At 67.8% G+C, this 57274-nt stretch carries 50 protein-coding genes (2 of these 50 only partly in view); 20 read left to right on the plus strand and 30 right to left on the minus strand.

Features of this window, described 5'->3' with window-relative positions:
* A protein-coding gene (locus tag ACFK0J_RS18885; RefSeq protein ID WP_378742083.1) for a FadR/GntR family transcriptional regulator crosses the window boundary here: on the minus strand, positions 1–92 show its beginning. It extends 577 nt beyond the left edge of the window; the window shows 92 of its 669 coding nt (coding positions 1–92); the start codon lies at positions 90–92; the stop codon falls past the left edge of the window.
* Positions 93–130: 38 nt separating this feature from the next.
* Between ACFK0J_RS18885 and ACFK0J_RS18890 the strand changes: the two genes are divergently transcribed.
* Both ACFK0J_RS18890 and ACFK0J_RS18895 read left to right on the plus strand, forming a co-directional pair.
* Positions 131–1012, plus strand: a complete 882-nt coding sequence (locus tag ACFK0J_RS18890; protein ID WP_378742085.1) for an amidohydrolase family protein — start codon at positions 131–133, stop codon at positions 1010–1012.
* Positions 1009–1896, plus strand: a complete 888-nt coding sequence (locus ACFK0J_RS18895) for a fumarylacetoacetate hydrolase family protein (RefSeq protein WP_378742087.1) — start codon at positions 1009–1011, stop codon at positions 1894–1896. The genes ACFK0J_RS18890 and ACFK0J_RS18895 overlap by 4 nt, the downstream gene beginning before the upstream one ends.
* Before the next feature lie 22 nt (positions 1897–1918).
* Here ACFK0J_RS18895 and ACFK0J_RS18900 read toward each other — a convergent pair whose 3' ends face one another.
* The 3 genes from ACFK0J_RS18900 to ACFK0J_RS18910 all read right to left on the minus strand — a co-directional run bounded on the left by ACFK0J_RS18900 (position 1919) and on the right by ACFK0J_RS18910 (position 6928).
* Complete coding sequence (locus tag ACFK0J_RS18900; RefSeq protein ID WP_378742089.1) at positions 1919–2968, minus strand: aminotransferase class V-fold PLP-dependent enzyme; 1050 nt, start codon at positions 2966–2968, stop codon at positions 1919–1921.
* Positions 2969–3093: 125 nt separating this feature from the next.
* On the minus strand, positions 3094–3738 hold the full coding sequence (locus ACFK0J_RS18905; protein ID WP_378742091.1) for an MBL fold metallo-hydrolase: 645 nt from the start codon (positions 3736–3738) through the stop codon (positions 3094–3096).
* Positions 3739–3808: 70 nt separating this feature from the next.
* Complete coding sequence (locus tag ACFK0J_RS18910; RefSeq protein ID WP_378742093.1) at positions 3809–6928, minus strand: ATP-binding protein; 3120 nt, start codon at positions 6926–6928, stop codon at positions 3809–3811.
* Between the two features lie 275 nt (positions 6929–7203).
* Here ACFK0J_RS18910 and ACFK0J_RS18915 point away from each other — a divergent pair, with 275 nt between their 5' ends.
* The 5 genes from ACFK0J_RS18915 (at position 7204) to ACFK0J_RS18935 (ending at position 11645) form a co-directional block, all read left to right on the plus strand.
* Positions 7204–7464: a three-helix bundle dimerization domain-containing protein gene (locus tag ACFK0J_RS18915; protein ID WP_378742095.1), complete on the plus strand. Its 261-nt coding sequence runs from the start codon at positions 7204–7206 to the stop codon at positions 7462–7464.
* Between the two features lie 174 nt (positions 7465–7638).
* Positions 7639–8448 (plus strand): IclR family transcriptional regulator, encoded by an 810-nt coding sequence (locus ACFK0J_RS18920; protein WP_378742098.1) that lies wholly within the window; start codon positions 7639–7641, stop codon positions 8446–8448.
* Positions 8449–8620: 172 nt separating this feature from the next.
* The gene (locus tag ACFK0J_RS18925; RefSeq protein WP_378742101.1) at positions 8621–9763 is read left to right on the plus strand and encodes an acyl-CoA dehydrogenase family protein; all 1143 of its coding nucleotides are present in this window, start codon (positions 8621–8623) and stop codon (positions 9761–9763) included.
* Positions 9764–9798: 35 nt separating this feature from the next.
* Positions 9799–10419: a PadR family transcriptional regulator gene (locus tag ACFK0J_RS18930; RefSeq protein ID WP_378742103.1), complete on the plus strand. Its 621-nt coding sequence runs from the start codon at positions 9799–9801 to the stop codon at positions 10417–10419.
* 299 nt (positions 10420–10718) lie between these two features.
* Positions 10719–11645, plus strand: a complete 927-nt coding sequence (locus tag ACFK0J_RS18935) for an expansin EXLX1 family cellulose-binding protein (protein WP_378742105.1) — start codon at positions 10719–10721, stop codon at positions 11643–11645.
* Here the strand turns inward: ACFK0J_RS18935 and ACFK0J_RS18940 are convergent.
* Together ACFK0J_RS18940 and ACFK0J_RS18945 are read right to left on the minus strand one after the other, a co-directional pair.
* Positions 11636–13333 (minus strand): FAD-binding dehydrogenase, encoded by a 1698-nt coding sequence (locus ACFK0J_RS18940; protein ID WP_378742107.1) that lies wholly within the window; start codon positions 13331–13333, stop codon positions 11636–11638. The genes ACFK0J_RS18935 and ACFK0J_RS18940 overlap by 10 nt on opposite strands.
* Positions 13330–13971, minus strand: a complete 642-nt coding sequence (locus tag ACFK0J_RS18945) for a TetR/AcrR family transcriptional regulator (RefSeq protein WP_378742109.1) — start codon at positions 13969–13971, stop codon at positions 13330–13332. Before ACFK0J_RS18945 ends, ACFK0J_RS18940 begins: the two co-directional genes overlap by 4 nt.
* A 191-nt stretch (positions 13972–14162) precedes the next feature.
* Between ACFK0J_RS18945 and ACFK0J_RS18950 the strand changes: the two genes are divergently transcribed.
* The 3 genes from ACFK0J_RS18950 (at position 14163) to ACFK0J_RS18960 (ending at position 16456) form a co-directional block, all read left to right on the plus strand.
* Positions 14163–15191, plus strand: a complete 1029-nt coding sequence (locus ACFK0J_RS18950; protein WP_378742903.1) for a zinc-binding alcohol dehydrogenase family protein — start codon at positions 14163–14165, stop codon at positions 15189–15191.
* Positions 15192–15354: 163 nt separating this feature from the next.
* Positions 15355–16011: a cutinase family protein gene (locus ACFK0J_RS18955; RefSeq protein ID WP_378742111.1), complete on the plus strand. Its 657-nt coding sequence runs from the start codon at positions 15355–15357 to the stop codon at positions 16009–16011.
* Between the two features lie 226 nt (positions 16012–16237).
* The gene (locus ACFK0J_RS18960; protein WP_378742113.1) at positions 16238–16456 is read left to right on the plus strand and encodes a hypothetical protein; all 219 of its coding nucleotides are present in this window, start codon (positions 16238–16240) and stop codon (positions 16454–16456) included.
* A gap of 75 nt (positions 16457–16531) precedes the next feature.
* Here the strand turns inward: ACFK0J_RS18960 and ACFK0J_RS18965 are convergent, their stop codons facing one another.
* Together ACFK0J_RS18965 and ACFK0J_RS18970 are read right to left on the minus strand one after the other, a co-directional pair.
* Positions 16532–18553, minus strand: coding sequence for an SDR family oxidoreductase (locus ACFK0J_RS18965; RefSeq protein WP_378742115.1), 2022 nt, complete (start codon positions 18551–18553; stop codon positions 16532–16534).
* 316 nt (positions 18554–18869) lie between these two features.
* Positions 18870–20570: a bifunctional metallophosphatase/5'-nucleotidase gene (locus ACFK0J_RS18970; RefSeq protein WP_378742117.1), complete on the minus strand. Its 1701-nt coding sequence runs from the start codon at positions 20568–20570 to the stop codon at positions 18870–18872.
* A gap of 68 nt (positions 20571–20638) precedes the next feature.
* Between ACFK0J_RS18970 and ACFK0J_RS18975 the strand changes: the two genes are divergently transcribed.
* On the plus strand, positions 20639–21652 hold the full coding sequence (locus ACFK0J_RS18975; protein ID WP_378742119.1) for an endonuclease/exonuclease/phosphatase family protein: 1014 nt from the start codon (positions 20639–20641) through the stop codon (positions 21650–21652).
* 68 nt (positions 21653–21720) lie between these two features.
* On the opposite strand, the gene ACFK0J_RS18980 is transcribed toward ACFK0J_RS18975, so the two are convergent.
* From ACFK0J_RS18980 to ACFK0J_RS19035, 12 genes are all read right to left on the minus strand, one after another.
* A complete protein-coding gene (locus ACFK0J_RS18980; RefSeq protein WP_378742121.1) occupies positions 21721–22455 on the minus strand; it encodes an SDR family oxidoreductase in 735 nt (244 codons plus the stop codon).
* Between the two features lie 137 nt (positions 22456–22592).
* On the minus strand, positions 22593–23702 hold the full coding sequence (locus ACFK0J_RS18985) for a glycosyltransferase (protein ID WP_378742123.1): 1110 nt from the start codon (positions 23700–23702) through the stop codon (positions 22593–22595).
* A 151-nt stretch (positions 23703–23853) separates the two neighbouring features.
* Positions 23854–25221: a glutamate-1-semialdehyde 2,1-aminomutase gene (locus ACFK0J_RS18990; protein ID WP_378742125.1), complete on the minus strand. Its 1368-nt coding sequence runs from the start codon at positions 25219–25221 to the stop codon at positions 23854–23856.
* 28 nt (positions 25222–25249) lie between these two features.
* On the minus strand, positions 25250–26635 hold the full coding sequence (locus tag ACFK0J_RS18995) for a GNAT family N-acetyltransferase (protein ID WP_378742127.1): 1386 nt from the start codon (positions 26633–26635) through the stop codon (positions 25250–25252).
* A 5-nt stretch (positions 26636–26640) separates the two neighbouring features.
* Positions 26641–27999, minus strand: a complete 1359-nt coding sequence (locus ACFK0J_RS19000) for a glycosyl hydrolase family 28-related protein (RefSeq protein ID WP_378742130.1) — start codon at positions 27997–27999, stop codon at positions 26641–26643.
* On the minus strand, positions 27996–29279 hold the full coding sequence (locus ACFK0J_RS19005) for a GNVR domain-containing protein (RefSeq protein WP_378742132.1): 1284 nt from the start codon (positions 29277–29279) through the stop codon (positions 27996–27998). Before ACFK0J_RS19005 ends, ACFK0J_RS19000 begins: the two co-directional genes overlap by 4 nt.
* Entirely contained in the window at positions 29270–30652 is a 1383-nt protein-coding gene (locus ACFK0J_RS19010; protein ID WP_378742134.1) for a hypothetical protein, read from the minus strand. Before ACFK0J_RS19010 ends, ACFK0J_RS19005 begins: the two co-directional genes overlap by 10 nt.
* Before the next feature lie 9 nt (positions 30653–30661).
* Positions 30662–31666: a glycosyltransferase gene (locus ACFK0J_RS19015; RefSeq protein ID WP_378742136.1), complete on the minus strand. Its 1005-nt coding sequence runs from the start codon at positions 31664–31666 to the stop codon at positions 30662–30664.
* A complete protein-coding gene (locus ACFK0J_RS19020; protein ID WP_378742139.1) occupies positions 31663–33033 on the minus strand; it encodes a lipopolysaccharide biosynthesis protein in 1371 nt (456 codons plus the stop codon). Before ACFK0J_RS19020 ends, ACFK0J_RS19015 begins: the two co-directional genes overlap by 4 nt.
* Positions 33026–34207 carry a glycosyltransferase family 4 protein gene (locus ACFK0J_RS19025; RefSeq protein WP_378742141.1) on the minus strand — a complete coding sequence of 394 codons (1182 nt, stop codon included), beginning with the start codon at positions 34205–34207 and terminating at the stop codon, positions 33026–33028. Before ACFK0J_RS19025 ends, ACFK0J_RS19020 begins: the two co-directional genes overlap by 8 nt.
* A complete protein-coding gene (locus ACFK0J_RS19030) occupies positions 34204–35274 on the minus strand; it encodes a glycosyltransferase family 4 protein (protein ID WP_378742905.1) in 1071 nt (356 codons plus the stop codon). The genes ACFK0J_RS19025 and ACFK0J_RS19030 overlap by 4 nt, the downstream gene beginning before the upstream one ends.
* 149 nt (positions 35275–35423) lie before the next feature.
* Positions 35424–37229, minus strand: a complete 1806-nt coding sequence (locus ACFK0J_RS19035; RefSeq protein ID WP_378742143.1) for an FAD-dependent oxidoreductase — start codon at positions 37227–37229, stop codon at positions 35424–35426.
* A 101-nt stretch (positions 37230–37330) separates the two neighbouring features.
* On the opposite strand from ACFK0J_RS19035, the gene ACFK0J_RS19040 reads away from it, so the two are divergent.
* The 3 genes from ACFK0J_RS19040 to ACFK0J_RS19050 all read left to right on the plus strand — a co-directional run bounded on the left by ACFK0J_RS19040 (position 37331) and on the right by ACFK0J_RS19050 (position 40371).
* Entirely contained in the window at positions 37331–38026 is a 696-nt protein-coding gene (locus tag ACFK0J_RS19040) for a TetR/AcrR family transcriptional regulator (protein WP_378742145.1), read from the plus strand.
* 125 nt (positions 38027–38151) lie between these two features.
* Positions 38152–39528, plus strand: coding sequence for a polysaccharide pyruvyl transferase family protein (locus tag ACFK0J_RS19045; RefSeq protein ID WP_378742147.1), 1377 nt, complete (start codon positions 38152–38154; stop codon positions 39526–39528).
* Between the two features lie 3 nt (positions 39529–39531).
* Positions 39532–40371 carry a glycosyltransferase family 2 protein gene (locus ACFK0J_RS19050; protein WP_378742149.1) on the plus strand — a complete coding sequence of 280 codons (840 nt, stop codon included), beginning with the start codon at positions 39532–39534 and terminating at the stop codon, positions 40369–40371.
* An 87-nt stretch (positions 40372–40458) separates the two neighbouring features.
* Here ACFK0J_RS19050 and ACFK0J_RS19055 read toward each other — a convergent pair whose 3' ends face one another.
* Both ACFK0J_RS19055 and ACFK0J_RS19060 read right to left on the minus strand, forming a co-directional pair.
* Positions 40459–41097 (minus strand): MspA family porin, encoded by a 639-nt coding sequence (locus ACFK0J_RS19055; protein WP_378742152.1) that lies wholly within the window; start codon positions 41095–41097, stop codon positions 40459–40461.
* A 117-nt stretch (positions 41098–41214) separates the two neighbouring features.
* On the minus strand, positions 41215–42327 hold the full coding sequence (locus tag ACFK0J_RS19060) for a class I SAM-dependent methyltransferase (protein WP_378742154.1): 1113 nt from the start codon (positions 42325–42327) through the stop codon (positions 41215–41217).
* Positions 42328–42382: 55 nt separating this feature from the next.
* Here ACFK0J_RS19060 and rfbC point away from each other — a divergent pair, with 55 nt between their 5' ends.
* Positions 42383–42934: a dTDP-4-dehydrorhamnose 3,5-epimerase gene (gene rfbC, locus ACFK0J_RS19065; protein WP_378742156.1), complete on the plus strand. Its 552-nt coding sequence runs from the start codon at positions 42383–42385 to the stop codon at positions 42932–42934.
* Between the two features lie 13 nt (positions 42935–42947).
* Here rfbC and ACFK0J_RS19070 read toward each other — a convergent pair whose 3' ends face one another.
* From ACFK0J_RS19070 to ACFK0J_RS19085, 4 genes are read right to left on the minus strand one after another with little or no spacing between them, the layout of a single operon-like run.
* Positions 42948–43994 (minus strand): NAD-dependent epimerase/dehydratase family protein, encoded by a 1047-nt coding sequence (locus ACFK0J_RS19070; RefSeq protein ID WP_378742159.1) that lies wholly within the window; start codon positions 43992–43994, stop codon positions 42948–42950.
* A gap of 2 nt (positions 43995–43996) precedes the next feature.
* Positions 43997–44647, minus strand: coding sequence for a PIG-L deacetylase family protein (locus ACFK0J_RS19075; protein WP_378742161.1), 651 nt, complete (start codon positions 44645–44647; stop codon positions 43997–43999).
* Complete coding sequence (locus ACFK0J_RS19080) at positions 44644–45420, minus strand: sugar phosphate nucleotidyltransferase (RefSeq protein WP_378742163.1); 777 nt, start codon at positions 45418–45420, stop codon at positions 44644–44646. Before ACFK0J_RS19080 ends, ACFK0J_RS19075 begins: the two co-directional genes overlap by 4 nt.
* Complete coding sequence (locus ACFK0J_RS19085; RefSeq protein ID WP_378742165.1) at positions 45417–46703, minus strand: class I SAM-dependent methyltransferase; 1287 nt, start codon at positions 46701–46703, stop codon at positions 45417–45419. Before ACFK0J_RS19085 ends, ACFK0J_RS19080 begins: the two co-directional genes overlap by 4 nt.
* Positions 46704–47196: 493 nt before the next feature.
* On the opposite strand from ACFK0J_RS19085, the gene ACFK0J_RS19090 reads away from it, so the two are divergent.
* Positions 47197–48708: a sugar transferase gene (locus ACFK0J_RS19090; protein WP_378742167.1), complete on the plus strand. Its 1512-nt coding sequence runs from the start codon at positions 47197–47199 to the stop codon at positions 48706–48708.
* Here ACFK0J_RS19090 and ACFK0J_RS19095 read toward each other — a convergent pair.
* From ACFK0J_RS19095 to ACFK0J_RS19105, 3 genes are all read right to left on the minus strand, one after another.
* A complete protein-coding gene (locus ACFK0J_RS19095; RefSeq protein WP_378742169.1) occupies positions 48702–49358 on the minus strand; it encodes a heme oxygenase (biliverdin-producing) in 657 nt (218 codons plus the stop codon). The genes ACFK0J_RS19090 and ACFK0J_RS19095 overlap by 7 nt on opposite strands.
* A 105-nt stretch (positions 49359–49463) precedes the next feature.
* Positions 49464–50903, minus strand: a complete 1440-nt coding sequence (locus ACFK0J_RS19100; protein WP_378742907.1) for a threonine/serine exporter ThrE family protein — start codon at positions 50901–50903, stop codon at positions 49464–49466.
* A gap of 347 nt (positions 50904–51250) precedes the next feature.
* Positions 51251–52027, minus strand: coding sequence for a 2-phosphosulfolactate phosphatase (locus ACFK0J_RS19105; RefSeq protein WP_378742171.1), 777 nt, complete (start codon positions 52025–52027; stop codon positions 51251–51253).
* A gap of 120 nt (positions 52028–52147) precedes the next feature.
* Between ACFK0J_RS19105 and ACFK0J_RS19110 the strand changes: the two genes are divergently transcribed.
* Positions 52148–53080 carry an LLM class flavin-dependent oxidoreductase gene (locus ACFK0J_RS19110; protein WP_378742174.1) on the plus strand — a complete coding sequence of 311 codons (933 nt, stop codon included), beginning with the start codon at positions 52148–52150 and terminating at the stop codon, positions 53078–53080.
* A gap of 80 nt (positions 53081–53160) precedes the next feature.
* Here the strand turns inward: ACFK0J_RS19110 and ACFK0J_RS19115 are convergent, their stop codons facing one another.
* Positions 53161–55092 carry an acyl-CoA dehydrogenase gene (locus ACFK0J_RS19115; protein ID WP_378742177.1) on the minus strand — a complete coding sequence of 644 codons (1932 nt, stop codon included), beginning with the start codon at positions 55090–55092 and terminating at the stop codon, positions 53161–53163.
* Between the two features lie 106 nt (positions 55093–55198).
* Here ACFK0J_RS19115 and ACFK0J_RS19120 point away from each other — a divergent pair, with 106 nt between their 5' ends.
* The 3 genes in view from ACFK0J_RS19120 to ACFK0J_RS19130 are tightly spaced (each overlapping or abutting the next) and all read left to right on the plus strand, a layout consistent with a single transcriptional unit that may run on beyond the window.
* Positions 55199–55852, plus strand: coding sequence for a TetR family transcriptional regulator (locus ACFK0J_RS19120; RefSeq protein ID WP_378742179.1), 654 nt, complete (start codon positions 55199–55201; stop codon positions 55850–55852).
* A complete protein-coding gene (locus ACFK0J_RS19125) occupies positions 55852–56796 on the plus strand; it encodes an ATP-binding cassette domain-containing protein (RefSeq protein ID WP_378742181.1) in 945 nt (314 codons plus the stop codon). The genes ACFK0J_RS19120 and ACFK0J_RS19125 overlap by 1 nt, the downstream gene beginning before the upstream one ends.
* On the plus strand, positions 56793–57274 hold the start of the coding sequence (locus tag ACFK0J_RS19130) for an ABC transporter permease (RefSeq protein ID WP_378742183.1). 1153 nt of this gene lie beyond the right edge of the window; 482 of the gene's 1635 nt are visible here — the first part of the coding sequence; its start codon is at positions 56793–56795; its stop codon lies beyond the right edge, outside the window. The genes ACFK0J_RS19125 and ACFK0J_RS19130 overlap by 4 nt, the downstream gene beginning before the upstream one ends.

Genomic DNA, 57274 nt, shown 5'->3' on the forward strand with positions numbered 1-57274 from the left:
TCGGCCTCGCGGGGCAGTCGCGAGCCGGGCTCGAGATCGCCCGAGATGATCATCGCCTTGATCTTCGCTATCGCGTCGTCGGTGACCGACACCTGTTTCCTTCGCTCGAGGATGTGAAGCTATGCCTCCGATGACTGTAGACTCACACGTTCATATCTGGCAGGTAGACGGCGGAAAATTCGACGTCCAGTACGACTGGCTGACAGAAACATCGGATGTTTTATACCGGAATTACACGCTGGCCGATGTGCAGCCCGAACTGGCCGAGCATGGCGTCGGCGCGATCGTGCTGGTGCAAGCCGCCGATTCGCTGGCCGAGAATCGCGCGCTACTCGACGCCGCGGCCGCCTCGCCATACCCGACCGCCGTGGTCGGCTGGCTGCCACTGCACCGGCCCGACCTGGCCGCCGCCGAGCTGCCCGCGCTGCGCGCGCATCCCGAATTCGTCGGCGTCCGGCACATGATCCACCGCGACCCGGACCCGAAATGGTTACTGCGCCGCGAGGTTTCGGAGGGCCTCGGGCTACTCGCCGAGGCCGGGCTGGTTTTCGACGCGGTGGCCGAACGACCGGATCTGCTCGCGCAGGTTCCGCTGATCGCGAACGCGCACCCCGACCTGACGATCGTCCTGGATCACCTGGGCAAGCCACCGATCGCTACCGGCGGCTGGCAGCCATGGGCGGATCTGCTCGCCGAGGCGGCCGCCGCGCCGAACGTGGTGGCCAAGATCTCCGGACTGGCCACGGTGTCCGGGCCGGAGGTCAGCGCCCGACGCTGGCAGCCCTATGTCGACCACGCACTCGAGGCATTCGGACCCGAGCGGCTGATGGTCGGCGGTGACTGGCCTTTCACGCTCACGGCCGCGTCCTATCGGACCGTGTGGCAAACCACGCTGGAAACGCTGAACCAGCTGCCTCCCGCCGCCCGCGTCCAGGTGCTGACCGAAGTGGCCTGGCGCACTTACCAATTGCCTCTCGCACCGACCTGGATGACCCAAGGAGAACCCGAATGAAGTTGCAGCGCATCGGTGACCACGGCGCGGAGCGACCGATCGTCGTCGACGGCGAGCACGCCTACGATCTGCGCCCGCTCACCATCGACATCGATGGCGACTTCCTCGCCGCGGGCGGCATCGAGGCGGTCGGTGCCGCGCTCGCGGCGGGCACGCTGGCCCACATCGATGTCACCGGCCAGCGCATCGGTGCGCCGGTGGCGCGGCCGCAGGCGGTGTGGTGCATCGGCATGAATTACGCCGCGCACGCCGCGGAATCGGGCGCGGCGCCGCCCGAGGCCCCTGTGGTGTTCTTCAAGACCCCCAACACCGTCGTCGGTCCCTACGACGACGTGCTGATCCCACGCGACTCCCGCAAGACCGACTGGGAGGTAGAGCTCGCGGTGGTGATCGGTAGGCGCGCACGCTACCTCGACTCCGCCGCAGCGGCACTGAATCATATTGCGGGCTACACCATATCGAACGACGTCTCGGAACGTGCGTTCCAGCTGGAACAGTCGGGCGGGCAGTGGTCGAAAGGCAAGTGCTGCGAGACCTTCAATCCGCTGGGACCGGCACTTGTGCCGCGCGACCGGCTCGACCCGCGCGATCTGCGATTGCGTTCGTGGGTGAACGGCGAAGCGCGCCAGGACTCCAGCACGGCCGACCTCATCTTCGACGTCGGCTACCTCGTTTGGCACCTGTCCCAGTACGCGGTTCTCGAACCCGGCGACATCATCAATACCGGAACCCCTGCCGGAGTGGCACTTTCCGGTCGTTATCCGTATCTGCGCGACGGCGATGTGATGGAAGTGGAGATCGAGGGGATCGGCCGGGCCAGGCAGCGATGCCGCAACGCGGTATGGACCAGCGAACCATCGCCGCCGACCACGGTGCGGGTGTGAGACCTTCGCCGACGCTCCGCGATCACTCCGCGGCCAGGATCTCCAGCGCCCGGTCGACGTCGTCGACGTCGTTGTAGAGGTGGAAGGCGAACCGCAACCCGCCATTGCGAGCGGAGACAACGACACCGGCCTGCTCGAGGCGCGGCGCCGCATCACCGGCCCCGAGGACCGAGACGATCGCCGAACGACCCGGCACCGACTCGAGGCCGATCTCGGTCAATCCCGCGCGGAAGCGGTCGGCGAGATCGAGGTTGTGCGCGTTGATCTTTTCGACCGTCAGCTCCTCGATCAGCGAGAGTCCCGCCGTCGCGGCGATCACGCCGAGCCAGTCAGGGGTTGCGTCGAAGCGGTGCGTGGTCGAGGCCAGCGCGACCGGCCGGTACAGCTCGGCCCACCGGTCGGCGGCGGCATACCAACTCGGCCCGACCGGACGCACCGTCGCGGCGGCCTCCGGTGCCGCGGCGAAGAAGGAGAGGCTGCGCGCACCGATCAGCCATTTGAATGTCGCGCACACCCAGTAGTCGGCGTCGGCGAAGCTCAACGGCAGCCAACTCGCCGCCTGCGTGGCGTCCACCAGCAACCGGGCGCCATGGGCCTGCGTGGCGGCGCGCAGCACCGGCAAGTCGGTGAGCCGGCCGTCGGCCGACTGCACCACGCTCACCGCGACCAGCGCGGTCTCCGGCCGCACCTCCTCGGCCAAGCGCTCCAGCGGCACGAAACGCACCGCGAGATCACCGCGGTACAGAAACGGCATGGACACCGACGAGAACTCGCCTTCGGCCAACAGCACTTCCGCGCCCGCGGGCAACGCCACGGCGATCGGGGCGATGAGCGGAGCGACGCCGCCGCCGATGGCGACGTCGTCCGGCGTGGCACCGGAAAGCAGCCGCGCGAAGGACGCGCGCACCTCGGGCACCAGCACGTCGTTCGACAGCGGCCCGCCCCGGCCGGCCGCCCACTCGGCACTCGCTTCGCGGACAGCGGCCAGTGCCCGCGCGGACGGCAGCCCGAACGCGGCGGTATTGAGGTAGGTGGTTTCGGGTGCGAACTCGTGCGGCGCAAGGGAAGACATACTGGCAGCTTTCGCCGCCGGGCCGTTCCGGTCCAGCTCCAGCAGGTCGAAACTGGACCGATCTCGCCCTGCCGCAGGTGAGTTCAGGTGGCGGCGCCCGTGGTGGACGCCGCCGCCCGCCCCGGTTAGTTGGCCGCCGTCCCGGCGACGACCCCTCGGCGTGCCTCGGCGACGCACTCGGACCAGGGACGATCACCGAGTTCGATCACGCCCTTCGGACCCATGAACGCGCTCGACACGATGACGTCGGGGTTCAACCCGGCCAGCAGATCCAGGCTGCTGAGCAGTGTGTCGCGGTCACTGTGACCCTCGAGGTAGCCGGCCCACCAGCTGCCGTTCTCGCCGAGGACGAGAGTGTCGCCGGTGAACAGGTAGCGTTTGCCGCCGATTGTCGCGAGGTAGCAGGCGCTGCCCGGGGTGTGGCCCGGTGTCGGGATCACCTCGAGTCCCGCGAAACCGACGTGGCGGCTGTCGAACGCGTCATCGACGGTGGTGCCGGTGACCAGGCCCGCGTCCGCCTGGTGGATGTGCAGTTTCGCGCCGAAACGCTCCCGTACGACCGCCAGCGACGAGGCGATCTCGTCCCGATGGCTGAGGTAATGGTGCGCGACGCCGCCGAGGTCGGCCATCTTGTCGAACTCCTCGGTGACCGTGGTGTTGTAGAACAACACGTTTCCCTCGGGCGTGGTCCACAGGTAAGCGTGGGTGGTCAGGCCGGGGAACGGGCTCAGTGTCTCGGTCTCCCACAGGTCGGGGACGATCTGGTGCATGATGTTTCCTTCCGTGTGATGTCGCTACCCGGAAGGCGCTAGATCCGATCTCGCGGCGCTAGATCGAGCATCAGAGCCGCCAGCGGACCTCGCGATGGGGTTGATACCGGCACACCAGCCCGAGGGAGACACCGGCACGCAGGTGTTCGGCGAGTTCGGGATGCAGCTGATCGAGCCGCCGCAACGTGTCGCGCACCCGCGCGGACACCGTCTTGCGGGCGCGTTCGGCGTCGTCGCCGAGGTGCCGGGTGCGTCCGGCGAGGCCGGCGGTGCGGCGCAGTTCGTCGATCAGCGCGGCGCGTTCCCGGTCGAGTTCGGCGGCTCGATCATCGTGTCCGATCTCGACCGCACGGTCGATCTCGGCGTCGAGGGTCGTCAACCGGCGCTGATAGTCGGCCTTCGCTCGATCGTCGAGCACCGGGTCACTGCCGAAAGATCGCGCCGCGCGCACGGTTCCGGTGCTATCGGGCGCGCCGAACAGCTCCAGCGACGGGATGTCGTGGCCCGGGTGCGCGAGCAGCACGTGCAGATCACGAAGACCCTTGGCATCGGGCAAATGGACGGTGCGATCGGCAAATCGCAAGGTCCACACCGTGCCGTCGAGCCGGAACTCGTTGTCCGGCGGCGGCGGTGACGGCGGCGGAGCCGCCACCTGTTCTCGATGCGAGAGCAGCCGCAGCTGGTGTTGCGCGGCGTCGATCCATGGTTGCGCCCGCATCCATTGCGCCGAATGCATTGCTGCCATGAGGTGTTCGACGGCGACATCGAGTTCGCCGTCCGCCGCCGCGAGACGCCCCAGCCAGTAGGCATATGGGCCGTATACCGCGCCACCGCCCGCGACCACTGCCCACCACTCGGCGAGGGGAACCAGTCTCGCGCGCACCGCTTTCCGGAGATCGGCGTCGTCGAGCGCCAGCGCGGCATGCGCCTGCGCTACCAGGATGGCGGAATGGAAATGGCGGGGGAACAACTTGTCCAGCGCCTGGATATCGTTGACGCGGCGCCTGATTCGCTCGACGTCGCCGCGCCGGGCGGCGGTGATCACATCGACGACCGCGATGTAGTCGCCCGCCATGTCGCGATATCGGTCGACGAAGGCGTCCGCCTCGTCGAGGTCACCCCCGAACAGCGCGAGCGCCCAGCGCTGTTCGAGCCACAGCGGTACCCGATCGACTTCGCCGAGCCGTTCGCCGAGCGAGTACGCGTCGTCGATCATGGTGCGCGCGTCCGCGAACCGCCCACTGAGCGTGGCCAACGCACCGGATCGGGACAATGCGATGAAACGGAAGCGGGGCAGCCGGGCGCGGTCCGCCTGCGCGCAAAAGGTGGCGAGCTCGCTGTGCGCTCGCGGATCGCCCAGTTCGAGCAATGCGGTGAAACGCAGTAGCGAACCCCGCAATTCGAGGTCGTCGCGGTGGCCGCGGCGGCCGAGGTGGACGAGTTCGTCGGCCAGGCCGAGCCGGTCGGCCGCGGTGCCGGGCTGCCAGATCGCGTCGTGCCTGGCCAGCAGACTCGACCCGAGGGTGATGTCGTCCCCGGATTCCCTGGCCAGTCGGACTGTTTCGGCGCTCATCTGGTCGACCGCTTCGCGTCGCGCCGCGTAGCCGGTGTGCACGCGCACGCGGGTCGCGGCGGCAAGCACCTGAACGGCCAGCGGATCGGTGGGCGGGCGTTCGGCCAGCAGCAGGCGATGCGCCTGGTCCATGAGCTCGATCTCGCGTTCGGCTTCCCGTTCCGGTGCGGGCATGCCGAGTTCGTGTAGGCCGAGGGCGGCCCTGGCGAACAGCTCCGCCGCGGCACGGGCCCGTGCGGTCGTCAGCAGGGCCTCGTAGGTGCGTCGCGCGGCGGCGAGCTCGCCGGATCCGCTGTACGCGGCAGCCAAACTCAGGCCGACCACGCCGCGAAGTTCAGTCTGTTCATCCGGGATGCGGGTGAGGGCACGCCGATAGTGCTTCGCGACCTCGCCGGCGGCGAGCCTGCCGCAGGCGTCGCGTGCCGCGTCCAGCAGGTAGCGCAGGGTGCGGTCGTCGTCGATCGCGTTCGCGGCGAAATACGCGTGATGGGCCAGGTCGCTCGGTGTCGCACCGGAGACCTCCCGGGGCAGCCGCTCGAGCGCGGAAAGCACGGCGGCGTGGCGTTTGCGTGCCTCGGTCTCGCCGATCCGGGCGACCAGTGTCTCGCGGATCAGGTCGTGCACGAAGGTGTGGCGGTCGCCATCCAGCGCGATCACCAGGCGAGCACGGACCGCGGCCGCCAGGAGCTCGGTCACCACGGCGGCGTCCCGACCGGTGGCGGCGGCGACCACCTGCGTGGTGAATTCGCGTCCGACGAGCGCGGCCGTCGTCAAGATATCGATCGCGGCGACCGGGAGGGGAGCCAGCCGCGCGTCGAGGGTTTCGCGCACACCCGGCGTGAGTGTGTCGAGCTGACCGCCCGCGTGCCAGAGGCGGGCGGCCTGTTCGATCAGGAAGGGGTTGCCGCCGGAGAGGGTGTGCAGCGTGTGCACGACGTCGTCGGCGGGTCGCTCGCCGGTCAGGGCGGTGACGAGGGATGCGGTGGCTTCGATCGGCAAACCCGTCAGCTCGATGGTCCGCGCGACAGTCACCAACTCGCCGAACACCTTTCGCAACGGATGTGCGGTGGCCTCGATGTCGGTGTCGCGTACGGTGCCGACGATCGCGAGGCGCTCGAACCATGAGTGCCGTGCGACGAACGCCAGCAGCTTGACCGACTCCGGGTCGGCTCGGTGCAGATCATCGATCACCACGAATACCGGCCGCAGCGCGCAGGCGGTGACGAGCGCTTCGGTCACCGCGGCGCCGATCCGGAACGGCGACGCGGCGGCCGCGTCGGGCTGTTCCGCCTCCCCGATGAGGAACGACAGCGCGTTACCGGCCGCGTCGTCGACGGCGGCCCACTGACCGGGTGCGGCGGCGCGGCGCAGCCCACGCAGCACCTGCACCCACGGCCAGAAACCCGGCGTTCCGTCACCACTCCACGCGGTCGCGGTCAGCACCAGCACATCGCTGTCGTCGAACTCGCCGACCACCTCGGTGACCAGCGCGGTCTTGCCGATTCCCGCCTCGCCGGAGACCAGCACCAGCCCGCCGTGGCTGGACACCGTGCGGCGCAATTGCTCCCGCAGCAGTGCCGCCGGATGGTCTCGGCCGATCAGCCGCGTTCGCGCCACAGCACCAGCGTAATGGGCCACAGCACCAGCTTGATCGGCCACAGCACCAGCTTGATCGGCTGCCCAGGAGCCTATTTCGGTGCCGATGTCTCCCACAGATTCGGCAGTGGTTGAAGCGAGATCCGGGGCGCCCGCGTGGCGGCGACCGGGTAGCCCGGATGTGTTCGGCCGTCTCCGATGGGTACTCGATAGATCGAGGCATGCCGAAGCCAGTGCATGCGCTCACCGCACCGACGTCTCATGACGATCAGGAGTCTGCTGTGAACGAGAGCCCTGTGAACGAGAGCCCTGTCACCTCGCCCCGCCCGCACGATCCTTCACTCGACCAAAAGGTCGCCTTGCAAGCCGCCGCCACCCGTCTGGAACGGGAATTCGACGGACTCATCGACGACGACGCCATCGAACAGCTCCTGCACTCCGCCTACGACCACGTGGCCGACCACGCCACCATCGACAACTTCCTGCCGCTACTCGCCGAGCGCTATACCCGAGAGTGGTTGCACGCCTTGGCGGACCAGCAGGGCAGCCGCGTGTAGTCAATCGTCGTTCCCGGCTACCGAGAAGATCCGTAGTGGTCTCCGTAGTTTCCGGGATTCCACTGCGCGCTCGCCGGGGCACTGTGATGGGGTACACAAAGGTGTGTGCCGAAAACGTACATGCCTAATAGAAATACTTCTAAGCTCTAGGCGAGCACACAGTGGAGGTGAGCCATGACGGTCGAGGCGATGACCCCTCCCGAATCCAGTCGGCCGGCCCAACCACCGGTATCGATGATCGAACGAATGACGTTGATACTGGACGCTTTCGACGGCGCGACCCCGACGCTGACCCTGCTGGGTCTGTCCGAACGTACCGGCCTGCCGCGCTCGACTGTGCACCGCATCCTCGACCAGATGATCCGATTACGCTGGCTCGCCCATGCCCCCGGCGGCTATCGACTCGGCATGCGCGCGCTGGAGCTGGGCGGACTTGCCGCCGACCACAACGAGATTCGCGATGTGGTGAGCCCGCTGCTGCACGATCTCTGTCAACGCACCGGCATGGTCGGGCACCTCGGCGTGCTGGACGGCCGCGAGGTGCTCTACCTCGACAAGGCGGGCGGCCGGTTCGCCGCCAATATCCCGACCCGCCTGGGCGGCCGGATGCCCGCGCACAGTACGGCTTTGGGCAAGGCCTTGCTCGCGTCGCTCGAACCGAGCATCGTCGAGTCCTCCTTCCGGGATCAGTTACCGCAGCTGACGGCCCGAACCATCTGCGACAGAGCGGAATTGCATCGCGAGCTGGCCCGGATCCGGCAACGGCAGGGTGTCGCGACGGACAACGAGGAATCGGTGGCGGGCATCGCCTGCGTAGCCGTGCCGATCCGCGGTCGTGGCGCCGCGGTGGCGGCCGTGTCGCTGTCCGGCCAAATCGGCGGTGAACGTGCGACATTGGACACGGCGCGCCTGGCCCGGGTCCTCGTCGAAGTCGCGCACGAGGCCGGTCGTTCGCTCTTCCCGCGCCACGCCCGCTGGCGCTGACCCTGCGCCACGCCCGCTGGCGCTGACCGCGGCGCCTGGCGCGTTCGGCCTCGGCCTGACGGCGGGTGACGAATCAGCAGGTGTGCGGATGTCGGCATGCTGCGAAGAATCGGGGACGTGCGCGTGTGCTGCGGTGACAATGAGGAGGCAAGCCCGGGGTTAGGAGCACCGCGTGATGTACAGCGACGAACATCAGGAATTCCGGGCGATGGTCCGGCGCTACATCGAACAGAAGATCAATCCCCATGTCGACGAGTGGGAGCGGGCCGAAATGATGCCCCTGCACGAGATCTTCGCCGACATGGCAAAGCTCGGCATGCTGGGGCTCGAATACGACCCGGCCTATTCTGGACAGGGCGCCGACCATCTGTTCACGGTGGTGCTGTGCCAAGAGCTGGGTCGCGTCGCGCACGGGTCGTTCCCGATGGCGCTCGGTGTGCAGGTCGCGATGGCCACGCCGTCGCTGCACGCGCACGGCAGCGAGGAACTCAAGCAGGAATACCTGGCACCCGCCATGCGCGGTGAAACAGTCTGCGGCGTAGCGGTTACCGAGCCGGAAGCCGGTTCGGACGTGGCGGCGATCCGGACCAGCGCGCGCCGCGACGGTGACGACTGGGTGATCAACGGGTCGAAGATGTTCATCACCAATGCCGTGCAGGCGGACTGGCTGTGCACCCTGGTGCGGACCTCCGCGGAGGGCGGGTATCGCGGGATCAGTCAGATCATCGTGCCCACCGACGCTCCCGGGTTCCGGGTGCATCGCAAGCTCGACAAGCTGGGCATGCGCGCCTCCGACACCGGGCTGCTGACCTTCGAGGACGTGCGAGTTCCGGTGCGCAACACGATCGGCGAGATCGGCCAGGGCTTTCAGCAGCAGATGTCGCAGTTCGTGATGGAGCGCATGTTCGCCGCCTACAGCGTGCCGATCAGCTGCGCCGGGCAGCTCGAGCTGACCCGCGATTACGCCAAGCAGCGCAAGGTGTTCGGCCAGCCCCTGTCGGCCAACCAGTACCTGCAATACACCTACGCCGAACTCGCCGCCAAGGTGGACATGCTCCGCGTCTACACCGAGACCATCGCCCAGTCCTACCGCGACGGCGGTGACGTCACCCGGATGGCGACGATCGCCAAACTCGAGGCGGGCCGGCTCTCTCGCCAAGTAGCGGACTGGTGTCTGCAGGTGCACGGCGGCATGGGGTACATGACGGAGACCTGGACATCTCGCGCCTATCGGGACAGTCGCCTGCTGAGCATCGGTGGCGGTGCGGACGAGGTCATGTTGCGTGTTCTTTCCCTGATGGACGGTTTTGCATAACCCCCAGAAATATGCCTAAGCGATATAGTCCTATCGTGACCGATGCGCAGCCTGGCCCGGCGGAAGCCGAGGTACCGGATCTCCCGACGACCAGTTGGGCCGTGCTCGGCATGCTCTCGCACGCCGACGAGCTCTCCGGTTACGACCTGAAGAAATGGGCCGACGGAAGTCTGCAGTTCTTCTACTGGAGCCCGTCGTTCAGCCAGATCTACGCCGAACTCAAACGGTTGGAGAAACACGGCTACGCCACCTCCCGCACGGTACTCCAGGACGACGGCGTGCGTGGCAAGCGGATGTACGCCATCACCACGAGTGGCCGTGCGGCAGCGGCGCATTGGGTGAACCACGCACCGGTGGAGGCACCGGTGCTCAAGCACAGCGTCATGCTGCGCGCCTGGCTCGGTCATCTGGCCGAACCGGAGCGGCTGCGCGAAATCCTCACCGAGCACATCGGTTACGCCGATCGGATGCGCGGACAGGCCGAGGCGGACGCCGACCGGGCGGGGGAGCAGCCGCCGCGCCCGTATCCGGCCGCCGTATTGCGCTGGTGCGCGCGCCATTACGAGGCGGAGGCCGAATTCGGCCGAGAACTGCTGGCCGACGTCGACACGATCGCTACCGGGGTGCCGCCGAAAGCCAAAAGTCGCGCATCTTGACTCGTCTTCGCGCCGCATCGGATATCGCCGTGGCCGGATGATTTCCGGTGTGCCGCGGGAGTGTCCAACAAGATGCTGGGCATTTGCCGCACGATTGCTGAAGCGTGACTCTTTCACTGTGAAGAATTTTCGTTCGTTGCATGCACCGGTCGTTCGACTGCTTTCCTAGTGGACGTCAGGATGGATAGTCCGTGAGGGAGCGCAGCGAGCGAACCATGTTGCAGCGCGCCCCTGCGCACGACGGAGCCGAGCGCAAGCGAGGCGTAGTCGTGGGCAGGTGAGCCGTAAGTCGGGGAGCGATGCACCGGATACCGATCAACCAACGACACTTCCGTTCGGGGTGGCTCTGGTCCGCGATCGGCTTGGTGGCCATCGCGGGTGCGGCCGTCTGGCTGACCCGGCCGGAGCCGCTGCGTTGTGTACCGACGGACGCGATGGTTCAGTCCGAGGCATCGCGAACACCGTTGGCCGCCAGCAGTATTGAGCCGACCACGACGCCCGCGCCGCAACCGCAACCCGTCGTCTCGGGCGAGGCGCGCTTCTATTCCTTCAGCGAGGGGGTCGCGTGCTCCTACTCCGAGCTGCCGATGGACGGCTTCTATGTGGGGATGTCGACGCCGGAGTACGGCAGGGCCGAACCGTGCGGGGCGTACCTCGACATCCGAGGGCCGCGCGGGGAGGTGCGTGCGCTCGTCGTCGACCGTTGCCCGGGATGCGCTCCGGGACAACTGGATCTGAGCACCGCCGCCTTCACGCAGATCGCCGATCTGTCCGACGGAGTGGCGAAAATCCACTACAGCGTGGTCCGCAACCCCGAGCCACCGCCGGAACTGTTCTACGAGGTGAAACCGGACTCCACCACCGCCTGGCTCGCGATCCTGTTCAGCGGTGCCGGTAATCCGCTGCGGGAAGTCGCCATCCGCTCGGATGCCGGTGGTCCGTGGCAGTACCTCACCCGCGGCATGGACAATTACTGGTCCATCTCCGGCGCCGGGGAAGGCCCGTTCACCGCGCGGGTCACCGACGTGCACGGCAATGAGGCCGAGATCTTCGGCATCACTCTGGAATCGGGTGAACGGCCGACCGGTGCCCGGCTCTACACCGGGTCGCCACCGATCGCCGCCCCAGCGACCACGCAACCGCCGATAACCTCGCCCACCACCCTCGCGGCCGCACCGCGCTCGCAACCACCGTCGAGCTTGTCCTCGGCAGGCTGTCAGCCCTGACCGAGTTTCGCGGCCAGCGCCCGGCCCGCGGCGCGCCCGGAGAAGATGCATCCGCCCAGGAAGGTGCCCTCCAGCGCGTTGTAACCGTGCACACCGCCGCCACCGAACCCGGCCACCTCGCCCGCGGCGTAGAGGCCGGGGAACTCGGTGCCGTCTTGGCGCATCACCTGTGAGTCGAGGTTGGTTTGCAAGCCGCCCAGCGTCTTTCGGGTGAGGATGTTCAGCCGGACCGCGATCAGCGGACCGGCCGCCGGGTCGAGGATGCGATGCGGCTTGGCCACCCGGCCCAACTTGTCGCCGAGGTAGTGGCGCGCGTTGGTGATCGCCATCAGCTGGCTGTCCTTGAAGTACTTGTTCGTTATTTCCCGGTCCCTGGCCATGATTTGACGTTCCAGCGCGTCGTAGTCCAGCTGCGGACCGCGCGCGATCTTGTTCATTCCGGCGACCAGATCGCGCAGATTGTCCGCGACCACGAAGTCGACGCCGTGCTGTTTGAACGCCTCCACCGGACCCGGTGCGCCCTTGGCGACCCGGCTCTTCATGGTGAGTTTGAGGTCCTTGCCGGTGATGTCGGGGTTCTGCTCCGAACCCGATAGCGCGAACTCCTTCTCGATGATCGACTGGGTGAGGACGAACCAGGAGTAGTCGTAGCCGGTGGCCAGGATCTCCTTCATGGTGGCGTTGGTGTCGAAGCCGGGGAAACACGGTGCGGGCAACCGTTTTCCGTTCGCGTCGAACCACAGCGACGAGGGACCGGGAATGATCCGGATGGCGTGGTCGGGCCAGATCGGATCCCAGTTGTTGATGCCCTCGGTGTAGTGCCACATGCGGTCCCGGTTGACGATGGCGCCGCCGGCGGATTCGGTGATGCCGAGCATCCGCCCGTCCACATGCGCGGGCACGCCGGAAATCATCGTCTCCGGGCACTTGCCGAGCCGTGCGGTCGGCCAGTTGCGGCGGATCATCTCGTGGTTGTGCCCGATGCCGCCGGACGTGACGATCACCGCCTTCGCCCGGAACTCGAACTCGCCCAAAATGTTTCGTGAGGAAGCCTGTCCGCGCGCGAGGTCGCTCTCTTCCAGGACGCTACCGCGCACACCGACGACGGCACCGTCCTCGACGATCAGCTCGTCGACCCGGTGCCGGAAGCTGAAGCCGACCAACCCGCGTCGCTCGCCCGCCAGTACCGGCTCGGCGAACACCCGCACCACCTCGGGCCCGGTGCCCCAGGTGAGATGGAAGCGCGGCACCGAATTCCCGTGCCCGTCGGCGAAACCCCCGCCCCGCTCGGCCCAGCCGACCAGCGGTGTCACCCGCAGTCCGAGCTCGTGCAGATAGTCGCGCTTCTCGGTCGCCGCGAACCGCACGTACGCCCGCGCCCACTGGCGCGCCCACAGATCCTCGTCGTCCCGGTCGAAACCGGCTGAGCCGAGCCAATCCTGCAGCGCGAGTTCGTAGGAGTCCTTGATGCCGAGGCGCCGCTGCTCGGGGGTGTCGACGAGGAACAGCCCGCCGAGCGACCAGAACGCTTGCCCGCCGAGGTTGTTGCGATTCTCCTGGTCCAGCACGTGCACCTGGCGGCCCGCCTTGACCAGTTCGTGGGTCGCGACCAATCCGGCCAGTCCGGCGCCGACGACGATCACGTCTGCCTCTTGCGCGAATTCGGGACTGCTGTTGGACATATTCATCCTTCGGTTTCGGTGCTGTAGGCCAGCACGACGTGGCAGAAGAGTTCGGTGCGCCTGCGGCGCACGATGCGGCTGCGCGGTTCCATCAGCACCTGCACGCTGGTGCCGTCGTGCACCGCGACGAGTGCCTGGCCGAGTGCCTCGGGATCGGGCACGGTGCGGCCGATCCGGGCCAAGCCCGCGACAACGGTCGGCATCAGTGCGGCGACAATCGCCTCTTCACGTGCCGCCATCACCCGTCTCAACTCCGGATTGCGCAGGGCGTGCGTGGTGAATTCCGCGGTGATCCGATACCAGCCCTCGTCGACCGGGACCGCGCGCTCCAGCCGTTCGACGGCGGCGCGCACGTCGTCGGTGCCGCCGACCGGGATCTCGTCGAGGATGCGCTGGACTTCGGCGAGCATGGCAGCCGACCGCTGCTCCCACATCGCCAGGAACAGTTCGTCGAGCGAGCCGAAATTGGAGTAGAAGGCGCCGCGGGTGAAACCGGCCCGCTCGCAGACCCGCTCTACCGTGGCCCGGCCGAACCCTTCCTCGGAGAACGCCTCGTAGGCGGCGGTGAGCAGGCGCTCCCGGGTTTCGGCGCGGCGGCGGGTGACCCGGGTCGCCGAGGTTCCCGCTTCGCTGGACGACGCCATCGGGCACCTCCTCGGACGGGACCGGTAGCCCCGGTCAATGGATACAGAAATGTATTCAATACATAAACGTATCAGATGCGGAGCTGTGACGTGGCGAAACCGGGCAGGTAGGGTCGAACGCAGCTCGAAACGACCGCGCATCCTGACGACAAGGGGAGATCGGTATGAATGAGGTTGCTCGGGCGGCATCGATGACCGGCTGGCGCGTGCGACGCCCGGGCCCGATCGATGCGGCGCCGTTGGATCGAGTGCACGAGCCGGTGCCGGAACCCGCGGCCGACGAATTACTCGTGCGTGTGCTCGCGTGCGGAGTGTGCCGGACCGACCTGCATGTGGCGGAGGGGGACCTGCCGGTGCATCGCGTCGGTGTGGTGCCGGGGCACGAGGTCGTCGGTGAGGTCGTGGCGGTCGGCCCGGGGGTCGGCGCGACAGGGGAGGACTCCCGGATCGTGGAGACCTTCGCGATCGGCGACCGCGTCGGCATCGCCTGGTTGCGGCACACCTGTGGCGCCTGCAAGTTCTGCCTGCGCGGTGCCGAGAACCTCTGTCCCCGTTCGATTTACACCGGTTGGGACGCCGACGGCGGGTACGCCGAATTCGCCACTGTGCCAGCCGCTTACGCGCTTCGGCTGCCGGAAGGCTACGCCGACGACGAAACGGCCCCGCTGCTGTGCGCGGGCATCATCGGCTACCGGGCGTTGCAACGCGCCGACCTACCGCCGGGTGGTCGCCTCGGTATCTACGGCTTCGGCGGCAGTGCGCATATCGCCGCGCAGGTGGCCTTGGCCCGCGGCGCCGAGGTGCACGTGATGACCCGCGACCCGGCGGCGCGAGACCTGGCTCGGGAACTGGGCGCCGCCTCGGCCCAGGGCGCCGCGGATCCGCCTCCGGTGCAACTGGATTCGGCGATCCTGTTCGCGCCGGTCGGTAGTTTGGTGCCGCCTGCCCTCGAGGCGCTCGATCGCGGCGGCGTCCTCGCGATCGCGGGTATCCACCTCAGCGACATACCGGCGCTGAATTATCAGCGGCAGCTGTTCCAGGAGCGGGAAATTCGCTCGGTCACCGCCAACACCCGTGCGGACGCCCGCGAATTTCTCACGCTCGCAGGCGAACATCGCATAGAAGTGACCACCCATGGGTACCCCTTGGGGGCGGCAAATCAGGCCCTCGCCGACCTCGCGCACGGACGTTTCACCGGCGCAGCGGTTCTCGTTCCCTAGAAAAGGGGCGCCAGGACACGATTCGGCGCTGAGTACGCATCGTTCGGGTCCAGTTGCTTGACGGTCGCCTCCGGCGTTCTTACCTTCGCAGATATAGCCGAGTGGCATTTGTCGCTGACAAGTGTCACTCGGCTTCTCACAACGGCGTGAGCGGGTGATCACGATGGCAAACCGGAAGGTAATTCATTTCGAAAAGTGGCGGGTGGTGCAGGCATTCATTGTGCTACTGCTCGTCGCGGGATTCGGAACGACGACAGGATCGAGTGCATGGGCGTCGCCTTGCACGGCGGTCGAGGTGGTGGTCGCACGAGGCACCAATGAACCAGGACATCTGGGTTCGGTGGTCGGCGACCCACTGTATGACACGCTGCGGCAAGTGCTTCCGGTGAGCTCCAGCGCCTATCGCGTCAATTATCCTGCGGATCTGCTCGATCCGACATCGATCAGCCGCGGTACCCAGGACATGACCGCGCACGTGATGTGGCAGGCCTCGATGTGCCCGGACCAGCGATTCATCCTGGTCGGCTACTCGCAGGGTGCGATCGTCACGCACGGTGTGCTCGGCACCGGCATTGTCACGGCGCTCGGCGGCATGCACGTCCTGCCGTTCGAACTCGAATCGAAGGTGGCGGCGGTGCTGCTGTTCGGCGATCCGGTCCGGCTGATCGGCTGGAATGTGCCAGGTCACTACGCGTGGCGCACCGCGAACTACTGCACCGGCGGTGATCCGGTCTGCGGTGCCGGTATCGATTTCGGCCAGCACGGCAACTATGGCTGGGCCATGTGGCCTGCCGCCGAGTTCGCCGCAGCGCGGGTCTGAAGCCCCAACCGGGGAATCCGCGACGGGGGTCGACGCGAAGTCGGCCCCCGCCGTTGCCGGTTCGCCGCCTGCGGTCTGCGCCGCCGGCGGCGAATTGTTCGCTGTGCGCAGCAAATTCTCTGAAACGCCCGTGGTCCTTTTCGATTCGGAAACGCTGCGGCGAAATCCCGTGGAACGCGCGGAGATCGAGCGGGTGCGGCTCGACCGGGCGTGATAGGAACAGCAAATGTCCGATGATCCCGACATCGCACAAGCCAGGGTCTTTCTGGACTTGCTCGCCGCACACGCTCGCACACTCGCGCGCGCCATCAATACCGCCGAAAGGACATTCCAAACGCAGCGGCTGCGCGAACTACACGCCGAGCTGCACACGGTGCGTCACTGCATCGCGCGAATCCACTACCGCTATCCCGATATCGCGCCACCGCGCCGGGCGCGAATCTGAGTGATTCGACGCCCGATCGCTCATAATTTGCGAAATACTGCGGGAAATCGGTGGCGAAGAGTCATACTTTCGTGACTACCACTGCAGACCCGGCACTACCCGGGCCACCCGCGCGGCGGGACCCGGCAGCGCCATGAACGGCATGAGCACGGGTCCGAGCACCGTCAGCGGGCTGCGTCCCGCGTCGCCGCCGGACTCCTTCGACGTCGCGTTCTTCTTCTTGCCCTGTGCCGCAGAGGATTCCCCGAAGAGCCGGAAGCCCTGATGCAGGATCGTCCGCTTCACCGACGGCATGAGCAGATCGACGGCCTGGGCGAAGGTGCCGACCGGGGTGTCGATGCGGTGCGGGCGATCCTCGAGCGCGCGGACCACGATGGCGGCGGCCTGATCCGGGTCGGGCACGGGCAGCGAACGGTAGAGGTCGGTCGGCGCGATCATCGGGGTGCGCACCAGCGGCATCCGTACCGAGGTGAAAGTGATTCCCGCGTCTTGGTTTTCGACGGCGGCGATCTCGCTGAAGTTGTCCAGCGCCGACTTGCTCGCGACATAGGCGGCGAACCGGGGCACCTTGGTCTGCACGGCGATCGAGGAGATATTGACGATGTGGCCGAAGCGCCGGGCCCGCATCGAGGGCAGCAGCGCCAGGATGAGCCGGACCGCGCCGAAGTAGTTGACCGCCATCGTCCGCTCGAAATCGTGCATCCGGTTGGTGGAGTTCACCACCGACCGGCGAATCGACCGGCCCGCGTTGTTCACCAGATAGTCGACGTGGCCGTGCTCGGTGAGGACGGTTTGCACCAGCGTCGCGACCGCGTCCGCGTCGGTGATGTCGCACGGATAGTCGTACGCCACACCGCCTTCCGCACGCACCGAATCCGCCGCGTCAGCCAGGTCGTCCTTGCCGCGGGCCACCATCAGGACGGTGGCGCCGCGCCGGGCGACCGCGTGCGCGGTGGCGAGGCCGATGCCCGACGACGCGCCCGTGATGAGCACGATGCGGCCGTTGAGCGGTTCGCGCGAAATGTCGGGGCGGTCGCGGTGCGGGTCGAGGTTTTCCCGCCAGTACTGCCAGAGCCGTTCGGCGTAGCTGTCGAAGGACGGCACGGACAGTCCGGTGCCGCGCAACTGCGCCCGAGTCGAGTCGGAGATGAACTCCGCCGAGAAGGACGTGTGCGGCGCGACGGCCGGGGGAATGCCCAACTGTTCCAACAGGAAATCGCGCACCGCGGGAACGCCCGGCAGTTGGGACAGCCCGTTCAGCGCGAACGCGCTACCCGGCACGACGCCGACTCCGGTGGGCGCCCCCGCGGCAGCCGCGAGCGCGCCGTACACCTCGCTGAACGGCTGCGGTTCGGGGTTGACCAGGTGGAAGGTGCGTCCGTCCAGGCCCGGACGCCGCACCAGTGCGGCCATGGCCGCGGCGACGTAGTCGACCGGCACGATGTTGGTCGCGCCGAGATCGGGCAGCGGCATCGGCAGTTCCGACGGCAGGGCGGCGAGCTTGGCGATGGCCGGGAAGAAGTAGTAGGGACCGTCGATCTTGTCCATCTCGCCGGTGCGGGAGTCGCCGACGATGATCGCGGGCCGGTACACCCGCCAGCGCACCCCGGTCGATTCGCGGACCAGCTTTTCCGCCGCGAACTTGGTCCGGTGGTACGGCGAGGTCAGCCGCTGTCCGAGGTCGAAGTCCTCCTCGAAGAACTTGCCCTTGTGGTCGCCCGCCACCGCGACCGATGAAACATGGTGCAGCACAGCGCCGAGCGAGCGAGCCAGGGCGAGCACCGACCGGGTGCCCGCGACATTGGCCGCGTGCGCGGTGTCCTCGTCGGCGGTCATGTCGTAGACGGCGCCCAAGTGGATCACGTGGTCGGCCTTCGGCGCCTCGCGGGTGAGGCCGAGTCCGTCCGCGGTGAGATCGCCGACCAGCGAGAACACGCGCTCGCCGCCGTTCCATTTGGTGGCGAGGTCGGCGAACTTCTGCAACGACTCCTCGCGCACCAGCACATGAATGACCGCGTCCGGGTCATTGTCCAGGAGCTCCTGAACGACCCGACGCCCCAAGAACCCGGTACCGCCCGTCACGATGTAGGTAGCCATCGCCCTCTCCTGCTGTTCATTCGAACCGTGTTGTCGCACAAGTCATCCGGCATGCAACGGTGAATGCGGAGATATCGGTTCGGCCGCGACACGCACAACCTGACGCGGTAACAGCGGTCGGGCCGAAAGTAGGAACCCCTTCGTCCTGACTTATAGGAAACAGTAATTGATCCTGATCAACCCCGGCAAGCGTTCCGGACCGGATCGCGATGTGGGACTGATCACGCGTCGGTGCAGGTCAAAGGGTAAGTGTTACAACAATTTCCAGGTATCAGCGTACTGGTCACATGTCCAGTAGGTTGGAGCTATCGAATGGCTATCGCTTCTCGACCGGGGCGGGCGGTACCTGGATGGGTGGCTTGTCGCGGAAGTAGGCTTCGAAAGCGTCGAGATCGGTGGGGCCGGGGACATTGTCGGTGCCCTCGGTGAAGACCGTGAAGCCGTCGCCACCGGCGGCGAGGAAGCTGTTGGTGGTGATGCGGTAGGCGGCCGCCGGGTTGAGCGGCTGACCCGCGATCCGGACGCTGTCGGCAATCACCTTGGCGCCCTTGGCAGCCGAGTCGGAATAGGCGTAGGTGATCCCGGCGGGGGACAGGACGGCGGGCTTGCTGGTATTGCTCCACTGCTGTTCGAGCAGGCGCAGCACCTGCTGGCCGGTGAGGGTGAGGGTGACGACCTGATTGCCGAAGGGCTGCACTGTGAAAATGTCGCCGTAGGTGACCGGCCCGGCCTTCAGGTCGGCGCGGACGCCGCCCGGGTTCATGAAGGCGGCCACCGCGGCAGCCGGGCCGGCGGTGGCCGACAGCATCGAATCGGCGATGACATTGCCCAGCGGCGAGGTGCCCGACGAGTCCGGATCCCGGGGCAGCGTAGTGGCGGCCGCGCCGACCACCCTGGCCGCGCGCGGGCGGGCCTGCTCGGCGTAGAAGTCGACCAGCGCGGTGGTGGCCGCGTCGGGCGGCACGTCCCGGGTCACCACGCGGTTGACCGCCGACGCCTGGACGCCGCCGGGCGTGAATCGCAGTGTCAGATCGGTGATCAGCCGGCCGAAGGAAGCGGCTTGGGTGACCACCTTGCCGTCGATCGTGCACACATAGGACTGGTGGCTGTGCGCGTTGAACAGCGCCTTCACCGCCGGGTCGACGCCTTTGGCGAACCCGGCGACGTTCGGACCGATGTCGGCGCACCCGTTGTAGTCGACCGGGGCGTCTTTGCCGGCGTGCTGACTACCGCCGTTGTGCATCAGCGCCACGACGGTCTCGGCACCCGCCGCCTTCAGCTCCGGCACGTACCGATTGATCGCCGCGACCTCGTCGCCGAATTGGTAGCCCCGAATGCCCTCGGGGAACACGAGATTCACGGTGTCGGGGGTTACCGTGCCGACGACACCGATCTTGTGCCCGCCGACCTCCAGCATGGTCCACGGTTTCAGTGCGGGTGGCAGCTTGCCCTCGGCGTCGGTGACATTCGCGGCCAGGTACGGAAACTTGGCTCCGGTGAACGGTTCGCCCGGCGAACACCCGTCCAGCGCACAACCGCCCTGCTGCAGTCGCGCCAATTCGAGGACACCGCGGTCGAATTCGTGATTGCCGACCGACGAGGCGGCCATCCCGATGTTGTTCATGAACGTGATGGTCGGCTCGTCCCGGAAGAGGCTGGAGACCAGTGGGCTCGCCCCGATATCGTCGCCCGCCGCGACCACCGCGCTCGCCGGGTAGGCCGCCTTCAGTCGCGCCAGATGCGTCGCCAGGTACGCGGCGCCGCCCGCGTCGTACCCGGCGATCTTCCCGGTCGAGCCGACCGGCGGCTGCAAATTGCCGTGGAGGTCGTTGAGCCCGAACAGATGTACCTCGTCGGGCTGGGCCGCGGGCAGATCGTTGGTCGAGATCAGCGGGACAGTGCTCGGCGCGGTCGACGTCGGCCCACTGCCCTTGTCGTCGGCAGTGCCGCAGCCCGCGACCAGTGCGATGCTCATGACCCCGGCAACAACCATGGCGATGCGACGGCGCGCGTTCATGCTCAGACTGTCCCACGCGCGGCCCGGCGCTGCCACCGCACGCGCCCGGCGGGGGCGGTGTTCGCGCGGTGCTCTCACGCAGTTCACCGCGCATTCCGATCGGCTGGCTAGCCATTGAAGGCACAACCAGGTCCCGCTGTGCAGACGATCGGAGTGATGGTCACCATGACGAGTTCGGCATCGGTCTGGTCACCGATCTCATCATCGCCACGCAGGCATCGGTTGTGCTGCTGTCGGAGGCGAATCGGGCCACGAACGCGATCGCGGCGGCGCTGGAGAAGAAGGGGCACAAGTTCAACGCGGTGTCCTCCGGGGACACGGGTCTGCTCTCAGCATATCCGGTCGAGGACAGCGCCGATCTGAAGTGGATGGTCAAGGCGCGGCTGAATGTCGGTGGCAAACGGCTGACCGCCTACGCCGCACATCTCGAATATCGTTGGTACGCGACCTATCTGCCGCGTGGCTACGGTGCGGGCGTGCCCGCGCCCGGCGAGTACTCCGAGCACGGCTGGAACAAGATGCCCGGCGGTCCGGTGACCGACCCGGCCGCGGTCCAGCGGGTCAACATCGCGTCCGGCCGCCCCGACGTGATCGGCACATTCCTCGCCGACGCGAAAGCGGAAGCGGCGGCCGGCAATTCGGTGATCATGGGCGGCGACTTCAACGAGCCCTCGGTGTTCGACTGGACGCCCGCGACGGCGAACCTGTTCGACCACCACGGCGTCGTGCTGCCATGGGAGAGCACGCGCCGACTGCAACAGGCCGGTTTTGTCGACGCCTACCGCTCGACCTATCCGAACCCGGTCACCCATCCCGGATTCACCTGGCCTGCCAGCAACCCCGACGCACCGGTTTCCCAACTCACCTGGGCGCCAGAGGCCGACGAGCGCGACCGCATCGACTACATTTTCGCGGGCCCCGGCTCCGCACTGAACCTGACCGGCGCCGGAATCGTCGGTCCGCGCGGCTCGATTGTGCGCAATGCCCGCCAGGACGAGAACACCCAGGACAATTTCATCGCTTCGCCGGCGAAATGGGTGACCGACCACAAAGCGGTTCTCGCGACTTATCGACTCGACTGACCGCGCCCATCGAGCGGAACACGGATGCGCTCGCACCGTTCCGCGCACCGTGTCCCGCTCGGTGCTCGTCAGCGGAGGGTGTAGCCGCCGTCGGGATAGAGGGTCGAGCCGGTGGTGAAGGTGTTGGTGAAGAGGTAGAGGACGGCGTGGGCGATTTCGTCTTCGGCGGCGGGGCGGGCGAGGACGGATTCGCGGCGGTATTGATCGAATGCGGCTGTGCGGACCGTGTCCGGCCGGTTCGCCCACAGATGGCCGTCGACCGTGCCCGGCGAAACCACGTTCACCCGGACCGGGGCGAGTTCGACCGCGAGGCCGCGGCCGAGGCCCTCGATGGCGGCGTTGCAGGCGACGTAGGCGGGGGCCACGCCGGCGGGACGCGCCGATGCCGCGCCCGCCATCAAGACCACCGAGCCGTCGTCGGCGAGCTTGGGCGCGGCCAAGCGGACCGCGTGGTACTGGCCCCAGAACTTGGAGTCGAAGGGTGACGCGGCGGCCGCCGCGCTGAGTTCGCGCATCGGCCCGACTTCATAGGAGGCGGCAGTCGTGAACAAGTGATCGACGCGCTCGATACCGTCGAAGAAGGCAGCCAGTGCGACGGTGTCGCCGGTATCCACGGTCTGCCAGGTGGCCGCGTCGCCCAGCTCCCGTGCCGCGGCCGCCAATCGCGATGCGGTACGGCCGCCCAACACCACTCGACCGCCTGCCGCCACGACGCCATGGGCGACGCGCAACCCGATGCCGGACCCACCACCGATCAGCACGACCGTACGCCCTCGAAGATCTCCGGCACCGTTCAGCGACATACTGCTGCCTCCCTCGCACAAATCCTTATCCGGCCACTGCCCGCAACCGTTGGGCGACGCACCCTATTCCCGCACGACCGGTGCCGGGCGGCCGCGCAGCATCCGGCTGGTGACCGTCGCACCGCGTGCGTCCGAGGTCAGGCGAGGGACTGGGCGACGACGGCGGCCATCTGGGAGCGGAAGGCGGCGGGGGAGAATGTCTGGGCGTGGGCGCGGATGGCCTCGGGGGCGTAATCAGCGGGGTCGAAGTCGCGCATGACGTCGGCGAGTTGGTCGACGACCGTTTCGTCGGGTCCGTACGGAATGTGTTCGCCGGTGGTGCCCGGGGCTACGGTGTCGAGGGCACCGCCGCGATCCACGGCGAGAACCGGTGTGCCGCACGCCATTGCTTCGACCGGGACGATGCCGAAGTCCTCGACGCCGGGCATGAGCAGCGCGCGGCAGCGACGGTAGGTGTCGAGCAGGACCTCATGCGAGGTGGCGCCGAGGAAGGTGGTTTCCGGGCCCGCGAGGGTTTCGAGCTGCGCGCGGAAACGGCCGTCGCCGAGAACGACGAGACGGCAGCCCGCTCGCTGGGCGGCGCGGACGGCCAGGTCCGGGCGTTTGTACGGGACGAGTCGGCCCGCGAAGAGGAAGAAGTCGTCGCGACCGATCATCGGGTCGGGGGTGAATCGGTCGATCTGGACCGGTGGATAGGTGACCGTCGAGGGCAGCCCCCACCAGTCGCTGATGCGGTCGGCGACGGCGCGCGAGTTGGCTACGACATGGGAAAGCCGTGGGGCGGCGCGCAATTCGGCGCGGCGTGCGAGGCGACCCAGTGCGGTGAGGGCGAGTTGACCCGCCCGGCCGCCCGCCTCCTTGGCGCGGAAGTCCTTGTCCCAAGCCCATCTTGCCGGGCTGTGTACGTAGGCGATGACGGGTGCGTCGGTGGCGAAGACGGCCTGGGTGGCGAAGGCATGGTGGCTGACGACAACGGCGTCGAAGCGGTTCGCGAGCGGGAGCCGGCGCAGAGTGCGGGGGACGAAGGGGAGCAGCGGAGCATGGGAACGACGGCCGGTGCCGAGGTAGGCGCGGCTCAGCCAGGTGTCGTGCACCGTGGTGAGCGGCGGGCGGATTCCGTCGGGGTCGACAATGGGCGCGAAAACTTGCGCACCCGGCCAGGTTCCAGCCAGCTCGCCGACCACCGCCTCGGAACCGCCGAATTCGGTGAACCGCTCGTGCACGATCGCGATGCGCGGTGTGCTCATGCGACCGACGGCTGCTCGGGCGCGAGAACGGTCACGCGGGCGCGCGAGCCGCTGCATTCGGCGGCCGTTGCATGCTTGCCGAGCGTGCCTTTGTGCACGCTGTGCCGTTCCGGCACCCTCCCGCCCGGGTGAATCCCACTGGCTGACCGCATCATTGGTGCTCCGGGAAGATTCGGCGCGGGGACGCGCGGCGGCGAATGGCCGGTGCGACGGGGCGGCCTTCGAGCAGACCATCGACGCTGCCCTGTTCGATCGCCTTGCGGTACACGGCGGCCGCTGCATGGCAGGCCGCGATCGTCTCATCGATATCGGCGTCGGTGTGCGCGGCCGAGGTGACGAAGGATTGACCGAGGACACCGCGATAGAGCAGTTCCTGCAAGAACAGCGTGCGGAACTCCTGCGAGGGACGGAAATTGGCGTCGCGGGTGACGAAGATGAGGCAGGATGGGCGGCCGAGGACCTGGAGGTGGTCGGCGATGCCGAGGTCGGCGGCGACGGCGTTGACGCCCGCGGCGAGGCGACGACCCGCGTGCTCCATCCTGGCGATGGGATCGCTGGTTCGATACTCGTGCACCACCGCGCGGAACGCGGCGAGCGAAGCCGACTCCGGGCCGTGCGTGGTGGACAGTAGGAAGACCCGGTCGCGATCCGTGCGCAGGCCGCCGAGCTCCATGAATTCGCGTTTGCCCGCCAGCGCGGAGAGCGGAAAGCCGTTGCCCATCGCCTTGCCCCAGCAGGACAGGTCGGGCCGGACGCCGTACACCGCCTGCGCGCCGCCGGCCGACCAGCGGAAGCCGGTGATCATCTCGTCGAAAATGAGCAGCGTGCCGTAGCGGTCGCACAGGGCGCGAACGCCCGCCAAGAAGCCGGGTTCCGGTTCGGCGAGCGCGGTGGCGGCTTCCATCACGACCGCGGCGACCACCCCCGAATCCAGCACGGCCGCCAGCGACGGGAGATCGTTGTAGCGGAAACGCACGGTGCCCGCGGCGGTTTCGGTGGGGATGCCGCTGTCCATCGCGGTGGTCCCGATGAACCAGTCATCGACCGAGAAGAACGGTTGATCGCAAACAGCGATCGCGGTCCGGCCGGTGGCCGCCCGGGCCAGCCGGACCGCGGCGGTGGTGGCGTCGGAGCCGTTCTTGGCGAACTTCACCATGTCGGCGCCGGGCACGAGTGTCAGGAAGTCCTGTGCCGCAAGCAGTTCGAGTTCGGTGGGTCGGCTGAAGCTGATGCCGTCGGCGATCGCCCGGTGCACGGCGTCCAGCACCGGCCCGCAGGCGTGGCCCAGAGTGACCGAACGCAGGCCCATGCCGTATTCGATGTAGCAGTTGCCGTCCGCGTCCCAGACCCGGCAGCCGCTGCCGCGCACCAGGATCGGCGCCATGAACTCCGGATACTGGTCCGGGCCCCTGGCGTAGGTGTGCGCGCCGCCCGGCACCAGGTCGTGCAGCCGGGCCTGTAGTTCATTGCTGCGGGTGAACCGGCGGGGTGCCGTCGGCTCATCACGAAGTGGCTCCACAGTGCGCTCCTGGCGGATCGGATAACGGTCAGTGCTGGTCGGACGGCCCCAGCGTCCGTCTGGTGGACCGGGCTGCCGAACCCGAATCCGATGCCGCGGCCACGCAGAGGGTGACAGCCCACAGGTCGTGATCGGCGCGGCGCCCCGTTGCGCCCACGTAGCCGCGCATCCGGCCCTCGCGCAGCATGCCGACGCGCGCGGCGATATCGGCCGAGCGGTGGTCGGCCGGCTCGATGGCCGTCGCGACACGGCACAGGCCGAGGGTGCCGAAGGCGTGGGCGAGCAGCAGCCGGGTCGCCACGGTGCGGATGTCATCGCCGTGGGCGGGATCGGTCCAGACGAACATGCGGGCATTGCGGTCGAACATGTCGAGGTCGAACAGCCGAGCCTCCCCGACGTACTTCCCGTCGACCTCGATCGCCAGCACGAGCCCGCTCGCCGAACGTAAACCCGGTCGGGCGCAATGGAATTGGCGCAACCAGCGAAACCAGGTGTGCTGTCGTGCCCAGGTGGCTTCGGTGGCCGCCGCATCCGGGTCCAGTAGGGCGCGGCTGCGCAATCGGGCGGCGCGCCACCGGCTCCAGTCGGACAGTCTCCGGTTTCGCAGGACTATCTCGCGGCGGTCGGGATCGGAGAGCCGGACCGGTCGCGGGGTGCGCAGCGGATCGAGCAGATGTCGCGCCCGGCCCGCGTAGTAGCGGGTGGTAGCGACCAGCACGGCGGTCTTGGGCAACGTAGCGTCGATCGCGTCGTCGCGCACCGCGGGGGGCGGCGTGCGATGCTGTGCGTCGCAGTGGTCGAGCCAACGGCGGACGAATCCGTTCGGTGGGGTATCCGCCTTGATGACCGCCCACAGTTCGTGATCGCGCCGGGCGCCGCCCGCATCGAAGTAGCGGCCCATCAAGGCTTCCCGCTGGAACCCGATCCCGGCGGCACCGCGCGCGGCGGCGACATTCGCCGGGGAGATCGGCGCGGTGATCCGCTCGAGGCCGAGCTGACCGAATCCGTACTCCAGCAGCATCGCCGACGCCAGGCCGCCGAGCCCGTGGCGGGCGACCTCGGCGTCCACCCAGATGCCCAATTCCGCGGCACCGGTGGCGGTATCGATCGAGCCGAGTTCCACCTGGCCGGCGAAGCGCCCGTCCACCTCGATCGCCGTCGTCAGCCGCCGCCCGGCCCGCGCCTCGGCGCGGGCCATCAAACACTCACGCACCCAAAGGGTTCCGGAGTGCCGCTCCTCCCAACCCAGTGGCGAGCTGTACCAGAACGGTTCGATATAGCGCCGATCGCGCAGCCGGAGGTATCGCCAGTACGGGTAATCCGCGATCCTGGCCGGCCGCAGCACGACGGTCCGGCCGTGCAGGGACACGGGCCCGAGACTGATGTGCGCCAACGATTTCGGCCGAGTCGACATGGTGTCTACTCGCGCGGTCGTTGTTTGCCGAGAGACATGGTCTTGAGCACGCCCTCGGTGGAGACGGACAGCCGCCAATACGTGCCCGACGAGTCCTTGAGCACGATTCCCCCCTCGGTATGCTCGGACAGCCAGGTGCCGCTGGCCAGCACGGCGGAGCGCAGCGCGCCGTCGGGTGCCTGCGCCTGGAAGACATCGGCATCGCCGCGTCCCGCTTTGGCCACGATGGTTCCGGTGAACGAGGGCGCGTGCATGCTGGTGCGACCGAGCACGTGCCATCGTTCCGGAAATACCGCGGCATTGAGATCGTCTGCGGCCGTGGAGATCAGGTTCACCGCCGTACCCTCGGGACAACCGATCGGATCGATCCGCAGCTCGATGGGCGGCCGGTCCAGATCCTTGTCGAACTGCACGTTGGCGAGATACGGCTGGCGGCAATAGATCAGGTCGATGCCGACAGAGCGCGCCGCGACCTTGCAGTTGATCATGCCGAATTGCGCGGGCCCGCCGCGCTCGGCCCGCCCGACGGACAGTGCGACGTCGGCGCCCTCGAACCAGATGTTGGTGAGCCACCAATCGTTCGCCGCACCATCGATGACGATGTGTTTGTCGGTGGTGCGCGGGTCGGCGTCGGACACGAATTCGACGTTGGTGAGCGCTAATCCGGCGTTGTGGTCGTTGCCGGTGCCGAGTACCCCGATGAAGTTGCTGGTGAGCTTGGACGAGGTCACGTAGTTCTGGATGCAGGAGGTGACGATGCCGTAGCCGAAATTGTTGATATCGCAGTTGAGGAACGCGGTGCCGCCGGTATTGCCCTCCAGCACCACCCCGCGCTGCTCGAGATAGCGCGGATGGTTGTCGCTGAGGTGGTTGCCGCGGATCACCACCGAATCGAACGAGCAGCGGAAGCATTCGGACAACACGAACGCCGTCGACTTCGGCCCGGCCAGGTAGAAGCCGATCCGAGCGAACCGTACCCGGTTGCGCTTGCGCAGTGTGACGAGCGTGGTGTCGGCTTCACAGCTCACCACGCTGATGTCGGCGCCGTCGCCGAGGATGGTCGCGTAGTCGCCGAGTTCGGGCCAGGCCGTCACCCGGTAGTGGCCCGCGGGCAGATACATCACCAGCGGAGCGCCCGCGACGGCAGCCGCCGCCGCGATCGCCGCCGTATCGTCGGCGACCCCGTCGCCGACGGCGCCGAAATCACGGACATTGCGGGCGGCCGGCGCGTCGCTGACGTGCGGGGAACGGAATTCGATGCCGGGACTCTCGGCAGAGCCGCACGCTGCCAGGACCGGCACCGCGCCGACGGCGCCGAGCGCTGCGGCGAGCATGCTTCGCCTGCCGACCGCATCATCGCTCATAGCCGCAGCCTCCCGCTGAGTCGCTGCAGCCGGTTGCCCGGCTTGCTGTACGCTACCGCGCCGGTCAACTTGTTGTCGCCGAATGTGGCCAGCGCACCGCGCAATTCCGGGGCGCTGGTGCTGCCGAGCAGCACTACGCCGATGGTCTGCGCACAGAGCGGGGCCAGGGCGATGGCGTCGGCGGCCCGCGTCACCGGGGCGGCCTGCACCACGACGTGGTCGTAGTCGGTGCGCAGTTTCGCGAGGACCGTGGCGAACCGATCCGAGGCGAGCAGATCGGGTGTCCGGTCGTCGGCGTCGCCCAGGGGCAGGACCGTGATGCCGTGCTGCGACCATGCGGTGAGCGCCTCGGGTACCGGCGCGGCGCCGCGCAACACCGCGGCGAGACCGGCACTCTGGTTCGGCGCTGCGGCGCTCGAGCTGCCGTTGCCCGAGGTATCGGCGTCGATGAGGACCACCTTGCTGCCGGTGTCGGCGAACGACTTCGCCAGTGCCACCGCGACTTCCGGCTCCGATCGGGAGGAAAGGCTGGTCAACAGGACGGTTCTGGCCTCGCCGTCGCGCAGCAGCCGGGTGCGCAGCCTGCGGGTCTCGTCGGCCGCGCCGGGCCGTCCCGCGTCGATGATGCCGAGGATCGGCACCGGCAACGCGGCCGCCAGGTCGGTGGAGGTGCGCAGCGTGCGGTCGGTGCGGTCGCGGACGAAGGCGGCCGCGCAGCCGAGGGCGAGTCCGGCCAGCAGACCGAGGGCCAGGATGCGTTTCCCCTGCGGTCCGCTCGGTACGGCGGGCACTTCGGCGCGGTCGACCACGGTTACCCGGGCCGCTGGTGCGGCATCGCGTTGGATGGTCTCCAATTCGTCGATGAGACGGCGGAATTGGGCCACTACGGCGTTGGCGAGATCGCGCGCACCCTCGGCCGTCGAGGTCTGGACAGTGACGATGATGTTGGTCGTCGCGGGGGGCGAGAACGCCTTGATCCGGCCCTGTACCTCGGCGACGGACATCTCCAGCCCGAGTTCGTCGATCACGCGCTTGGCGACGGTGGCGCTGGTGGCCAGGTCGAGGTACGAGCGGACCCGCTGCTGAGCGGCCAGCCCGCCCTGGTAGGAGTCGTTGACCGACGTTCCGGTCGCCATCGACACGTACATGCTGCTGGAGGCGACGTACGTGGTCGGGAGGGTGCTCAGATAGCCGAAGGATCCGGCCAGGCACAGCACCACCACCGCGGCGATGATGGTCCAGCGTCGGCGCGCGATATGCCAGTAATCGATCAATCCCATGGGGACGCTCTCTTTTCGGTGGTAGCCCCGGCTAGGACAGGTTCGGTGACCGGTGGCGGCTCCGGCCTGGTGCGCCGCCGGTACTCGCGCACCAGCAACGAGATGAGCCAGCCGAGCACGGCGGCTTGCAGGAACTTGCCGAGATTCTCCATGCTGCCCAGGATTCCGCGTTCGAACAGCGCGGAGGAGCCGGTCATCGCGAGCCCGAGCACCACCACCGGGTAGTAGCGCGAATAGAGGGCCTTGGCCCAGGCGAGCAGCAGGAGGAAGGTGAACCCGGCGCAGACGGCCACCCCCGGATAGCCGCCGAGCACATAGCCTTCGTTGAGGTTGCCCTCGGCGAGCGATACCGACACCTTGGTCATATCGACCGAGGCGCCGCGCACCTCCTGGGCCCACGCGGTGCCGGACTGGAATTTGGCGGTGCCGAGCAACTGGCTGGGGACCAGGCTGGTCACGGCGTTTCGCAGCGCCTCGGCGGGTGTCAGCCAGAAGCCGGGCCCGTGGTAGTAGGCGTCGGTCGCCGCCTCGAGCAGGTCGAACCGGCGCAGGATGCTCAGGAATGGTTGGATCAGCGGCGGATAGCTCGAATCGGTCAGTGCTGCTTCGGCTTTCGCGTACTCGGTCTGCTTCAGCGACTGTAGCCAGCCGAACCCGCCGATGCCGAGCACCGCGATGGCCGCGACGGATACCGCCTTCGTCCTGGTCCACCCGAGGATCGCGAAGCGAATCGCGACGGCGAGCGCAGCGCCGATGATCGGTGTCTTCGATTCGACCACCGCGGTCCAGGCCAGTTCGCCGAGGAGCAATCCGCCGATGATCAGCCCGGTGGTCGCGGGACGGCTGGGCCGGACGAAAATGATCAACCCGAGGGCCGAGATGGTCGCCAGTATGGCGACGAAGGACAGGATGGGATTGGCGCTGTCGACCTCGCCCGCGCCGCCGACGGTTCCGGTGGCGATCGACGCGGCACGGCCGAACAGGCCCACCCCGTACATGGCGGCGAGCGTCGGCACGAAATCCGGGTCACCACTGAGCGCGGGCAGTTCGGCGCGTGGGCGTCGCCTGGCCCAAAGGGCATAGGCGACAACGAGTCCCGCGTACACCCACAGACCGAACGCGACGTGCTCGAGCACCAGCGCGATGCCGCGGTCGTAGCCGAACTCGGCCAGCCGCGGGTCCGGGACGTTGTCGCCGTAGCGCGGTTCCGGTCGCACCCAGAGCAGGACCAGCGGTCGCGCCAGATAGGACAGCGACCAGAAGGCCGCCTGCGCGATCAGGAACACCCGCGCGACGCCGGGGATCGTAGTGGCCGCGACCACGATCGTGGCGAGCGCGAGGGCGATGAGCAGCACCTCGTTGGTGGGATTCATGACCCGGGCTCAGGTGATCGCATGGATGATCTCCCGCGCCCGGTCGACATAGCGGTGCTTGCCGTTGGCGATCCGCTGGTACCCGGCCTCGGCCACGGCGGCCGCCTTGTCGGGATGCGCCGCGCACCGGTCCAGAATGTCGGACAGCTCATCGGTGCCGGCGAACAGGAAGCATTCGCTGGTGTCCTGCAACAGTTCGGCGTGCTCGTCGGTGCGTTCGCCGACGAAAAGTCCACCGGCCGCAGGCACTTCGAAGGTGCGACAGGTGTGGGTGTCGCGGTTGTCGGAGTTGAGCAGTACCAGATTGGCGGTGACGCTCGCGACCACCTCCGAATACCGCTCGCCGTACACCGCGCCACCCACTACGGCTCCGGTGGTGCGCAGTTCGGGTACTCGCCGCCAACCAGGACCGCGCACCAGCATGCGGGAGCTGTGGAGGCGGGCCAGCCCGACCAGGTCGGCCCGCCGGTCCGGGCGGCACACGCCGATGAAACCGACCAGGAACTGCCGGGTACCGCGCCGCGCGGTGGGGTGATGCCAGGCCGGGTCGTAAGCGCTGCGCACGAAGGTGACCGCACGGGCGCCCCGGTCGCGCAACTCGGCCACGTTGTGGCGCTTGGTGGTCACGACGAGGTCCCATTCCGGTTCGTGCGCAAGGTATTCCGCGCTGATATTCGCGGGGTTCAGCACGTCGTCGGGGCTGTAGTGCACCCGTACCCGCGCGGGGATGTCGAGCAGCCTGCGCTGATCGAGGTGGACGCCCTTGAACACGAACAGTAGATCCGGCCGGAACTCGGCGGCGGCGCGGTCGATCTCGGCGTGTAGGGCGGTGACATTCCATGGCGCTCGGCGGCGCGCGATTTTGGCGTACGCCCATGGTGCGGAAAGTCTGGGCGGCAAGGTGACCCGGGTGGTGTCGATGACGACCACGTCGTGCCCGGCTTGCCGGAACCCGTCGGCGAGCGAGTGCGCGTTGCTGCCGACCCAGTCGTCACCGAGGTAGAGAATCCTCATCTCCCGCCCTCCTCCCGCATCAGCACAATCGCGGGATCGCTGGCGGGCGTTACCCGCTCCCGGTTGATCAGCGTGCGGATCCGGAGCAGATACCAGGCGGCGACGGTGAATTCGACGACGACGGTGCCGTAGACCAACGTCCACACCGAGTGGGTGCGGAACGCGAAGGCGAGTGCGGTGGCCGCCACGCAGGTGCCGAGGATCGCGCCGATCAGCACGCCGGTGGTGTCCTGGCGCACCGGTAGCACGGCCGTGGTGACGAACGAGGTGATCGCCGTCGCGGGCAAGATGAAGGTCTCGACCCGCAGCAGGGCGATCGCGGCGGTGAAGTCCTCGCCGAAGACCAGGTGGATCAGCGCGGGCGCCGCGAGCCATACCGCGGCGGCCGCCACCGTCGCGGTGCAGGCGCAGGCGAACAGTGCCTGCAAGGCGTGCCGCCAGAAGTTGTCGTCGGTGCTCTTGCGCGCCATCCGGGGGAGCAGTGCGAAACCGATGGGGTCGAGGGTGGATTGGATCGCCCGCACCAATCGGTCACTGGCGGAATACAGGCCGAGTGACACCGCGTCCAGCACACCCGAGTACACCGCCGCCGCGCCTTGCCCATACGTCGTCACCAACAGCCGCGAGGTGAAAACCGGTGCGCCGGTGCGCAAGATGGTCCACACGCCGCGCGGCCGGGTCGGCGGTCCGAAGGTACGCAGTGAATCCCACCAGGTGAGCGCGACGGTAGGAATGGACGAGACGAGCAGGCACAACACGGCGACCTGTGCACTGGGCATTCGAGGCAGTACCGCTACCAGCAACACCAGATAACCGATCCGCCCCACCGCCTGGTACGCGGTCGAGGCGCCGAACCGGCCCTGCCCGATGAGCAGCCAGTCCTCCGATACCGACCAGAACCCGCCCGCGAACAGCCCGAGGAGGATCATCTCCAGGTGCACCGGCGCACCGGCCGCGTAGCTGAGTCCGAGCGCGGCACCGAGTATGCCGAGTGTGCCCGCGCGGATGACCAGGTAGTCGCCGCGTAATTGGTTGATGTGCCGGAAGCGGTCACTGCCGAGTTCAGGGGCTTTCGCGTCGTGCACCCGCGCGGCCAGATACGAGGTGATGCCGAGATCGACGAGCAGCGAGCCGATGAAGTACGCCGACATACCGATCGCGAGCAGACCGAGGCCGTGCGTGCCGAGCACGCGGGCGATCAGCGGCACGGTCACGATGGTGACGACGTACTGCCCGTACTTGCCGAAACTGACGTAGCCGATATCGCGGATCACGGCGAGGAATCCGTGGCGGCGCTTCGGGTTTCGCCGATGCGCTCCGCCGGGGGTGTGCGGCCGGTCGGGGTCCGGCGCTGCGTGCTCAGCCATGCGGGGCTCTTTCCCGTGAATGTGGTGTGCCCGCAGCGCCGTTGCGTTGTGCGATGTCGTTGAGGAAGGCGGCGACCGCGCCCGCCGTTTCGGTGATGTCGAAGTCCTTGGCCCGCAGGCGAGCCGCCGTGGCCAGCCGGGTGCGCAGCGCGGGGTCGCCGATGAGGGTGTTTAACGCGGCGGTGAGCTGGTCCTGGTTTCCACCGTCGACCAGCAATCCGTTTACGCCCGGCTCGACGATCTCCGCGGGACCCCCTGGTACGGCGGCGATGACGGCGCAGCCCGCGTGCATCCCCTCCACCACGACCTGGCCGAAGGGTTCGGGGAGTACCGAGCTGTGTACCAGGATGTCGGTGTCGCGCAGGTATTCGGTGGGGTCGTCGACATGCCCGGTGCAGGTCACCGGCAACGCCAGGTCGCGGGCGAGGCGTTCGAGTTCGGCCCGGTACGGCTCCTCGTCGAAGAAGGTGCCGCCGATCAGAAACACCTGGCGTGGGCGCACTTTCGTCGCGGCGACCGCGCGCAGCAGCACGTCCTGGCCCTTCCATGGTGACAACCGGCCGACCACGGTGACCACCGTGTCGGCGGGCGGGCGCTGGCCGGGACGCGGCGCGTCGGCGCCGAGTTCGACGCCCGGGTAGGCCACCAGTGCGGGCCTGCGTCCGACCGGCAAGGTGCGCAGGGTGGTTCGGCTGTTCGCCAGGTAGCCGCGGCTGACGAGTCGGCCCAGCAAGCGCAGCACCAGGGTGGGTAGCCGCCCGAAGTAGTCGACGGCGAGCCGATCGTGCACCTGCCAAACCAGCGGAACGTGTGCGCGGCGCGCGGCTACCGCGCCCATCACCAGTGCCTTGCTACTTTCCGCCACCACGATATTCGCGCCGAGTTCCCGGGCGGTGGCGCCGAGCGCCCAGCCGAGCCGGAGCAGTCCGAGGAACCCGGCGACCAGGCGCAGCGGTCCGGCGCCGATGGTCATCGCCCGGCTGTCGAATCGGCCGCGCAGCACCCGGGTTTCGACCCCGCGTGCGCGCATGCGTTCGACCATGGGTCCGTCTTCGGTGTAGACCATGCCGACATCCAGCAGCCCCTGGTCGTGCAGGGCCGAGACGAGCCGGAGCGTGGCGAGTTCGGCGCCGGACGGCGCCGCGGTGTGCGCGAGAAACAGTGCTTTGCTCATGGCCTGATTTCCCGGTACATCGCGACATGTCGCCGCGCTGTCACATCCCAGGAGAATGTTTCCGCGTGCGCCCGGCATTGTTCGGGGGTGGGCACGGTGCCATTCAGGGCGGTGACGATGCGCGCGCCGAGTGCGTCGGCGTCGCGGGCGGGCACGATGAGCGAAGGGTCGAGCCCGCGTACCGAATCGGGTAGGCCGCCGCAGTCGGTGACGATCGGTGCGCGGCCTGCCGCCAGCGATTCGAGCGCGATCAGGCCGAACCCTTCGAGAGCGGTGCTCGGCACAACAGTCAGCTCGGCCTGTTCGTAGAGTTCGGTCAGGCGCTGATCATCGACGTGCCCGGCGAACTCGACCGAGGCCCCCAGCGACGTTGCGGCGGCGCGTAATTCGGCCTCAGCCGTGCCGGTGCCGACGATGACCAGCCGAGCGGTGGGATGCTCGGCGAGCACACCAGGCCAGGCGCGCAGCAGGGTGTCGATGCCCATGCGGCGTTCGAGTCTGCGTACACACAGCACCGTCCGCGTCTCCGAGTGCGGTCGAATCGGTGCGGCGGGAAAGCGATTCAGGTCGACGCCTGGCGCGATGACCGCGATCCGGTCGAGTGGAACCCGGTAGTCGGTATGTAGTACCTCGCGAAAGTGGTTGGACAGCACCACGAATCGGTCCGCGCCGAGGTAGCGAACTCGTTCGAGCACATACTTGGCACGCACCGCGACCGCGCTCTGCCCGGTGAGCCTGCTTTCGGCGGCCCACGGCCCGTGAAAATGGACGACCAGCGGCAGCTGGCCACGCCGATCGATGGCGGCGGGACCATACAGGCAGAAGTGCCGGTCGAGCACGGTGCCGGGGTGCAGTTCGGTGCGAGCGAGGAACGCCGTGCTCGCGCGGCGCAGGGTGGATCCGCCCAGCCCGCCCCAGGTTTGGGCACCGGGCGCCGCGGGGGGTGCCGCGCCGAAGGCCGCCGCCGATACCTCGACCGCCGGCTGCCCGGCAAGGGCGTGGAACAGCTCGGAGAAGTACCGATTGAGCCCACCCGGCGCGGACGCGAACCACTCGGATCCCGTCATGTGCACCCGGACTATCTCGGTACCTCCCGTCACCCATGCCCCCTACTGGCGGTGATGGTGGACGAGTCGCTGTCGGTGAACTCGTCGCTCCCGCAAAAGTCTAGGGGACCGGCCCTTTCTGGGCGGGCAGTCGGCGAGCAATCGACGGGTCAACCGAGATCGAAGAGATTCGGCTGCCCGGACCGGTAGCGCGCGGCGTCCAGCTGCCGCAGCGGTTCGAACGCGGGAATCGAATCGCGGGTGAACAATTGGACCCGCGCGGCGGGGGAGCCCGCGGCGTCCAGCAGCGCGTTGACCGCCGCGCGGCCCGCCTCGTTGGCGCCCTCCATGGTGGCCAGGTCGAAGTTGGTCCGCACATAGTCGGCGGCGAGGAACAGATTGGGGATCTCGGTGTGCGCGGTCGGCCGCGCCGCCCAGGAGCCGATGGTGTTGACCAGCAATGGCTCATCGTTCTGGTTCTGGCCGTGCTGCCAGCTGATGCCGGGGTCGAGCAGCCAGTCCCGGACGATGCCGTCCTTCAGCTGGATTCGGCCGTCGTCGTTCAACGCGGCGGTCAGCTGGGCCCAGGTCTCCTGGTAGATCTCCTCGCGCGTGCAGTGTTTGGCGGTTTTGCCGAACAGGATGCCAGGGGTATCCCAGTCGGCGATGTCGATGGTCAGGCCGTCGACGATGGTGCCGTCGCCGTATTTCGCGGCGTAGTCGACGTCCCAGAACGCGCGCTGCGAGTACGTGGTCAACCGCCACGGTGCGTCGAGGTAGATGTTGTATCCCGCACCGAGTTCCAGCTTCTCGGTGACGAACATCTGCATGCCGTTCATCCAGTCGAGGGTGAGCTCGTCCATTCGCGCCAGCTGGGGATCGAGACCACGAATTTCGGGCGACCACAGGCGTCGGGCGCGGTCCGTCGGTACCGCGCAGACGTACCAGTCGGCCTGATGCAGCCGGGTCGAGCCGTCCGGCTGCCGGATGCGTGCGCCGCCGATCCGGTCGCCGTCCACCACGAAGCCGTCCAGCGCGTGGCCGGGCAGGAATCGGACGCCCATATCGCGCAGCAGCGCGATCCACGGATCCAGCCATGCCTCGTTGGTCGGGCCGTTGAGCACCTCGTAGACCTTCGGGCCGCCGGTGAGCTCTTGCAGCAACGCGATGAAGAAGCCCTCCATCATGTTGCCCATCGTCCTGGTGCTGGCGACGTATTCCTTCGCCGCGACGAGGGCGCGCGTCAAACCCGTTGCGGCCAAGGCCTGGAACTGCGTGGACCGGGTCGCGGCGCCGACGAAGTCCCACCAGCTGACGTGCTCCCACTGCCCGAAGCGGCGCTCTTCGCTGGAGGTCAGATAGGTGACGACCCGCCCGGCCATGTGGATCGCCTCGGGTAGCGGGATGAGGTTGTTCTTCAAGAACACCTCGGTCAGGATGCGCTGTAGCCCTTCCGGTGTGCGTGCCTGCTGCGGATCGAAATAGAACCCGAACATGAGCGGGAATCCGTCCGGCAGATTGCCTGCCCGCGGATAGCGCGGGTCGTTGACCGAGAACGGAATCAGGTTGTCGCGGACCGTGTTCCGCGTTCCGGGTAGCGGAATGCGGCGCATGGTGTCGTGCACGTGGTGATAGAAGGAGGTGAAGCCGCGAGCGCCGTGTTCACCGGGTAGCGGTGCGCGGCCACCGATCCCGGTCCCCGGCAGTGGGATAGTGCGCGACTTACCGCCGAGCTCCTTGCGGTCGAAGACGGTCACCTCGAAACCCCGCTCGGCGAGCTCATGAGCCGCGGTGAGTCCGCCGATCCCGGCGCCGAGCACCGCGACGCTGTTGCGGGGCGGGCCGTTTCGCCTGCGACCGACCTGCGCTGCCGCCGGACCCGCGGTCGCCGCCAAACCGGCGGCTCCGGCCAAACCCGCCGCACCACGCAGTACCAACCGCCTGCTGACCGCGGTGTCCCGATATTGAGCTGTCACTGCACGACCCCGTTCGCAAATCTGACGATCCTGATCGTCATATTTAGCAGATGGTTGCCCGAGATGGGAGACAATGCGGAGATGGCGAGGAAGGACCAGCGATGAGCAGCGCTCCCAAGCAGCGACGACCGGTGCGGCCCTACGGCGGGATCGATGCGGCCGATCGGGTCGCGGCGCGGCGCGGCAAGCTGCTCGACTCGGGTCTGGAGCTGTTCGGCACGCGGGGCTACGCGGCGACCGGGGTCAAGGACCTGTGCCGGACCGCGGGGCTCACCGACCGGTACTTCTACGAATCCTTCGGCGGCACCAAGGAACTGTTCGCCGCCGTGTTCGACCGCGTCATCGACGAACTGTTCGAGGCGGTCGCCGTCGCGGTCGACGACGAACCGCCGCGGGGAACCCGCAAGCTGCACGCGGGCATCGGCACGTACCTCACCGCGCTGGCCGAGGATCCGCGCAAACTGCGGATCATCTTCGTCGAACCCGCCGGGGCGGGCGCGGAACACCGCATGCGAGAGGCACTGTGGCGGTTCGCCAGGTTGGTGGCCGAGACCGCTACCGCCGCCCGGCCCGAAGCGCGGCCACCCGCGGCACTGGTGGACATCTATGCCCTGTCGGTCGTCGGCATGCTCGAGCGCGTGCTGGTGGAGAAGCAGGGCGGGCGACTGGACGTGCCGATGGCCGAGTTGGTGGACTATTGCACGGCATTCGCCGGCGCGTCGCTCGCCGCGCTCTACACCGGCCGGATAACCGAACAAGCCGGTCGCTCCGAAGTCGGCTCCGACACTACGGACTGACGCGCTCGTCGCACTCGGTTAACTATCCGGTTGGTAGCCGCGATGCATAGCGTGAGGTAGATTTCACAACGAGTTCGTGCTCGGCACGGACCGACCCGCGGGGGACTGGCGGGAGGACATGCACAGTGGGGACCCTGGGTTCCGCGGCCGAGCGTGCCGGTATCGCCGAGGGCGATATCCGAGTGCTGGTCGAGAACGGCGAATACTGGCTGCGCAATCGCGGCGATATCGCGATGATGGCCGTGACGGTCGAGCGGCTACGCGCCCGCTGGCCGCGGGCGCGGATCGGAGTACTCACCCATCAACCCGGCATCCTGCAGGCACTGCTGCCCGAGGCGGAACCGCTCTGCGGACCCGACTGGAATTGGCGTCCGGACGGCTGGCACGGACGGCTTTCCCGCACGGCGGGAACACGATTGGTCGGGCCCGCCGCATTGCGCTGGCGGGCGGCGACGGACGGACCCAAGGACCGGCTACGGGCACTGCGCTCCGCGGCGGCCCGGCGGCGGGCCGCCGGACCGGGCAGCACCGAACACGTCACCGAAGACACCGAATTCCCGGTGGAGATACCGGCCGCCGTGGAACAGGCATCCCTGGTGCTCGCGCTCGGTGGCGGGTACATGACCGATATCGACCGCTACCAGGCACACCGCACGTTGAACCTGCTCGAACACGCCCGGTCGCTGGGCATTCCGACCGCACTGGTCGGGCAGGGAATCGGTCCGCTGCGCGATCCGGCCCTGCTGCGCCGCGCGAGCGAAGTACTGCCGGGCGTCGACTTCCTGGCGCTGCGCGAAGGACGGCGCGGCCCGGAACTGCTGGCGCGGTTGGGTGTCGCGCCCGAGCGGGTGCTGGTCACCGGTGACGACGCGGTCGAATTCAGCTATCGCCTGCGGCAGGCCAAGATCGGCGCGGATATCGGATTGTGCCTGCGGATCGCCGACTACTCACGGGTCAGTGCGGCCGCGCAGGCGACGCTGGGCCGGGTGGTCCGCGCTTGTGCCGGGCAACTCGGCGCGGGCGTGGTGCCGCTGATCATCTCCGAGTACGCCTCCGAGGACCGGCTTTCCACGCTGCCGCTGCTGGCGGGGGCGAGCGGCGCCCGGCCCGCCGTCGGCCGGGGCGGCACCCCCCACGATGTCGCCCGGCAGGTCGCGGGCTGCCGGGTACTGGTCACCAGCGCCTACCATCTCGCGGTTTTCGCACTGTCCCAAGGTATTCCGGCGGTCGGCATCACCGCCTCGGAGTATTACGACGACAAGTTCCACGGCCTGGCCCAGATGTTCGGCACCGGACTGCGGATCGTGCACCTCGACGACCCCGCGTTGGACCAGACGCTGACCGACGCGGTGCGCCACCTGTGGGACGAGGCCCCGTCGGTGCGGGATGCGTTGCAGCAGAAGGCGGTCGAACAGATCGACGCCAGCCGGGTCGGGCTCGAACGGGTCTTCCGGCTGGTGGAAAGCGGCCCGGTGCGCCCGGGTCATCACCGAGGGGGATAACTCATGACGACACTGTCGGTTTGCGTTCCGGCGTATAACTCGGGACGCACGCTGGCCACGACACTGCGCTCGGTGCTCGACCAGGACGTGGATTTCGAACTCGTCGTGCTGGACAACGCCAGTACCGACGAGACCGGCGCCATCGCGCACGCCTTCGACGATCCGCGGCTGCGGGTGCTGCGCAACGACACCGTGCTGCCGATCGGGGACAACTGGAACAAGGCGATCGACGCGTCCACCGGTGATCTGGTGAAGGTCGTCTGCGCCGACGATGTGCTGCGCCCGGGTGCGCTGGCCGCGCAACTCGCGGTGATGACCGGCGACCCGTCCATCGCCATCTCGTCGAGCCGGTTCGAAGTGATCGACGAGGACGGCGCATTGCTCGAAACCGGCCTCGGCCTGGCCGGATTGCTCGGCAAGCAGTCCGCGCGGGCGCTGGCGCGGGTCATCGTGCGACGCGGGCCCGCCGATTTCGGGCCGACCGCGGCGGCGATGTTCTACCGCAAGCACTTCGATCTGGTCGGCGGGTTGCGTGGCGACCTGGTGTTTCCGATGGACGTCGACCTGTTCGCCAGGGTCTCGTCGTTCGGGGAGTTCTTCGGGATGACCGAAGTGCTGGCCGCCTGGCGCAATTCGTCGTTCAACCTGTGCAGCCGCACCTCGACGGTGAGCAAGCTGACCGACATGTACCGGTTCCACCACCGCATAGCGGGCGACTATCCGCACTTGGTGAGCCGCGGCGATGTGCTCGCGGGCGACACCCGGCTGGCCCGGGCGGCGTTGCACCGCTTGCGGGTTCGCACGGTGGCCACCGTACGGAATCGGCCGGATCTGCTGGTCTGAAGTACTGCTAGGGGAAGCGGCGAATGCCGGGACCGAGTCGCGACGGGACTCGGTCCCGGCGTTCACCAGGGAGACCGAACGGCTACCTCAAATCGTCCAGAGTCGTCCGTAGGTGTACACCGCGTCGCCGCTGGAACTGACCACCTTGACGAACGGCCGAATCGTGGTCTGGCCGACCACACCGGTGACGGTGCCGTGGAAGCCGGACATCCGGAGGAACCCCGCCGCGCCGGAGATATCGCCACCCGCACATTCCACCGTCTGGATACCGGGCCCGAAGCCGACCTCGATTTCGACGCCCGCCCGGGGAATCAAACCGTCCAGCTTGAGAATCGCGCCGTCGCCGCCGCCGAGATCCACCCCGAGACCGGGGGTCGAGTAGTTGAACTTCAACTTCCCGCTCAGCGTCGCGGGGTAGCCGACCTGATAACCGATGGTGATGTGCCCGCGCCAGTCGTGGGCGTTCGGCCCGGCGACCCGGTAGGCGGCCTCGCCATTGTGAAACCACTCGCGCGTCAACGGATTTCCATCCAGCGGCGGCACGAAGTCGATACGAGTGTCGGATTGGATCGCCTCGATCGAGCGATCCTGCTGATCGATGATCTGGTTACTGCTGTCGACGACCGCTCCCGCGGCGCCGGTGCCGAAGACCAGCCCCGATGCCACGACCGTGGCGATCGCGAACAGGCGGATACCTCGGCCGCATTGCTGCGTAATGTCCCTCATCTGGTTTTTCCCCTTTTGCACACACACCTGGCCGAGCTCGGTAAACGAATCATGTCATAACAAGCCATCGTGCAACCGAACAACAAACCCGTTGGGGGACAGCGAATTCGAGGCAAATCATCCTCCCTGTACGGTCGAGTCGGCCGGGTTGTCGACGATCCAGCAACCATCGAGCTCCGGATAGCGGGCGCGGACCTCCGGCAGCAGATCGGGCAGGGTCAGCAGCACGAGATCCGGTCGGGCGGCGACTAGTTCGCCGGGCGCGATGATCGGTACGTCGGTGCCGGGCATCCGGTGGCCCTGCTTGGCCGGCGCCGCGTCGGCAACGGCGGTGATCAGTCCGCGATCGACGCCCGCCAGGCTGAACAGCGCCACAGCGCGCGACGCCGCGCCGTACGCGTAGACCCGATCGCCCTGTATCGCATGCCGGGTGAGCCAGCGCCGCAACGCTTCGGCGTGCCCGTCGGCGGCCTGCTGCAAGCGGCGAACGGCAACGGGCTCGGTGTATCGGTCCTCCTGCCGCTGTATTTCGCGTGTCGCGGCATCGGGTCGGTGGTTGCCGTGGCGGGCGGCGACGAGCACGGTGCCCCCGTACAGGTCGAACCGCCACGCGGTGGTGATGCTCATGCCCGCGTGTTCCAGTAGACGAGCCAGCGCTGAGAGCGAGTAGTAGGCAAAGTGGCCGTGCCGCAGCGCATTCCACTGGCCGCTGGCAACGATGGTGGCCAGCGAGTGGAATTGGATCAGGAGCAGACCGTCCGGCGCGGTCGCCGCGGCCCGCTCGGCGAAGGCCGCGCGCTGATCGGGCTCGTGCATCAGGCCGAAACAGTCCAGCACCACGTCGGCGACGTCCTCGGTGGCGCGGTAGCCGCGCTCGGTCAGCAGCGGCAGCCAGGTGCCGCCGTGCGGACTGCCGAACTCGCGCACGGTCTTTCCGCGCAGCAGGCCGGATTTCGCGACCTCGGCGACGGCGTCCGCGGCTTGCCGGCGCAGCGCGGCCGGTTCGATGCCACGCGGCTCCTCGGTGCGGGTGTCGTCTTCGGCCAGCTGGGCGAGACCGCAGTGTGCGCACAGATCCATCCGCAGCGGGTGGGCGGTCTCGGCGAGGCCCACCGGCGTGGTGGCGAGCGGAAAGTAGTCGGCGGCGGGCACCAGGCCGAGATCGAGCACCGGGGCCAGTTCGGTGCCGTGGCACCCGCGGCAGCGGTACCGGCTACTCGGGGGAACCACGACGGGCTCTTCCGTTGCCGGTCGAAGACGCGGATCGGCGTGGCACCATGGCTGGGTGCGCATCGAGCAGACCGAGCTCGCCGATGTCCTTGTGCTGGTGCCGGACCCGTACCGCGACGAACGCGGCTTGTTCACCAGGACATTCGATGCGGTGGAGTTCGACACCTACCTCGACATGCCGGGTGCGGCGGCCGCGTTCCAGCAGGATTCGCAATCCCGGTCGGCCGCGGGCGTGATCCGCGGCATGCACGGCCGGATCGGGCGCGGCGAAGCGAAGCTGGTGCGCTGTGCGCACGGTGCGGTGTACGACGTGCTGGTCGACATCCGGCGCGGCTCGCCGACGTTCGGTCGGCAGCAGGCGTTCCGCCTCGACGACGAGACGTTCCGGCACCTCTATGTGCCGCCGGGATTTCTGCACGGCTTCCAGGCGCTCACCGCGACCGCGGACGTCTGCTACCGCATCGACCGCCCGCACGACCCGGCCGAGGACATCGGCGTCGCCTACGACGATCCGGACCTGGCCATCGCCTGGCCGCTGCCGGTCACCGTGGTATCGGCACGCGATGCCGCCGCGGGGAGCTGGCGGCAACTGCTCGCGGCGCTGTGACGGTGGCCGGTGCTCAGGTGACCGGGACACGTGCTGGTCCGGTCTGTATCCGGCGCATCGAACCGTCGAGAACTCCGGTGTCGCGCAGCTTTTCCAGCCTCGGCAGCCGGGTGAACTTCTGGAAGAAGTCGTCGTAGGTGAGGCCGCGCGCGGTGTATTCATGGAACAGCTCGTCCGCCCCGGCCTGCACGGTCCACAGCGCGCGAAAGCCGATCGCGGCGCGGGCGGCGGAGAAATCGACCCGGTAGGACCGCGGGTCGGCGCCGCTCTCGCCGGTGATGTTCAGCCGGGAGCCGGGCACCGCCGCCACCACCGCGCGGGCGATGTCGGCGACGGTGAGGTTGTTGGCCTCGGTGCCGATATTGAAGGCGCGGGAGTGAATCGCCGCGGGCGGAGCCGTGAGGCAGTTGGCGAAGGCCCAGGCGATATCGCGGGCGTGCACCAGCGGCCGCCACGGTGTCCCGTCGGAGAGCACCTTCACCTCACCGGTCAATGTGGCGTAGCCGACCAGATTGTTCAGCACGATGTCGGCCCGTAACCGTGGTGAGAAGCCGAATGCCGTTGCGTTGCGCAGGAATACGGGGGAGAAGCCGGAGTCGGCGAGGGCGGCGACATCGTCCTCGACCCGGACTTTGCTCTCCGCGTACGGGGTGATGGGACGCAGCGGCGCGTCCTCGGTGACCAGGTCCGTGCCCGCGGCGCCGTAGACCGAACAGGTGGAGGCATACAGGAATCGCCGCACCCCGGCCTCTTTGGCGAGCCGGGCGAGCCGGACCGAGGCGTGATGGTTGATGGCATAGGTGATTTCGGGGGCCAGTGCGCCGAGTGGGTCGTTCGACAGTGCGGCGAGATGGATCACCGCGTCGAAACCGCGCAAGTGGTCGACGGTGACGTCGCGCAGGTCCATGGTCAGGCCCGGCGGATCGCCGGGCAGGTCGCCGAGTACGCAGTCGGCGAAGAACCCGGCATCGAGGCCGACGACGTCATGCGCGTTGGCGCGCAGCACCGGCACCATGACGGTGCCGAGGTACCCCTGATGTCCGGTGAGCAGTACCCGCATGGCTACGAACCTCCGAAATCGATGACGGCCTTGTCGAGCATGAATGCTTCGGCGTGCCGGGTATGACATTGCACGCCGCGCAGCCGGGTCAGCGCGGTGAACGCCTGCTCGTCGAACCAATCCCGGTGCGCCTGGGACGGGTAGTGCTTCAGCAGCAGCCGCGCCTTCTCCTCGGCGAGTTCCGGGGTGAGCCGATGGAACACGCTGGGGGCCGGGGTATCGGTCTCCCACTTGAGAATTTCGTAGCCGAGCACCAGGTGATCCCGGAATTCGGTGGTGACCAGCTCGGCGAGCACCCGATGATCCTGATGCGCGTCGCCGCGCTGGGGCGCGAAGACGAGGTCGGGCTGGGCGCTACCCCGAAACATGTTGAGTTCGTGCTTGATCCGATCCCAGTGCGCGGGGGCTCGGCCGTCGGGCAGGTCGAGCACGGTGAGGTCGATCGCGGCACCGGGGCAGAACGCGTCCAGCGCAAGGGCTTCCTCGTCCGCCCGTGCGGTACCGCCGCCGGACAGCACCAGGGCACGCACCCGCAGTCCCGGGTATCCACGAGCCAGCGTCAGGAGTGTGCCGCCCATGCCGATGGCGATGTCGTCGCAGTGCGCGCCGAGGACGGCGATCTCGGCCACCGCCCCGACGGTCAGCCGGATCACGCGTGCTCCCAGACCATCCAGGGCCGGGCGCCCGACTGGTAGCCCGCGTCGAGTTCGGCCCGCTCCTTGAAGGTATCGGCGGGCTTCCAGAAGCCCAGGTGCTGATAGCCGAACAATCGTCCCTGCCCGGCCAGCGTGCCGCAGGCGTCCGCTACCAGATCGCCGCCCGGCGGCAGCAGGTCGAAGATCTCCTGGCTGAGTACGAAGTAGCCGCCGTTCTCCCACAACGGCATTCGCGATACCGGCATGATCTCCTTGACCTCGCCGGTCGGCTTCAGGTCGACGCAGTGGAACGATGACTGCGGCGGCACCACCATCATCGAGGCCGCGGCGCCGGAAGCGGTGAATTTCTCGATCATGTGGTCCAGTGGCGCGTCGGTGAGTACATCGGCGTAGTTGGCGAGAAAGTGCTCGTCGTCGGCGACGAATTCGCGCACCCGGCGCAGGCGCTCGCCGATGGCCGATGCCAGGCCGGTGTCGACGAACGTGATCTGCCAATCGCTGATGTCGGAGCGCAGCATTTCCACCCGGCCGTCCCGGATGACGAAGTCGTTCGACACCGATTCCTGATAGGTCAGGAAGAAGTTCTTGATGTGCAGGCCGCCGTAGCCGAGGCACAGGATGAATTCCTTGTGCCCGTAGTGTGCGTAGTAGCGCATCACATGCCAGAGCAGCGGTCGCGGACCGACCAGTTGCATTGGTTTCGGGATCATGTCATCGGTGCCGTCACGCATCCGCATGCCGTACCCGCCACAGAACAGCACAACCTTCATCGTGCTCCCCTCCCTGTCATTTCCGAATATCGAGTGCTGTTCACGTCGTTGTGATCGGTGAGATCGGCACGGTGCAGTGCCGGAAGTGGATAGAACAATTCGCCGCCCCACGCGGCGATATGGCGAAGTTGCTCGGTGATCTCGGCTTCGAGATTCCACGGCAGTACCAGCACGACATCGGGCCGATCCTGGTCGATCCGTTCGGGCGGGTGGATCGGGATCCGGGTCCCCGGCGTGAATCGTCCGTGCTTGTACGGATTTCGGTCCACCGTGTATTCGAGCAGGTCGGTGCGGATGCCGCAGTAGTTGAGCAGGGTGTTGCCCTTGCCCGGTGCGCCGTAGCCGACGACGCGGTTGCCGGCGGCACGCTGATCGAGCAGGAATCGCAGCAGGTCGTGCCGGACCGCCTCGGTGCGCGGCCGCAGCTGCGCGTAGCCGTCGGCGCGGTGCAGGCCCGCCTCCTGTTCCAGCCGGAGAACATCGGTGACTCGGCCGCTCGGCACGGCGCCGACCTGCGCGGGCCTGGCCCACAACCGCAGTGAGCCGCCGTGGGTGTCCAGCAGTTCGACGTCGACGATCGACAGGTCCGCGGTCGCCAGCGCTCGCTGGGCGGAGTGCACGGTGTAGTACTGGAAGTGCTCGTGGTAGATCGTGTCGAATTGGCCGAGGCGCAGCAGGTTCAGCGCGTGGTGCACCTCGATGGAGAGCCAGCCGTCATCGGCCATCAGTGTCCGCAGCGATCTGGTGAAGCCGCGCAGGTCGGGGACGTGGGCGTAGACATTGTTGGCCACCACCAGATCAGCCGGTCGGTATTGCCCGCGGATCTTCGCGGCGGATTCCTCGTCGAGGAAAGTCGTTTCGGTGGGCACTCCGGCCCGACGCGCGGCGTTGCCGACGTTCACCGACGGTTCGACGCCTAGGCAGGGGATGCCCGCCGCGACCATGTGCCGCAGCAGGTAACCGTCGTTGCTGGCCGCTTCGACGACGAACGAGTCGGGGCCGAGGGCGAGCCGGTCGATCGCGTGGGCGACAAAGGTTTGCGCGTGCCGCACCCAGCTGTCGGAGTACGACGAGAAATACGCGTACTCGGTGAACGTTTCCGCCGGGGTGATCAACGCCGGAATTTGCAGCAGCAGACAGTCCGCGCACAGCCGAAGGTGCAGCGGGTAGGTTGATTCCGGTAGATCGAGTTCGTCGCGCGCGAGGAACTTCTCGCACGGCGGCGTCGCACCCAAGTCGAGGACGCTCGTCAATCGCTCGGAATCACACAGTCGACATCGCACGAAGCCCACCTTCTGCTGAGAGTCGTACCTCCGGCGCATTGCCGGCGCACCCCTGAAGTCGACTCGATGCAGTGAGACGTTACAACGAAAGTCCCGCGTGTCGCTGGTGAAATCGGCTGGTCGAGAAGTAAATTCCGGTAATTCTCCACCGTTTCCGGCGGGTAGCTTCCTGGCGGCTATCAGCGGGCTTGGTGGTTTCGGCTCGGGGAGATGAATTCGCCTGACGGTAGCGAAGCTGCGCGACCTGGGCTCATGCGCGGCTGGACGCGCAAAACATACCGGGGCGGAAAACCGACCGCCCTCCTGTTGGCTACCGCGTGGAACACTTTGCGGCCGTGGTGATTCGATATGTGAAACGGATTGTGTTCTGTAACAATCTCCTTCTGGCTACCGAATGAGGGAAAAACCCGGGGTGGCCGCCGATGGTGCCGCGGGGACCGATCAGTGCAGATCGGGGGGTTTCTTCTTCTCTCCCACGGGGAGGTGCGTGTTCATGAGCTTCGAGCTCGCCGACAACGACGATCTGGACGTGCGTCGATCGCCGACCACCATGCCGCGCTCGGAGCGTGAACGCTGGCAGATGGAGTATGTAAAGCGCTTGGGCGCAACGGATTTAGGGGTGATTGTCGCGGCGATAGCGCTCGCGCAGGTCATTCGTTTCGGCGGGCCCGCCGCGCCACCGCTGGCCTGGCATCTGCCCTACGAAGTGGGCTACACGGTGGTCTCGGGGGCACTCGCGCTCACTTGGGCCGTCTTCCTCGCCGTCGGCAACACGCGGTCGCCACAGGTGGTCGGCAGCGGCACCGAGGAGTATCGGCGGTTGGTCGCGGCGACGCTGCGCCTGTTCGGCGTCCTCGCCATTGTCGCGCTGATCTTCCAGATCGAGTTCGCCCGTGGCTATTTGGCGATCGCACTACCGCTCGGTCTGTTCGGCCTGATGCTGAGCAGGTTGCTGTGGCGGATCCACGCGCGACAACTACGTGCGCGGGGGGAGTACCGTACCTCGGTCCTAGTGGTCGGCTGTGCGGAGGCGGCGCAGGCGATGGCGAACGCGTTCGCCCGCGACCCGGCCTCGGGCTACCGGGTGGTCGGTGTGTGTATCCCCAACGGGCTCAACGAGATCACCGAGTACATCCGCGACCCCTCGGGGCACACGTTCTCGGTGGTCGGCAGCGATCGCACGGTGCTCGACGCGGTCCGCCGCAGCGGCGCGGATACGGTCGCGGTCACCGCGACCGATCACCTCGGGCCGATCGAATTGCGCAGGATGGCTTGGGAACTCGACCCGCTGGGGGTGGAGCTGATCGTCGCGCCCGGCGTGGTCGATATCGCGGGTACCCGGCTGACCAATCGCTTTGTCGCGGGCGTACCGATGCTGCACATCGCCAAACCGCAATACGACCGCGCGAAGTCGACCGGCAAGGCGGTTTTCGACGTGTGCTTCGCGGCCGCGGTACTGGTGGCGATCGCGCCGACCATGCTGGCCATCGCGATGGCGGTGAAGATCACCAGTCCGGGTCCGGTGTTCTATCTGTCGGAGCGAATCGGCCGGGGCGGCAAGCCGTTCCGGATGATCAAGTTCCGCAGCATGTACGTCGAGTCGGACGCGAGCGTGGACGCGCTCATCCAGCGACACGGCGGCAACCCGGTCTTCTTCAAGATCAAGGACGATCCGCGGATCACGCCGATCGGCAAGATACTCCGCAAGTTCAGCCTGGACGAGCTGCCGCAGTTCTTCAATGTGCTGCGCGGCGAGATGAGCGTGGTCGGGCCGCGCCCGCAGGTGCAGCGCGAAGTCGACAGCTACGACGGCGAGATGCGGCGCAGGCTGCTGGTCAAGCCCGGCGTCACCGGGCTGTGGCAGGTCAGCGGCCGGTCCGACCTGTCGCCGGAAGATTCGGTGCGGCTGGATCTTTCCTACGTGGAGAACTGGTCCATGGTGCTGGATCTGCTGCTCATCGCGAAGACGATCGGCGCGGTGACCCGCGGTGCGGGCGCCTACTGAGCCGCCGGAAACTCCTCGGCCAATTCCTCGAACAGCGCGGTGTTCATGGCGAAGGCGCGCTGTCCTTCGTCGAGGACACGGCGGCGTTCCAGGTCGTCGAGCGGCAGCTGGTCGAGCAGACCGCGGTATTCGCGCTTGAACGCGGCCGGATTTCCGACGCCGTCGAAGACGTAGAAGCGGACGCCGTCGCCGCGATGCGGGAGGTTCCAGAGCTTTTCGGCGGTGCCGCGGATGACCTGGCCACCCGAGAGATCGCCGAGGTAGCGGGTGTAGTGGTGGGCGATGTAGCCGGCGGGCCAGTCGCGGGCGCACTCGTCGATGCGCGCGGCGTAGGCCGCGGTCGCGGGCAGCGGCTCCAGGCCGTCACGCCACTGCGGGCCGATCAGGTGCGCCAGGTCGCGCTCGAGTTCGGCGGTGCGGGCCAGCTCGGGGCGGATGAACGGCCCGGCGATCGGATCCGCGGCGAGGGTGTCCCAGCGGTCCTCGAGTGCGCGGTAGATGAACCAGAGTTGACCGGTGTAGCGGTGATACGAGTCGACGCCGAGCGCGCCGCCGAGCATGTCGCTCATGAAACGCGAGTTCTCCGCGTCCGCGTGCTGCTGCTCGGTTGCGCTGCGGATCTGCTTCGAGAACGGTGTTGCCTCCGACATATCCGAACCACCTCACCCGATCGCCCGCAGGCCGCCTTCGGCGATGGCGACCCTAACCAGCTGGTTTGACGATACCGGTTTCCGGTGCGCGACGCACGGACCCGCTCACTGAATGGGCGGCGGCCTGCGGCGACGGTTGGGCCGGATCCGGCGCACGATCGGGCGGCGAAGCGAACCGAACCGGCGCAGGATGCGCGGCCGCCGGACGGTCCGGTCGAACCATTCGCCGAGGGTGACACCGGCGGCCAGCGCGCAGCCGACGCCGAACGCCAGCAGCAGTTGGTTGGCGCCGAGCACCAGCTCGTCGTTGAGGACCGCGTACAGACCGCGGTACAGCTTGAGGCCGGGCAACAGCGGGGTGATGCCCGCGACGGCGACGACCAGCGGGGGAGTCAGCGCGCGCCGCGCCATCAGACCACCGGCCATGCCGATCACGCTGGCGGCGACGCCCGAGGAGAGCACCGGGCCGAACCCGATCTGCTGCACCAGTAGATAGCAGATCGTGCCTGCGGCGCCACTGCCCGCCGCGGCGGCGAGGGCGCGTTTCTCGGCATAGCAGGCGAGGGCGAAGGCGAGCGCCGCGACGGCACCGGCCACGATCTGGACCGGCAGGTCGATGATGTCGTTCGACGGTGTCACCAGGATCGGCGGCACCGTGGCGTCGAGGAGCCAGCCGATGCGCAGCGCGAGCGCGATGCCCGCGATGATGCCGCCCGTCATCATCATCACCTCGAGCATGCGCGCCGTCGAGGTGATCGGCGCTCCGGTTATGCCGTCCTGCACCGCGCCGACCAGTTGTAATCCACTGAGCAGCACGGTGATTCCGGCCGCGATGATCAGCGCCGGATCCACCTCGATGCCGAGCGGGCCCGCCAGGGTGGCGAGCACCACGGCGGGAGTGGCGGCGATCGCGCCACCCACCATGTGCTGGAAGAAGAATGGCAGACCGTAGCGGTTGAGCACGCGATTGACCCGGTCGATCGCCAGCGTGGTGACGAAACTGACTGCGGCGACGACGATTCCGCCGCCCAGCAGCGCGGCGATCGCGGCCGCGAGCAGCGACCAGCCGAAGGTGGCGGTCCAGCGGTGGTAGGGGTGCGGTGCGGAGGTGATCGCGTCGAGTGCGGCGCGGGCGTCCTCCGGTGGGACCACCTCGTTGCGGATGCGCCGGGTGAGCCGGTCGACGGCGGCGAGCCGGGTGAAGTCGAGCGACCGGTAGTGCACGATCCGCATGGTGCTGGCCGGTGGTAGCAGTGGACCCCGGTCGGCCCAGATCCTGATGGCGTCGTAGGTCACGTCGATATTGCAGCGAGCCAGGCCGTAGGTGGCGGCGATGAATCGGACCTGGGTGGTCGTATCGATCACGCCGGTGCCCGAGGCCAGCACCACCTCACCGACCCGGACCGCCAGGTCCAGCACCTCGGCGACCCGCGCGTCATCGGTGAGATCGATCGGCTGCAGCGGGGAGGGGGCCGCGACGATCGTGTCCGCGGTCGCGGGCCGATCGGCCACCAGCAGTCCGACCGCCTGGCTCACCACCGGCATCCGCCGTCCGCGCCGGAACAGCCGCCGCCGACCGAGATGATCGACCCGGGTGTCCGTGTTGTCGCCTCCCGGCAGCGTGCCTGAATCCATGCACGCGAACGTAGTCACCTTCCGGCGACCTTCGCATCCGGGCTGGCACACCGGCCCGCGTAGCGCGTGTCGGGGGCGGACGCCGTCCGCCCGGACACCGCCATCGACGTGGTCACCCCCTTCGAAGAAACGCACTACGGAAGGAGGAAATGACCGTCCGCGACCCTGACGGCCGCGTCTGGCCTGCAAGCACCAATCGAAAGCTGAACGATCCCGAGCAGGGACGCAACCTCAGCTCGCCCGCGTGGCGGTCGGTACTAGCTTCTAAGCGCGCTGACGTCGGTGAAGGCTCCGTCGACAAGGAGCGGGACTGCGTTGCTTGCGTCGAGTTCGGTGGCTATGGCGACGTCGTCTGGGAATCCGGCTGTTGCGAGTTCTCGGCCGGAGGCGCAGTGCGTGATCATTGCGGGGATGTTGTCGGTGCCGTCGTGGGAATCCTTGGCGGCGAGGGCTTCCGGGGAGAGCGGGCCGGTTTCGTGGGCTGCGAGGGCGGATGTGACGGCGCCGGCGCCGAGCCAATCTTCTACTGCGGGGCGTAGAACGTTCTGGCCTGGCCAGTGTTCGCCTGCCGCGATGACGGTGACCGGGTGATCGACGGAGCCCCAGCCTTGTTGTGCGATCCAGCGAGCCACCGCAGTTGCGTTCCTAAGGCATGCGGCGACTACCGGGACGCCGGTTACAGCGGCCGAGATGGCTGAACCGTTGGGCGACGGCAACACCAGACGTGGCGTGGCGGGCGCGCGGCGTAGTGCTGCGGGGGACAAGGACCAAGGTTGGTCTGCCGACACCGCTCGGCGGCCGACCGCCAGCACCGCATCCGCTTCAGCGGCGAACTCGGCGGCCGCTCCGTCGCGCCAGGGATATGGCAGAACTTGCGTTCCGGCGTCGACTGCGACGCTCACCGACGTGGTGAAGGACAGGACGTCGACGACGACAACGCAGGCACTGTGCGGCCCCAGTGCCCGCGCGCCTGCCAGCCCCCAGTCGAGTCGTACGCCCCACGACCGCTGCCTCGACCAATCGACGTCGGTCATAGTTGCCCCTTCTTCGGAAACGTATCCGGCGTCGACAATAAGGCCGACACCAGTCGGCAAGGCCATCGGCGAGGTCGGATACGGCTGGCCCGGCACGGGTCGCGCACCCGTCGTACGCGTGTGAGTATCATTGCCGCTGAGGCTAATTCGGTTGCTCTGCCCGGCTCGGCGGGCGACTATTTCGGGATGCGCTTCTCGATCAACATTCCGAACTTCGGGGACTTCGCCGATGCCAGGACGGTGGCGATGGTCGCCACGGCGGCCGAGGAGGCTGGTTGGGACGCGTTGTTCGTCTGGGACCATGTGGTGCTCGATAAGGCGGAGCGTCGGGATCAGCCGTTCGGGGATCCGTGGATGCTGTTGACCGCGGCGGCGTTGGCGACTTCCCGCATCAAGCTGGGCACTCTCGTCACTCCGGTGGCGCGCCGGCGGCCGGAACAGCTCGCCCGCCAGGTGGCCACCCTGGATTCGCTCAGCGGCGGAAGGGTTATTTTCAGCGCTGGTCTCGGTGGGCCGATTGCGGATGAATTCGGTAGTTTCGGGGACACCACCGACCCGGTCGTGCTGGCCGAGCGGCTGGACGAAGGTCTGGAACTGTTGCGGCGCTACTGGTCTGGCGAGCGCGTCGACCATGATGGACGGCATTACCGAGTCCGGGACGTCACGCTGCTGCCCGCCACCACCCAGCGCCCTCGTCCACCGGTGTGGATCGCCGGATTCTGGCCGCATCGCCGACCGATTCGCCGAGCCGCCCATTGGGACGGTGTGGTCCCGCTGTTCACCACAGCCGGTCATGGCCGGCTACCACCGCTCGATCAGGTCCGCGACTTGGTTGCCGAAGTCCACCACCACCGAAAAGACCCGGGCACCCCGTTCGAGGTAGTCCTCGGCGGTGTCAGCCCAGGCGACCCCGCCAAAGCACGCGATCTGATCGCCCCATTCGCCGACGCCGGCGCAACCTGGTGGGACGAGCGACAACTCATGACCACCAACGCACTCCACCGCCTCGCACCGGTCATGCGGCGCATCAACCAGGGCCCACCTGCCCTGTAAGCGTTTGTCCGCAGGGTAACCGCAAGATCAGTGAACCCCCGCCGACTAGCGGGGGTTCCCGATCGCTGTGGGATTCGGACCTATCCGCGCTCGAACACGCTCGCATCGTCGAGCATCGCCGCGCGCAGCATGGATTCCGGGACACCCATTCCCTCGACGAGGGTGAGTGCCTGGGGGCGGAGACGATCGACGAGCTCATTCACGCCCCGCCGAACCGCTTTCGCGCGTTCGACGGACATGAAGCGGTGCATGATGTACCACGCCTGGTTCTCCTCCAGCGTCGAGTAGACGTAGAGGTCGCAGACGCTTTCGGCGAGCGTCCGGGCGTCCGGGTCCTGAATCCCCTCGATGCCCTCGATGAAAGCCTCCAGCGTCAGCCGATCGATGTGCGCGGTACCCGCGGCGAGGATGTGGTCCTGGGCGTTGTTGAAGGCTTCGAACGGGCTGGTGTCCTTCGCGCGGGCGCGCAGCCGGTGACCGGCGGTGCGCACGAGGTATTCCTCCCGATCGGCGAACAGTTGCAGTTGGACCGAGCGACGGGCCAGGTCACCGTCGTCGACGGAGTCGTTCGAGCCGTCGCGCAGCCGCTGGATCAGCTGACGCACGCCGGTGACCTTACGTACCTCGTCACCCGCCATGGTGGCGGCGAACTTCACCCAGCCGAGCGCGTCCAGGTCGCGGACCTCGTCGGAGTACGCGGTGAGCAGTTCCTTCGCGACGAGTTGGGTGAGCACCACATTGTCGCCCTCGAAGGTGGTGAACACATCGGTGTCCGCCTTGAGCGTGACGAGCCGGTTCTCGGTCAAATAGCCTGCGCCGCCGCACGCTTCGCGGCACTCCTGGATGGCGCGGGTGGCATGGCGGGTCTGCGCGACCTTCAGGCCGGCGGCCCGCTTCTCCAGTGCCCGTTGCGAACTCGGGTTGAGATCCTGGCCGGTCTGCACCAGGTGCATCCGGCGTACCAGATCGTTCTGCGCGAACGCGAGGGCGTATGTCTTGGCGACCAGGGGGAGTAGCCGCCGCTGGTGGCTGCGGTAGTCGAGCAAAACCGTTTCCTGCCCGCTGTCCGGGTCGGCGAACTGTCTGCGCTTCTCCGCGTACCGGATGGCGATGCTCAGCGCGACCCTGGTACCGGCGGCCGCGGCGCCACCGACGCTGACCCGCCCGCGCACCAGGGTGCCGAGTGTGGTGAAGAAGCGGCGGCTCGGGTTCTCGATCTCGGAGCTGTAGGTGCCGTCCGGGGCGACGTCGGCGTAGCGATTGAGCAGGTTCTCGCGCGGCACGCGGACGTGGTCGAACACGATGCGTCCGTTGTCGACGCCGGGCAGTCCACCCTTGAGTCCGTCGTCGAAGGTGGTCACGCCGGGCAGATCGGCGCCGTTCTCGTCGCGGATCGGCACCAGCAGGCAGTGCACGCCGCGACCCGCACCCTGGGTGATCAACTGCGCGAAAACCGCTGCCATTCGCGCGTGTTCGGCCGCGCCGCCGATGTAGTCCTTGCGCGCCGACGGCGTCGGCGAGTGGATCACGAATTCCTGCGTGTCCGGGTCGTAGGTGGCGGTGGTCTCCAGGTGGGCGACGTCGCTGCCGTGCCCGGACTCGGTCATCGCGAAACAGCCGAGCAGATCCAGCGAGATGAGTTGCTTGATGTACTCGCGATGCCGCTCGGTACCCAGATTCTCGACCGCCCCACCGAACAGGCCCCACTGCACACCGGCCTTCACCCACAGCGACAGATCCGCGTAGGCGAGCATCTCCAGCCCGGTCACCGCCGCGCCCGGCTCGCTGGTCCCGCCGTTCTCCCGCCGGAAACCGCGCTCGGCGTAGCCCATCGTGGCGATCACCCGCATCTGGTCGAGCACCCGCGCGCGGGCCGCTTTGTAGTCGAGGTACGGGTCGCCGGCGAACTTGTCGTCCGCGAGCTGGACCCGCGCCTCCTCCCGGACTGCTCCCCACGGTCCGTCCAGTGCTGCGCGTAGGTGATCCGCCGTCGTTGCGGTGCCGGTAGTCATAACTCGACATTAGCCCGCACCGCGCCGAGCAAACCGTGACTGTTGACACGACATTCCGGGCAGGGCTCTTGTGGCAGATTGAACGAGTGTTTAATATATTGAACATGTGTTTAACCAACAGCCCGTACCGCAAGGACCCGCCGAGGATCTGACGACGGCGGCCCGGATCCGCGATGCCGCGATCGAAGTGTTCGGCGAGCACGGATTTCAAGTCGGAGTCCGTGCGATCGCCAAGGCGGCAGGGATCTCCCCGGGATTGGTGAACCATCACTTCGGCTCCAAGGACGGCTTGCGGGCGGTCTGTGACGAGCGCGTGTTGCAGCTGATCCGGGAGGCGAAGGCCAAGGCGATCACCGCGGACAGCGTCTCCAAGGGGATGCTCGCCGCGATGGCCGACATCGAGGAATACGGCCCCTTGGTCGCCTACATGGTGCGCAGCTTGCAGGCCGGTGGACCGATGGCGGAATCCCTTCTGGAACACATGATTTCCGATGCCGAGGTGTACATCCAGGCCGGCGTCGACGCGGGGACCATCAAGCCGAGCCGCGATCCCGCGGCACGTGCCAAATACCTCATGTTGCTCAACGTCGGCGCGACCGTCCTCTACATGCAGATGCGCACGCAGCGCGGGGAAAAGCTCGACTACCGCAAAGCCATTCGGGAGCTCACGGAGGAGCTCACCGCACCCGCCCTGGAGATGTACACCCAGGGCCTACTCACCGACCCCACGATTTTGGACACATTCACCAAGGAGACCTGATGTCCGACATCATCGAAGTCCGCGATCTTCGCAAATCCTTCGGCCACGTCGCAGCACTGGACGGACTGAATCTCACTGTCGGAGAAGGCGAGATCCACGGCTTCCTCGGTCCCAACGGCGCGGGCAAGTCGACCACCATCCGGGTGCTGCTCGGCATTCTGCGCGCCACCGCAGGCCGAGTTGAACTGTTCGGCCGTAACCCGTGGACCGATGCGGTCGCGTTGCATCACGAACTCGCCTATGTGCCAGGCGATGTCACGCTGTGGCCGTCGCTGTCCGGTGGCGAGACGATCGACCTGTTGGCTCGCATGCGCGGCGGCATCAATGCCGAGCGCCGGGCGGAGCTGATCGAACGATTCGACCTCGATCCGCGCAAGAAGGCCCGAACCTACTCCAAGGGCAACCGGCAGAAGGTCGCGTTGATCTCCGCGCTGGCCTCCGACGTCCGCCTGCTGCTGCTCGACGAACCGACTTCCGGCCTGGATCCGTTGATGGAGCAGGTCTTCCGGGAATGCGTCCAGGAAGCCAATCAGCGCGGCGCCACCGTGCTGTTGTCCAGCCACATCCTCTCCGAAGTCGAGGCGCTCTGCGACCGGGTGACCATCATCCGGGCCGGGCGCACCGTGGAGAGCGGCACCCTGGCCGATCTGCGCCACCTGTCGCGCACTTCGATCACCGCCGAATTGCTCGGCGACCCAGGCGATCTCAGTCGGATCCAGGGCGTCGAGGACATCGAGCGGGACGGCTCGACGCTGCGCTGCCAGGTGGACGGTGAACATCTCGGCGAGCTGATCCGAGTGCTCGGCGACACCGGGGTGCGCAGCCTGACCAGTGCGCCGCCGACGCTGGAAGAACTCTTCATGCGGCACTACCACGTCGACGGCGAGACCTCCGGGTCGGCCGCGAAGCGCGCGGCGAAGAATGGGGAGAAGGTGCGCGCATGACAACCATCGCTGCCGAGCGTGCCCCCGCGGCACCGGTTTTCGGCCACTCCAGCGATTTCGCGGGTACCGGGCAGCTGCTGCGGCTGTACCTGCGCCGAGATCGCATCGTGCTCCCGCTGTGGTCATTGCTGATCGGTCTGATGCCCGCGTTCCAGGTCGCGAGCATCAAGGGCCTCTACGACACGACGGCCGAGTTGGACAATTTCGCCAAGACCACCGCCGACAGTCCGGCACTGCTGGCTATGTACGGGCCGGTGTTCAGCACCGAACTCGGCTCGATCGGCACCTGGAAAGCCGGTGCCATGTACACGATGATCGCGATCGCCACGGTGCTCACGGTCATCAGGCACACCCGAGTCGAAGAGGAAACCGGGCGCGCGGAATTGGTGGGCGCCACCAGCATCGGCCGCTACGCCGGGCTCACCGCCGCGCTGACCACGACCTACCTCGGTTCGGTCATCGCCGGAATCGTTTGTGC

Origin of the sequence: Nocardia brasiliensis (assembly GCF_042691675.1) — a bacterium.
GTDB lineage: Bacteria > Actinomycetota > Actinomycetes > Mycobacteriales > Mycobacteriaceae > Nocardia > Nocardia brasiliensis_D.

What these genes read in the sequence shown, in the direction of transcription:
- ACFK0J_RS18890 (WP_378742085.1), top strand. Translation starts at nt 131, where the DNA reads ATGACTGTAGACTCACACGTTCATATCTGGCAGGTAGACGGCGGAAAA.
- ACFK0J_RS18895 (WP_378742087.1), top strand. Translation starts at nt 1,009, where the DNA reads ATGAAGTTGCAGCGCATCGGTGACCACGGCGCGGAGCGACCGATCGTC.
- ACFK0J_RS18900 (WP_378742089.1), bottom strand. Translation starts at nt 2,968, where the DNA reads ATGTCTTCCCTTGCGCCGCACGAGTTCGCACCCGAAACCACCTACCTC.
- ACFK0J_RS18905 (WP_378742091.1), bottom strand. Translation starts at nt 3,738, where the DNA reads ATGCACCAGATCGTCCCCGACCTGTGGGAGACCGAGACACTGAGCCCG.
- ACFK0J_RS18920 (WP_378742098.1), top strand. Translation starts at nt 7,639, where the DNA reads ATGACGGTCGAGGCGATGACCCCTCCCGAATCCAGTCGGCCGGCCCAA.
- ACFK0J_RS18935 (WP_378742105.1), top strand. Translation starts at nt 10,719, where the DNA reads ATGCACCGGATACCGATCAACCAACGACACTTCCGTTCGGGGTGGCTC.
- ACFK0J_RS18940 (WP_378742107.1), bottom strand. Translation starts at nt 13,333, where the DNA reads ATGAATATGTCCAACAGCAGTCCCGAATTCGCGCAAGAGGCAGACGTG.
- ACFK0J_RS18945 (WP_378742109.1), bottom strand. Translation starts at nt 13,971, where the DNA reads ATGGCGTCGTCCAGCGAAGCGGGAACCTCGGCGACCCGGGTCACCCGC.
- ACFK0J_RS18950 (WP_378742903.1), top strand. Translation starts at nt 14,163, where the DNA reads ATGACCGGCTGGCGCGTGCGACGCCCGGGCCCGATCGATGCGGCGCCG.
- ACFK0J_RS18955 (WP_378742111.1), top strand. Translation starts at nt 15,355, where the DNA reads ATGGCAAACCGGAAGGTAATTCATTTCGAAAAGTGGCGGGTGGTGCAG.
- ACFK0J_RS18960 (WP_378742113.1), top strand. Translation starts at nt 16,238, where the DNA reads ATGTCCGATGATCCCGACATCGCACAAGCCAGGGTCTTTCTGGACTTG.
- ACFK0J_RS18965 (WP_378742115.1), bottom strand. Translation starts at nt 18,553, where the DNA reads ATGGCTACCTACATCGTGACGGGCGGTACCGGGTTCTTGGGGCGTCGG.
- ACFK0J_RS18970 (WP_378742117.1), bottom strand. Translation starts at nt 20,570, where the DNA reads ATGAACGCGCGCCGTCGCATCGCCATGGTTGTTGCCGGGGTCATGAGC.
- ACFK0J_RS18980 (WP_378742121.1), bottom strand. Translation starts at nt 22,455, where the DNA reads ATGTCGCTGAACGGTGCCGGAGATCTTCGAGGGCGTACGGTCGTGCTG.
- ACFK0J_RS18985 (WP_378742123.1), bottom strand. Translation starts at nt 23,702, where the DNA reads ATGAGCACACCGCGCATCGCGATCGTGCACGAGCGGTTCACCGAATTC.
- ACFK0J_RS18995 (WP_378742127.1), bottom strand. Translation starts at nt 26,635, where the DNA reads ATGTCGACTCGGCCGAAATCGTTGGCGCACATCAGTCTCGGGCCCGTG.
- ACFK0J_RS19000 (WP_378742130.1), bottom strand. Translation starts at nt 27,999, where the DNA reads ATGAGCGATGATGCGGTCGGCAGGCGAAGCATGCTCGCCGCAGCGCTC.
- ACFK0J_RS19005 (WP_378742132.1), bottom strand. Translation starts at nt 29,279, where the DNA reads ATGGGATTGATCGATTACTGGCATATCGCGCGCCGACGCTGGACCATC.
- ACFK0J_RS19010 (WP_378742134.1), bottom strand. Translation starts at nt 30,652, where the DNA reads ATGAATCCCACCAACGAGGTGCTGCTCATCGCCCTCGCGCTCGCCACG.
- ACFK0J_RS19015 (WP_378742136.1), bottom strand. Translation starts at nt 31,666, where the DNA reads ATGAGGATTCTCTACCTCGGTGACGACTGGGTCGGCAGCAACGCGCAC.
- ACFK0J_RS19020 (WP_378742139.1), bottom strand. Translation starts at nt 33,033, where the DNA reads ATGGCTGAGCACGCAGCGCCGGACCCCGACCGGCCGCACACCCCCGGC.
- ACFK0J_RS19025 (WP_378742141.1), bottom strand. Translation starts at nt 34,207, where the DNA reads ATGAGCAAAGCACTGTTTCTCGCGCACACCGCGGCGCCGTCCGGCGCC.
- ACFK0J_RS19030 (WP_378742905.1), bottom strand. Translation starts at nt 35,274, where the DNA reads ATGACGGGATCCGAGTGGTTCGCGTCCGCGCCGGGTGGGCTCAATCGG.
- ACFK0J_RS19040 (WP_378742145.1), top strand. Translation starts at nt 37,331, where the DNA reads ATGAGCAGCGCTCCCAAGCAGCGACGACCGGTGCGGCCCTACGGCGGG.
- ACFK0J_RS19050 (WP_378742149.1), top strand. Translation starts at nt 39,532, where the DNA reads ATGACGACACTGTCGGTTTGCGTTCCGGCGTATAACTCGGGACGCACG.
- ACFK0J_RS19055 (WP_378742152.1), bottom strand. Translation starts at nt 41,097, where the DNA reads ATGAGGGACATTACGCAGCAATGCGGCCGAGGTATCCGCCTGTTCGCG.
- ACFK0J_RS19070 (WP_378742159.1), bottom strand. Translation starts at nt 43,994, where the DNA reads ATGCGGGTACTGCTCACCGGACATCAGGGGTACCTCGGCACCGTCATG.
- ACFK0J_RS19080 (WP_378742163.1), bottom strand. Translation starts at nt 45,420, where the DNA reads ATGAAGGTTGTGCTGTTCTGTGGCGGGTACGGCATGCGGATGCGTGAC.
- ACFK0J_RS19090 (WP_378742167.1), top strand. Translation starts at nt 47,197, where the DNA reads ATGAGCTTCGAGCTCGCCGACAACGACGATCTGGACGTGCGTCGATCG.
- ACFK0J_RS19095 (WP_378742169.1), bottom strand. Translation starts at nt 49,358, where the DNA reads ATGTCGGAGGCAACACCGTTCTCGAAGCAGATCCGCAGCGCAACCGAG.
- ACFK0J_RS19100 (WP_378742907.1), bottom strand. Translation starts at nt 50,903, where the DNA reads ATGCCGGTGGTGAGCCAGGCGGTCGGACTGCTGGTGGCCGATCGGCCC.
- ACFK0J_RS19105 (WP_378742171.1), bottom strand. Translation starts at nt 52,027, where the DNA reads ATGACCGACGTCGATTGGTCGAGGCAGCGGTCGTGGGGCGTACGACTC.
- ACFK0J_RS19115 (WP_378742177.1), bottom strand. Translation starts at nt 55,092, where the DNA reads ATGACTACCGGCACCGCAACGACGGCGGATCACCTACGCGCAGCACTG.
- ACFK0J_RS19125 (WP_378742181.1), top strand. Translation starts at nt 55,852, where the DNA reads ATGTCCGACATCATCGAAGTCCGCGATCTTCGCAAATCCTTCGGCCAC.